The organism is Acidimicrobiales bacterium (assembly GCA_035547835.1).
Lineage (GTDB): Bacteria > Actinomycetota > Acidimicrobiia > Acidimicrobiales > Iamiaceae > DASZTW01.
The window spans coordinates 56282-113952 of record DASZTW010000020.1 but is presented as its reverse complement, the minus strand read 5'-3'; the positions used below and the strand labels follow the sequence as shown (position 1 = coordinate 113952).

Below are 57671 nucleotides of genomic sequence, written 5' to 3'. Positions count from 1 at the left end.
GATCGGCGACCGCCGGCCCTATCTCGTGGCGCTGATCGGGGTCGAGGAGGACACGGTCGGCGACTGGCTGTCGCGACGTCAGATCCCGCACACCACATACGCGGACATGGCGTCGCTGCCCGAGGTGCGCGAGTTGGTCGACGAGTGGGTCGCGGCCGTCAACGCCGACCTGGCGCAAGTCGAGACCGTGAAGCAGTTCGCGCTGCTGCCCAAGGAGCTCGACCACGAGGATGGCGAGGTCACCGCCACGCAGAAGGTGAAACGGCGGGCGATCGAGGCCGAGTTCGGCGCCCTCATCGAGGCCCTGTACGAGCGCGAGCACGACGGGTCGGGCGAAGCCGGCGATGCCGCTGCGGTCGCGTCGGCGGTGGCGAGCGGGGAGGAGGGATCGTGAAGGTCTTCCTCGACATCGTGCTCAACGGCGCCGCGGTTGGTGCGGTGTACGCCCTCGTGGCCCTCGGGTTCGTGATCATCTACAAGGCCACCGGCGTCATCAACTTCGCGCAGGGCGGGTTCATGCTGGTGGGCGCGTACCTGGCTTTCAACGCCCGGGTCACGTGGGGCCTGCCGTTCTGGTTGGCGGTGGTGATCTGCATCGTCGGCGGCGCGCTCGTCGGCTGGCTCGTGGAAGCCACGATCCTCCGGTTCATGGTCGGCCAGCCCGTGTTCGCGCAGCTCATGGTCACGATCGGCCTGCTGTTCGTGATCCAAGAGATCGTGGCCACGATCTGGGGGGTCGACAGACAAGACCTCCAGGCGCCATGGGGCAACAAGGTCGTGACGGTCGGCGGCGCGACGCTCAGCCAGCTGCGGCTGTTCACGATCATCACCGCCGTGGTCGTGATGCTCTTGTTCTTCGCGTTCTTCCGCTATTCGTCGCTCGGCCTCGCCATGCGGGCCACGGCGGTCGACCCCGAAGCGGCCTTGGCCCAGGGGATCTCGGCTCGCCGCGTGTACGGCGTGGCTTGGGCGATCAGCGGCGCGGTGGCCGCGATCGGCGGGGTGCTGTACGCCGCGCCACCGGCCGGGCTCGATCCCACCTTGCAGTTCGTGGCGTTGCTCGCCTTCCCGGCCATCGTGTTGGGCGGTCTCGACTCACCGGTGGGCGCGGTGGTCGGCGGGTTGATCATCGGGTGGAGCCAGCAGTTCGCGTCGCACTACATGAAGTGGGGCCAGGGCTTCCCCGATGTCTTCCCGTACTTGGTGATGATCGCGGTGCTGCTGGTGCGACCGAGCGGCCTGTTCGGCACCGAGGAGGTGCGGCGGGTGTGATCGCGGTGCTCTCGCGTGCCCGCGGCGGTCGTGCGAACCGGGCCCTGCCGCGCACGTACGGCCAGTCGTTGCGGGCCTTTCCTGGCCACTGGGCGCGTCTCGGTTTGGTGCTGGTAGCCGTGATCTATGTGGTGACGCCGCTGCGCCTCACCGACGACTGGCTCAACATCTTGACGGTGTGCGGCTGCTACGCAGTGGGCGCCATCGGCTTGAACCTGCTCACCGGCTTCACCGGGCAGGTGTCGATCGGCCAGGCCTTCTTCGTGGCGGCTGGCGGTTACACAGTGGCGCACTTCTCCAGCGGCGTGGCCTCCCAGGGCCATCTCCGGTGGGTCACCCAGCAACCGTTGCTGATCTCGTTGCTCGGCGCCGCCATCGTCGGCGCGATCCTCGGCGCGCTGATCGGTCCGTTCGCGCTGCGGTTGCGGGGCAACTACCTCGCCATCGTCACGCTCGCGCTGCTGTTCCTCGGCTTCTACCTCTTCAAGAACGCCACCGACCTCACCGGCGGTGGCAGCGGCGTGAACTACGCACCGAGCCTGGCCATCGGCCCATTCGACTTCACCAAGTTGCACAACGGCGCCTACTCCGATCAGCAGGGCTACTTCTGGTTGGTGTGGGGGTTCGTGGCGCTGGCCGCGCTGCTCGCCCGCAACCTGGTGCGCAGTCGCGCCGGCCGGGCCATGCAAGCCGTGCGCGACCGCGACCTCGCGGCCGAGGTCATCGGCGTCAGCCAGATGCGAACGAAGATCGGCGTTTTCGCCGTGTCGAGCGCGTTCGCGTCGGTCGGCGGCGCGCTCTACTACTCGGTGATCCAGCAGAACCTGGAGCCCACCCAGGTGTCGCAGCTGCCGGGGCTGGTCATGTCGATCACGTTCGTGGCGATCATCATCGTCGGCGGGCTCGGCAGCGTGTGGGGCTGCATCGTCGGCGCGCTGATCGTGCAGGGCCTGCCGCAGCTCATCAACCGCTACACGGGCAGCCTCCCGTTCCTCGGCCCCGACGGGATCATGAGCGTCGCGTCGTTCAACAACTTCATCTTCGGCGTGATGATCGTGGCCTTCTTGCTGCTCGAGCCGTACGGGCTGGCTGCGGTCTGGCGCCGGATCAAGGGCTATTTCCAGGCCTGGCCGTTCTCGTACTGACCAGGTCCAGCACCACGAAGGAAACCTGCAACACCGACACGAGGAGGACAAATGTTCCGACACAAGACCGTTCGCCTGCTGGCTGCGGCGCTCACCCTGGCAGTCGTGGCCGGTGCGTGCGGTGGTCGCTCCAGCAAGGACAAGTCGAGTGGTGGCGGCAAGAAGGGCGCGCCTGCGGTCACCGCCGGGTTCGACGGCACCACGATCAAAGTCGGCGTGCTGACGCCGCTCACCGGCGCGGCTGCGGTGATCGGCAACCCGCTCACCAACGGCAACCAGGTGTTCCTCGAGCAGCTCAACGCCAGCGGCGGCATCGACGGCAAGTACAAGGTCGAAGCCGTGGTGAAGGACAGCAAGTACACGACGCAGGACACGGTCACGCAGTACAACGCCACCAAGAACGACGTCGTCATGTACATGCAGATCCTCGGCACGCCACCCACGCAGGCCGTGCTGCCGCAGCTGAAGAAGGACAACATCGTGGCCGGCGTCGCCACGCTCGACGCGCCGTGGTACGAGGAGAAGAACCTGCTGCCGATCCTGGCGCCGTACCAGGTGCAGACGGCGAACGGGTTCGACTACTACGTCAACAAGATGGACGGCAAGGGCAAGAAGCTCTGCACGATCACGTCGGACGACCCCTACGGTCAGGCCGGCCTGCAAGGCGCCAAGTTCGCGGTCGACAAGCTCGGCACGAAGCTGACCGACAGCGAGACCTTCACCGCCGGTGCCACCGACCTCACCGCGCAGGTCGACGGGCTGAAGAGCAAGGGCTGTGAGATGGTGTGGATCACCTCGCTGCCCTCGGACCTCCCGACCATCCTCGGGCGTGCGGCCCAGACGAACTACGCACCGCAGTGGTTCGGTCAGTCGCCCACGTGGGTCTCGGTGCTGTTGCAGACCGGGCTCAAGGACTACATGGAGCAGCACTTCATCCTCGCCAGCGAGGGCGTGGCATGGGACAGCAACGTCGCCGGCATGAAAGAGCTGCGCGCCGCGCTCCAGAAGTACTCGCCGTCGCAGAAGCCCGACATCTACTTCGTGTACGGCTACATGGAGGCGCACGCCGTCACGCAGCTGCTGGCCAAGGCAGTCGAGTTGGGTGACCTGTCGCGCGACGGGATCATGAAGGCCATGGCCGACATCGGCAAGCTCGACTTCGGCGGACTCGTGTCGTCGGAGGCGTACGGCTTGCCGGCCGACCGCGTGCCCCAGCGCGAGACGTCGTTCTTCAAGCCGACCGCCTCGACGCTCAACACGAACGGTGGTCTGACGCCGCTCGGGCCCGACGCCATCAACTACACGAGCACGATCGGGAAAGAGGTCCCGCTCAAGTAGTCGTCACTCGAGGTCTTCCGCGGCCTGGCGCACCTGCCAGTCGCGGTCGTCGCGGGCCGCGCGCAGCGCGGCCCGCACCTCGGGCCCATCGAAGGGGGCCAAGGCGAGGACGGCTCGCCTTCGCACGGCCGGCTTGTCGCGGCACGCGACGAGGATCGCCGGCAGGCCGGCTTCGTCGCCGATCGCGCCGAGCGCGGCCACGGCGGCCTCTCGGACCAGCGCGTTGTCGTGGGTCGTCGCCAGCTCTGCGAGGCGTTCGACCGTCCCCGCCTCGGGGGGCTGGCACTCGCCGCAAGCCCAAGCGGCCGTCTCGACGACCGACGGGTCGCCATCGTCGAGCAATGCCAGGAGCGACCACTCTGGAGGCGGGCCCGCCGCGGTCGCGGCGGCCGCATGGAGGGCCCGCCGCCGTACCACGGGCGCAGGGTCGTGCAAGGCGGCGGCCAGCTCCGCTGGCTCCAGGGCGCCGATCCGGGCCAGGGCACCCACGGCCGCGCTGCGGACACGCGGGTCCGAGTCGGCGAGGAACGGGCGCGCGGTCGCGGCGTCGCCGCGGTGGCCCGCTTCGGAGGCTGCCCGGCGGCGGGCGCGCGTGGCGTCGTCAGCGTGGAGATCGGGAACCGGGAAGCGCTCGCGTGGACCGATGCCCGCACGGTAGTTGCGCCGCGCCCGCGGTCCCTCGCCCGCGTGGGAGACCTGCCCGAGTGCGGCTCGCGTGGCAGGCTGATGCGGCTCACCGGAACGCTCCGGAGGGCGCGCCGTCGTGATCACTGAACCCACGCCCTCTGACGAGCCCGGGGCATCTCCCGAGGCAGCCCGCGACTTCGGCCCAGCCGCGGTCGCACGACCCGCCGCGCCACATCCGGGACGGCCTCGTCGGCGGTGGTCCAGGGTCTGGTGGGTCGTGTGGCCGCTGATGCTGGTGGTGGTCGCGACGGGCTTCGTGGTCGGGTTCGAACGCTTCCCGTACACGGTCCTCGCGCCTGGCTCGGCGACGGCCGGCGAGCCGCTGGTCAAGATCACCGGCCACCCGAGCTACCACCACCGAGGCGCGCTGCTGTTCGTCACCGTCAACGTGCGCGATCGGGTGAGCGGTGCCGAAGCCGTGTACGGCTGGCTGCGCGGCGACCAAGCGGTCTTCCCCAGCAACGACGTGGTCGGCACGCACACCCCAGAGGAGGACTTCCGCACCGGTGTCCTCGAGATGCGCGTCTCGAAGCAGGCAGCGGTCGTGTTGGCCATGCGCCATCTCGGATTGCACGTGGGTGAGACCGACCGCGGCGCGTTGGTCACCGACATCGTCCACGGCTCGCCCGCCGACGGCCACATCGGCATCGGCGACACGATCGTCGGCATCGACGGCAGAACCGTCACGACCTCCGACGCCCTGCGATTGTTGCTCGCCGCCCACCATCCTGGCGACACCGTGCACCTCGCCGTGCGGCGGTTCCGCCAGAGCACCGCGGTCGCGGTGCCGCTCGGCACTGCGCAGGACGTCACCGTGAAGCTGGCGTCGTTCCCCGCCGATGGCGGCCAGCCAGCTCAACCCAACCGAGCGTTCCTCGGCATCACCCCCGTCACCGATGCGGCGTTCACGTTGCCGTTCCCGGTGGACATCGACACCGGGCCGGTCGGCGGCCCTTCGGCCGGCCTGGCGTTCACCCTGACGTTGATCGACCGGCTGTCGCCCGCCGGGATCCTGCACGGCCACAAGGTCGCGGCGACGGGTACCATCGACCTCGAGGGAAGGGTGGGGCCGGTGGGTGGGGTGCCGCAAAAGACGATCGCCGTCCGGCGCTCGGGGGCCGACATCTTCTTGGTGCCGAGCGCGGAGTACGCGCAGGCCAGAGCCGAGGCTGGGTCGATGCGGGTCGTGAAGGTCGACACGCTCGACCAGGCGCTGAAGATCATCGAGCAACTCGGGGGCTGAGCGGTGGTGGACTCGGTCTCCCAGCTGCGCTTCGCCGCCGAGTTCGCGGTCTTCCTCACCTCGTTCGCGGGCTTGATCCTCTGCTTGCGGCCCAACGCCATCGCACGGGTTGCATCCGATCGTGTCCTGCTCGGCACCGGCCTGTTCGCGGAAGGTGCCGCAGCCTTCCTCTACGGCTCGTTCCTCGTCACAGGTTTCAACCAGCCCGCCCTGGTGGGGCTGCGGATCGCGGGCCTGGTCATGTTGGCGTTGGCCACCGTGGTGTGGACCGTCGATTGGCCGGCGCGGGCGCTGCTCGGCGGCGTGGTGCTGTGGCTGGCCTGCGGGCTGGGGCTCGGGCTCACCGGCGCGGGCCGGGCCGGCGACGTGTGCCGGCTCGTCGCGGGCGCGCTGCTCGGCATCGCGCTGATCCAGGCCGGGCGCCACTCGATCCCTGCTCGCATCGGCACGATCGCCGGAGGTCTGCTCCTCGCCGTCGTGTTGGCGGTGTCGGTGTCGCTGTCGATCGTGATCAACCGCAACGTCGTCGACAGCGCGTTCGCCCGCTACGAGAGCCGAGCGTCCGCCGAAGCCGCCAACGCCCGGCAGTCGTCGGCTGACCAGCTCACGTTCGCCAAGATCGTCGCCGGCTCCCTGGCGGGCGACCCCGGCGCCTCGACGCAGCTGCGCACGTGGATCGACGGCTCGGGCACTGCCGAGGCCCGAGCGGTGATCCAGGCCGACCTCACGACGCTGCGCAGCGCGATCGACAGTCACGACCCCATGTTGTTCGTGAGCTCGAGCCGGCTCGAGGTCGCCGTCGGACCGAAGTTGGACACCTCGACCTTGCTCGCGCTGGCGGGAAGCGACGTCGTCACCGAGGCCGTCGGCGCCAACGCGGGTGCCCGCCAGTCGGTCACCGTCGTGTCGCACGACCTGTACGCGCTGGCCGCGTATCCGATCTACCTCCCGGGCACGCCCCAGCAGCCAGCAGGCGCCATCGTCATCGCCCACCCACTCGACGACGTGTTCTTGAAAGTGCGGGCGGAGATCGCCGGCGAGGACTTGTCGCTGGCGCTGGCAGATCACACTCGAGTCCTCGCCCGCGCGGGGCAGCAGCCGCCGACTGCGGTGATGGTGTCGGTGGCCCGCGCCGCGTTGGAGCGCGGCGCAGGGGTGTCCCGGACTGCCGACGGCCGGTTCGTCGTCACGCAGCCGATCTTCGGGACCGATGGGTCGCCGCGCGCCGCGCTGGTGCTGTCCGCACCGACGTCCGCGATCGACCAGACCCGGCGCGACTTGTTCCGCTCGCTGTTCCTGGTGGCCATGGGCGCCGCGCTGGTGGCGCTCGTCTTGGCGGTGTTCGCCGGTGAGCGGATCGGCGGTGGCCTGCGTCGCTTGACCGCCGCCACGACCCGCCTTCGCGCCGGCGAGCTCGGCGCCCGGAGCGGGTTCACCAGCCCCGACGAGCTCGGCGTCCTGGCAGAGGCGTTCGACTCGATGGCCGGGTCGCTCGAGAAGATGACCGGCGATCTGCGGCGCTCGGCCGACGATGAAGCGCGCCTCCGTGCGCGGCTCGAAGCGGTGGTGTCCGGGATGGGCGAGGCGTTGCTCGCCGTCGACCGCGACGGCATCGTCACCGAATGCAACCCGGCCGCGACTCACTTGCTCGGTTGGGCGCGCGACGACGCGATCGGCCGTCCGCTCGACGTGGTGGTACCGGTGATCGAGGGGATCCGGCCGGTGCTCGACGATGGGGAGCGGGTGCGGATCGGGGAGAGCATCGTTCGCACGTCCACCGGTGTCGACGTGCCCGTCGCGGTGTCCGTCGGTCACCTCGACGACGTCGACGGCGGGTCGGTCGGCTCGGTGGTGGTGCTGCGCGACCTCCGCCGGGAGCGCGAGATCGAGCAGCTCAAGACGGAGTTCTTGTCGAACATCAGTCACGAGCTGCGCACGCCGTTGACGCCGATCAAGGGCTACGCGCACATTCTCGCCACCCGCGACCTGCAACAGGAGCAGACCACCAAGTTCGCCACGGAGATCACCGGTGGCGTCGCGCAGCTCGAGCGGGTGATCGGTCAGCTGGTGGCGTTCGCAACCGCGGCCGCTGGTCGACTCGACCTGGCGCCCGAGCCGGTGCGGGCCGCCGACCTGGTCGGCGGCGCCGTGACGCGGTGGCGCTCGCGGGCCACCACCCACCGCCTCACGCGACGTGTCGCCCGAGCCACGCCGCCGTTGATGGTCGACCCGGTGGCCATGGGCCAAGTCCTCGACGAGCTGCTCGACAACGCGGTGAAGTACTCACCCGATGGCGGCGCGATCGTGGTGACCACCCGCAAAGTCGATCCCGATGACCACGGCGATGGCATCCGCCTGAGCTCGAACGGCGTCGCCACGGGAACCGACACCTCGGCCTGGGCGGCGCCGGACGCCGCGTCGCACTTCGTGCGGATCTCGGTCGCCGACCAGGGCATCGGCATCAGCCCGGATCGGATGGAGGAGCTCACCACCGAGTTCTTCCAGGGCGACGGGTCGGCCACCCGGTCCTTTTCGGGCTTGGGCCTCGGCCTGGCGCTCGTCGATCGGATTGTGCGTGCGCACGGCGGGTGGGTGGAGTGCTCGTCGGCGCCGGGTGCCGGTTCGACGTTCTCGGTCGTGGTGCCCGACGCCTCGGGTGACGCTGGCCGGAGCCGCTCCCGTCGCTCGTAGATCCGCCGCGGGCCGCCCGTCCGGACCACCACCATCGGCCATCCGCCCAGGTCGACGACATGAACCACACATATCGGACACCCCTTCCGGCGGACACGGTCCAACCATTACGATCTGGCAGGTGAGGCGGGGTGTGCTGCTGGTGCTCGCTCCGGTCTTCGTCGTCGCGCTGGTGGTCGTCGCATTGGTCGTTCGGCCCGGGCAGAGCGCGCTGAAGTCGGGCGAGGCAGAAGTCGAGGTCGATGGCACGGCCGTCGTGACGACGGCCGACGGCCGTTCTCGCCCTGTCACCGATCGCATCCGCATGCACGCGGGTGACACCTTGAAGATGCAGTCGGGCACGGCTTCGATCACCACCCGCGACGCGGTGTTCCAAGCCATGGCCGGCAGCGGCAAGCCCGGCCCCACCCGCCTGCTCATGGGCACCACGCCGGAGTTGCTGGGCGGCGAGCTGCTGGCCACCAGCGAGCACCGCACGCAGATCGACTCGGCCGGCTCGTCGGTGACGGTGGGCAAAGCTGACCAAGGGGGCGCGGTGCGCCTCACCCGCACGTTGGCGCTGCGGGTCTCCGTCTACCAGGGCTCGGCCACGTTGGAGTCCGCGGGGAGCAGCCTGCAGATCCCCGCGCTGCGCGCGGCGGAGGTGGCGGCGCTCGGCCAGTTGCCCGCCAACCCGTCGCCGCTGCGCTTCCGCTCGACCGACCGGTGGGACCGGGCGTACTTGAGCCCGGCGATCACCGTCGACCAGCAGCTCGACCCGCTCACGCTCGCGTTCAACCAGAGCAGCACGGGCCAGATCACCGCCGCGTCGCTGCACTTGTCCGATCTGCCATCGACGCACGTCGTGAACACGCTGCTCGATCGCGCACGGGAGGTCGACGACACGCTCAGCCGCCCCGCCGACGCGATCGTCGGCGCGGCCGTCACGTCACTCGCCCAGAAGGGCACGTTCGAACACCGCTGGAATGCGGTGTTCCGGTTCCATTCGCAAGGCGCCACGTGGGGGCTGGTCGCGATGGACCAGCACGTCAGCGCCGACTCGTTGCTCGACCGGGTTCGCGGAGCCATCGACCAGTCGCCGCTCCGCATCGGCGGCCCCACGGTCGCGGCTGCGCAACCCACCGCGCCGGTGATCGGCGGGCCTGGAGCCGGCGCTCCGTCGGGCACCACCATTCCTGCCGACGGCTCGGGCGCAACCGGCTCGGGCTCCGGGACCCCGGGCACCACGGTGACATCTCCGTCGCTGCCGGCGCTCCAAGTCCCCCAGCCGACCACGCCCCTGTTGCCGTCGCCGCTGCCACAGCTCCCGCCGGTCACGGTGCCGCCGCAGGTCACCAGCCCGCTGCAGGGCCTGGTCGACACGACCACGCAGCTGTTGTCGGGCCTGCTCAACGGCGTGGCCGGCAAGGGCGGGCTACTGGGCGGCTGATCCGCCATGCCTGCCTGGCGATCCCGCACCGGGGGGTCCGGCGGGCGCCACCGTCCCCGAATCGCCGGCGTGGTGGCCGTAGCATCGGGATGATGTCGGCGTCGACTGATCCGTCCGTCCCGGCGCGGCCCGCTCCCATCGACCCGCGCAGTTTCGCCGAGCGCGCGTTCGCGACCTCACGCCGTGGGTTCGAGCCCGACGAGGTTCGTGCCCACCTCCGCATCGCTGCCGATCACATCAGCGCGTTGCAAGACCACGTCGCCGAGCTGGAGTCGCGGCTTCGTGCCGCGCAGACGCCGTCGCCGGCCTCGCCGCCCCGCGAGCTCGACGTGCAGCAAGTGGCGACGCTGGTGGGCGAGGAGACCGCTCGCGTCCTCGAGACCGCCCGTGAGGCCGCGGCGGAGATCAAGGCGAAGGCCGAGGAGAACGCCACCCGACTGCTGCGCGACGCGCACGAGGAGGCCACCCAGAGCAAGGCGTCGGCCGACGAGTACGCGGCCCGGCTGCGGCGCGAGTCGGAAGAGGAAGCCACCGCCACCCGCTCGAACGCCGACCGGTATGCGGCCGAGCTCCGGCGCGCCACCGACGCCGAGGTCGAGGAGATGCGGGCGCGGGCCGCAGCCGAGGTCGACGAGGTCCGACGCGGCACCGAGGCCCACATGGCCGAGCTGCGAACCGAGGCCGACGATCACGTGGCGCGCGTCCGTGCCGAGGCCGACGACTACGCCACCTCCACTCGCGGTGCCGCCGACGACGAGCTGCTGCGCTTGCGTGAGGAGGGCCAAGCGGAGGCCGACCGGCTGCGTGCCGAAGCCGACGCGGCGGCGCTCGCCGTGCGCGACGAAGCGGAGCAGGTCCTGCACCTTCGCAGCGAGGAGGCCAACGCCGAAGCGAGCCGCATCGTGGGCGATGCGCACGCCGAGCGGGAGCGCATCCAAGCGTCGGCCGAAGGCGTCCTCGACCGTGCCCGCGAGGAAGCCGATCGTCTGTTGCGCGAGGCGGAGGCGGCCCGCGAGCGCGTGCTGCACGACTTGTCGCGCCGGCGCAAGCAGGCCAAGGCCCACTTGGAGCAGCTCGAGGCCGCCCGCGCCCGATTGTTGAGCGCATACGAGGTGGTGCGCACCACCGTCGACGACGCCACCCACGAGTTGCACGCCGTCCTCCCAGAGGCCCGCGCCGCGGCCAGCGACGCGCTCAACCGGGCGATGGCGGAGCCCGAAGAGCCCGTTGCGCACCTGGAAGCCGAGTTGCGCACCGCTCGCGACCTCGAGCTCCCGCTGGTACAGGAAGGCCCGCCGTCGCCCGACGACGCGGCAGGTCCGCCAGCTGCCGGCGCCGGGCCCTGGGCGGCTCCCGATCACGTGGGCGACGCGGTTCCAACTGGGCCGGGTGAAGCGCCCGAGGCGGAGGGGGACCGTCACCACGCCCCCGCCGACGACGCCGCGGACCCAGGCGGCGAGCCCGCGGACGCAGGCGGCGAGCCCGCGGACGCAGGCGATGGCGAGGGCGAGGGCGAGGGGCACGACCGACGCCGTGGGCTGTTCGGCCGCCGTCGACGTGAGCCGCTGCACGCCGAGCCGGGGGTGATCTTGTCGTCGGCCGATGCGTCGCCCGTCGGGTCCGCCCCGGGTCCGGAGGCGCCGGCGCCCGATCCCGCGACGCGGGTGGTCGACGTCGCCGGGTCGGCGTCGACCGTCGTGGCCGAGGCGGCAGCCCCCGCGGCGGTTCGAGGAGGCGCGGAGCCGTCGGCGCCACCGGGCAACCCGGCCATCGGTGACCTCTTCGCCCGCATCCGCGCCTCGCAGGACGACGATGCGTCCGACGAGGCTGAGGGGGAGGCCGCCGCCCGCACCCCCGCGGCGGTCGCCGGTGCCCCCGCTGCGGCCCCTGTCGAGCCTCATGAGGCCGGCGGCGAGGAACCTTCGGACCAGGAAGGGGCCGAGGGCGACGACGCCGACGAAGAAGGCGAGCCCGACCCCGCGCCGGTGGCGTGGCGCAAACGCCGCGACGCCTCGCTGGCCGGCTTCGAGAAGCGACTCGCCCGCCGCCTCAAGCGCACGTTGGCCGACGAGGAGAGTGAGCTGCTCGACCAGCTCCGCACGGTGAAGGGCCGTCCCAAACCGGACAAGGTCCTGCCGCCGCACGACGACGTCCTTCACAAGTACACCGATGCGGCCACCCCGCTGTTGCGTGAGGCCGCGGCGGAAGGCGCCGCGAACGTGGCCGACATCGGCGCGGGCGACCCGCCTGCGGGCCGATCGGCCACCGACATCTCGGCGTTGGCGGGTGAGTTGGCATCCGAGCTCGTGGAGCTGCTGCGACCCCGCGTGGAGCGCGTGATCGACGACGCGGCCGGCGGCGACGACCCGATCGACGAGCTCGAGCTCGCCGATCAGGTGCGCGCTTGTTACCGCGAGTGGCGGACCCAGCGGCTCGGCGACCTCGTCCGCCACTCGGTGCTCGCCGCGTTCACCCGCGGGCTGTACGACTCGGTGCCCGGCGGGGTCGAGCTCACGTGGGTCATCGACGACACGGCGCACCCGTGCCCCGATTGCGCCGACAACGTGCTGGCGGGTGGGGTGACCCGCGGTGATCCGTTCCCCACGGAGCACGTCTGCCCGCCGGCGCACCCGGGCTGTCGCTGCTTCGTGTTCGTGGACCCCCAGTAGAGTCGCCTCCATGCGACCGACTCCGGATCAGCCCCGTCGGCCGCGCGGGCGGCCACGGCTGATGGGTCGGGGGCGGGCCCTCGCGGTCGGCATCGTCGTGGTGCTGATCGTGTTGATCATCTCGCTGCGCGGGGTGGCGCACTTCTACACCGACTACCTGTGGTTCCGTTCGCTGCACCTCACGGGAGTCTGGAGCGGGGTGCTCGGGGCCAAGCTCGCGCTGGCGGCCATCTTCATGGTCCTGTTCTTCGGGCTGATGTTCGCCAACTTGCTCATCGCGGACCGGATCGCGCCGGCGTTCATCCCCGATCCCGAAGAGGAGCTCGTCCAGCGCTACCGCGACCTGGTCGGTCACCGCACCGGTCTGGTGCGGGTGGTGGTGTCGGCGGTGTTCGCGGTGGTGGCGGGTGCGGGCGTGTCGTCGCAGTGGAACGACTGGATCCTGTTCACGCACGCCCGCAGCTTCGGCGTGAAGGACGCCACCTTCCACACCGACGTCGGCTTCTACGTGTTTCGGTTGCCGTTCCTCACGTTCCTCGGCAGCTGGCTGTTCGCCGCGTTCATCATCATCTTGATCGTCACGGCGGTGGCCCACTACGTGAACGGCGGCATCCGCGTGCGGTCGCCGCGGCCCGAGGTCGGCCCGCAGGTCAAGGCGCACTTGTCGGTGTTGCTCGGCGTGCTGGCGCTGGTGAAGGGCTACCAGTACTGGTTGCAGCGCTACCAGCTCACGTTCTCGCACCGCGGCACGGTCAACGGCGCGCTGTACACCGACACCAACGTCGAGCTGAAGTCGATCTACCTGCTGATCCTCATCGCGGCGTTCGCACTGGTGTTGTTCATCGTGAACATCTGGCGGCGTGGCTGGGTGCTGCCGGTGATCGCGGTGGGCTTGTGGGCGCTGGTCGCGGTGCTGGCGGGCGCGGTGGTGCCGTGGTTCGTGCAGCGCTTCCGGGTGCAGCCGTCGGAGTCGTCGACCGAGCGGCCCTACATCGAGCACAACATCAAGGCCACCCGCCACGCGCTGGGCTTGGACAAGATCCAGATCAAGCCGTTCGGCGGCTCCGCGCAGCTGACGCCCGGCGACCTCACGAAGAACACGACCACGGTCCGCAACATCCGCCTGTGGGACCCGACGGTGATGCAGACCGTGTACTCCAAGTTGCAGGCGCAGCGGCCGTACTACGAGATCAACGACGTCGACGTCGACCGCTACGACCTCAACGGCGAGCTCACCCAGGTGCTGCTGTCGAACCGCGACCTCGACACGAGCGGCGTGCCGCAGCGGTCGTGGGAGGCCACCCACCTGGCGTACACGCACGGGTACGGCACCGTGATGGCGCCGGCCAACGCGTCGGACCAGGGCCGTCCGGACTTCACGTTGTTCGACATCCCGACCTCGTCGACCAAGGGCGCGCCCGACATCAAGCAGCCCGACATCTACTTCGGCGAGGGCCAGTCGGGCTACGTGATGGTCAACACCGGCCGCACCGAGGTCGACTACACCGACAAGAACAACCGAACCCACACCACCAAGTACGTCGGCAAGGACGGCATCAAGGTGGGTGCCGGTCTGAGCGGTCTGGTGAACCGGGCGGCGTTCGCGCTGCGCTTTGGCGACATCAACCCGCTGATCTCGTCGAACGTGCGGTCGTCGTCGAAGATCTTGATCAACCGCGACGTGGAGCAGCGCCTGCACGCGGTGGCCCCGTTCCTGTCATGGGACCACGACCCGTACGTGGTCACCTTGAAGAACGGTCGGGTCGTGTACATCGTCGACGGCTACACGACCACCCGGCACTATCCCAACGCGCAGACCGTCGACACCTCCGACATCCCCTCGGGCAGCGGCCTCGACCACGACTTCAACTACGTGCGGAACCCGGTGAAGGCCGTGGTCGACGCGTACGACGGCACCGTCAAGTTGTACGTGGTCGACAAGACCGACCCGATCATCGATGCGTACCGCTCGGCGTTCCCGAAGCTGTTCGTCGACGGCTCGAAGGCGTCGGCCGACCTGCGCAGCCACTTCCGGTACCCCGAGGAGCTGTTCCGGGCGCAGTCCACGATGTACGGCCGCTACCACCTCACCAACCCCGACGACTTCTACAACAAGAACGACGCGTGGACGTTGGCGCTCGACCCCAACGTGGGCACCAGCGGTCGCAACGCCGAGGTCGCCCCGACCGCCAGCGGTGCACAGCCCAAGTCCACAGACCGGATGGACCCCTACTACCTGTTGATGCGCCTCCCCGACCAGAGCTCGGCCAGCTTCTTGATGCTGCGGCCGTTCGAGCCGGTGGCGAGCGGCGCCAACACCCGCCAGCAGCTCACCGGGTTCATGGCTGCCCAGAGCGACCCGTCCGACTACGGGCGCGTGACCGTGTACCAGACGCCGTCGAGCAACTTGCCGGACGGTCCGCGTCTCATCGCTGACCAGATGACATCGGACCCGGTCGTGTCGCGGGTGCAGACCCTGTTGTGCCAGCAGGGGGCGAACTGTGTGTACGGCTCCACCTTCCTCGTGCCGATCGACAACTCGTTGCTGTACGTCCGCGCGCTGTATGTGGCCGCGGAGAACAACGGCTTGCCGCAGCTCAAGCGCGTGATCGTGGCCACGCAGCACGGCGACGCCACTGACGTCGCCATCGACCCCACCTTGTACGGCGCGCTCAGCCGCCTGCTGTGCCCCGGCAGCCACTTGAGCGAGACGGAGAACGCGCCCAACTGCGGCCTGCCGTCCACACGGGAGACGGCGGTGCAGGCGAGCACTCCAGCTACGCCGACCACTCCGGCCACGCCCACCACACCGTCGTTGCCCGGCGCGCTCAGCGCATCCGACGCGGCCAAGGCCAAGAACCTGATCGCCCAGCTCGACGCCGCGCTTGCCGACGGCCGCGCCGCCTACGGCCGTGGCGACTACGCGACTTGGGCGCAGGACCAGTCGAAGGTCGACGACTACACCCAGCAGCTCCAGAGCTTGTTCAGCTCATCGTCGGGGTCGGCCTCGACCACCACGACCACGACGCCTCGGACCACCACCACCTTGAAGGGGTGAGGTCGGGACTTCGGTCCGAAGTGCTGGCGTTACGTCCCGTGTGGACGACAGGCACGTCGCACTTCGATCTGCCGGCAGGTCGTGCGCTACACCGTCGACAAGATCGGCGGCGTCGGACCCTGGGCGGGTGCCAACCGCTCGTGCCCTGACCACAAACGTTCGCCGAGCCCATGGCGGCGGCAGCGGACCGACCTCCGACACGAGCGCCTATCGTGACCGCCGAGTAGGCATCACGTTGCCACTGACCGGGGAGTGCAGCCGTGGACGGGACAGATCCGGAGATCCCTCTCACGTTCGGCTCGGGGCCGAGTGACCCGATCCGGCTCGCCGACGAGCCCGGCACGTGGGTCGAAGTGGTGATCGACGCACCGCCTGAGCGCGTGTTCGCGCTGGTGACCGACATCTCGCTTCCCGCCCGGTTTTCCACCGAGTTCCTCGGGGCGTCGTGGGTCGGCACCGACCGGCCTGCGGTGGGCGCCGTGTTCAACGGCCGTAACCGCCACAAGGCGATCGGGGAGTGGGAAGTCGCGGCGTTCGTCGAGGTCCACGAACCGAACCGGTCGTTCGCCTGGTCCACCATCGACCGCTCGAACCCTGGTTCACGTTGGCGCTTCGACCTCACGCCCGAAGGGGCCAGAACCCGCCTTCGCTACTCGGCGTCGATCGGGCCCGGCCCGTCGGGGATCACGATGGCCATCGAGTCGATGCCCGACAAAGAACCCCGGATCCTCCGGCACCGTCTCGTCGAGCACCACGGCAACATGGCGCGAACCGTCGAAGGCATCCGCGCCATCGCTGAGGGCCGAGCGTGACGTTCCGCGTCGGCGTCACGGCCTCCCCTCAGATGCCGTGGATGATCGACTACGTGGTGGAGGCCGACAAGCTCGGCGCGGCCACGGTGTGGCTGCCCGAGTTCTGGGGCCACGACGCGCTCGCCCCCCTCGGTGCGTTGTCGCAAGTCACGCGGTCGATCCGGTTGGGCACGGCCATCGTGCAGCTCGGCAGCCGCACGCCGGCCATGCTCGCCATGTCGGCGCTGTCGCTGCAGGAGCTGTCCGGTGGCCGGTTCGTCCTCGGCGTCGGCACGAGCGGGCCGCAGGTGATGGAGGGCTGGCACGGCGTGCGCTTCACCAAGCCCGTCGCCCGCACGCGTGAGACGATCGAGATCATCCGCCTGGCGACGTCGGGCCAGCGGGTCGACTACCACGGCGACGTGTTCGAGCTTCCCCTGCCGGGCGGCGAGGGCAAGGCGCTGCGGGTGGCGGCGCGGCCCGTCGACGTGCCGATCTACGTGGCGTCGCTGGGCCCGGCGAACCTCCGCATGACCGGCGCGCTGGCCGACGGGTGGATCGGCAACTCGTTCCTGTGCGAGCACGCCGACGTCTTCCTCGACGAGATCGCCGCGGGCGCGACCGCCGTGGGCCGCACCATCGACGACGTCGACATCACCGTGGCGGTGAGCTGCGAGATCACCGACGACGTCGAGGAGGCGGGCAGGCGTCACGCGGCTGGCTACGCGTTCACGTTCGGGGCGATGGGCTCGGCCTCGACCAACTTCTACAACCAGGCGTTCGGCCGGCAGGGTCTTGGCGACGCAGTCGCGGAGGTGCAGCGGTTGTGGCGCGCCGGCGACCGCGACGCGGCCCGGGCGGCCGTGCCGCTCGAGATCGGGCTGCGCACCAACTTGATCGGCCCGCCCGACGAGATCCGACGCCGCCTGCTCGAGTACCGCGCCTGCGGCGTCGACGAGCTGCGCGTCAACCCCATGGGCGACACCCTCGACGACCAGCTCGCCGGCCTCGCCCACCTCCTCGACCTGGTCGCCGACGTGAACGCGGCGGGGCTGTAACCCGCGTCCGGTACTGGCCGTCACCTCTGGTCACGGGCCGGGCGTACGCGAGTCCCGTACTCTCTGGCTGGGATGGGCTCCGACGACATGGACGGTTTGCTGCCCGAGCAGCGCGCGCGTGTTCGCATCGATGCGATGCCGGAGGCCGCGGGTTGGGCGGTGCAGGACTACAAGGCGGCGAACCTCTACGCCGGCACGGGTGTGGCGGTTCGTGAGCTGGTCACCGACGCGGGTCCAGCCGACTACGTGCTGTTCGTGAACCGCCAAGCCGTAGGGGTGATCGAGGCGAAGAAGCAGGGGACCACCCTGTCGGGCGTCGAGTGGCAGACGGTGAAGTACCAGACGAACGTGCCCGACGAGCTGCCGGCCTACCTCGTCGACCGCGAACGGGAAGACGGCTCGACGGTGCGCTGCGTGCCCTATGCGTATGAGTCGACGGGCGACGAGACCTGGTTCACCTGCCACATGGACCCCGAGCCCACCGCCCGGAGGGTCTTCTGGTTCCATCAGCCCGCCACGTTCGAGCGCGAGGTCGAAGAGCACATCGGACACGGCGGCGGCTCCCTGCGGGCCCGCATCCCGGCCATCGAATCGACCGAGGGCATCCCCACCTGGTTGCGGCCGGCCTCGGTCGAAGCTGTTCGCAAGCTCGACACCTCGCTGAAGGCAAACCGGCCCCGGGCGTTGATCCAGATGGCCACCGGTTCGGGCAAGACCCTCGCCGCGGCAGTGATCTGTGAGCGGCTGATCAGCCAAGCGCAGGCGAAGCGCATCCTGTTCCTGGTCGACCGGGGCAACCTGGGCCGCCAGACGCTCAAGGAGTTCCAGGGCTACGAGGTGCCGGGCTCAGGCAGGAAGTTCACCGAGCTGTACACCGTGCAGCGCCTCACCCACAACAAGGTCGACCCGGTGGCGAGCGTGTGCATCGGCACGATCCAGCGCGTGTACTCGATGTTGCGGGGCGACGCGGAGCTGGCCGATGAGCTCGACGAGGAATCGAGCTTCGACCTCGCTCCGCCCCGCGCCGTGGAGGTCGACTACCAGCCGGCGCTGCCCATCGAAGCGTTCGACGTGGTCATCGTCGACGAGTGCCACCGATCGATCTACGGGGTGTGGCGCCAGGTCCTCGAGTACTTCGACGCGTTCCTCGTTGGTCTCACGGCAACACCGGGCAAGCAGACGTTCGGGTTCTTCAACCAGAACCTGGTGATGGAGTACGGCTTCCCTCAGGCGGTGGCCGACGGCGTGAACGTCGACTTCGACGTGTTCCGCCTGTCGACCGCGATCACCGAGCAGGGGTCGACGATCGAGGGCGGCCAGGGCTACGTCACCACCTTCCGCGACCGCGAGACCCGCCAGGAGCGCCTCGAGGAGGTCGACGAAGATCTCACGTATGACGAGAAGGCGCTCGACAAGCGCGTCGTGGCGAAAGACCAGATCCGCACGGTGATCCGCGCCATCCGCGACAACCTCCCGGCGATGTTCCCCGACCGCGAGGTCGACGAGCACGGCCGCCTGCGGCACATCCCGAAGACGTTGATCTTCGCCAAGGACGACAGCCACGCCGAGGACATCGTGCGCATCGCACGCGAGGAGCTGGGCAAGGGCAACGATGTGATCGCCAAGATCACGTACAAGTCGTCCGACGGGGCCAAGCCCGAAGACCTGCTCCAGGCGTTCCGCACCAGCTACTACCCGCGCATCGCGGTGACGGTCGACATGATCGCCACCGGCACCGACGTGAGGCCCATCGAGATGGTGGTGTTCATGCGGATGGTGCGGTCGCGGAACTTCTTCGAGCAGATGAAGGGCCGCGGCGTGCGCACGATCGCCGACAGCGACCTCCAGGTCGTCACGCCCGACGCCACGCACAAGGACCGCTTCGTGCTCGTCGACGCGGTAGGGGTCACGGAAACGAAGCTCATCGAGACCACCCCGCTCGAACGCAAACGAGGCGTGTCGCTCGACAAGCTCCTCCACCAGGCCGCGCTCGGGCAGGTATCGGAGGATCTCGTCTCCACGCTCGCGTCGCGCCTGGCCCGCATCGACGGCCGCATCACCCCCGCCGACCGCGACGCGCTCGAAGCGCTCGCCGGCCAGTCGCTCAAAGCGATCGAGCACGGGTTGGTCGACGCGATCGACCCGGATCGCCAACGCGCCGCCGCCCAGATCGCCTCGGGCAACAGCGAGCCAACGGGCGCCGAGATCGACCAGGCCCGCAAGGCGCTGTTCGACGAGGCCGTCAAGCCGCTTGCTTCCAACGCCGAGCTGCGCGACGCGCTGGTGAACGTGCAACGCAGCATCGACCAGATGATCGACGAGATCAGCGTCGACGAGGTCACCCGTGCGGAGTTCTCCGTCGATGCCCGCGCCCGGGCGGCCGCAACCGTCGAGTCGTTCCGCGAGTTCCTCGACGAGCACCGCGACCAGATCACCGCGCTCGAGGTGCTCTACAGCCGGCCGTACGCCAAACGCCTCACCTATCGCGACGTGAAGGAGCTGGCCGAAGCCATCGGCAAGCCGCCGCACCGCTGGACCCCCGAAGGGCTGTGGGAGGCATACGAGACGCTCGACGCGTCGAAGGTGCGCGGCTCGGCCGGCACGGTGCTCACCAACATCGTGAGCCTCGTGCGCTTCGCCCTCGGCGACAGCGACGAGCTCACCCCGTTCCCCGATCTGGTGTGCGAACGGTTCGACGCCTGGCTCCTCCAACAGCGCAACACCGGCCGGGTCTTCAGCGCCGAGCAGCTCGAGTGGCTCACCCTCATCCGCGACCACCTCGCCGCATCGCTGTCGATCGAACCACTCGAGTTCCAGGACCCGCCCTTCAGCCAGCGCGGCGGCCTCGGCAAGGCCCGCCAACTCTTCGGCGACGACCTCGACACGATCCTGTCCGACCTCACCGAAGCCATCGCCGCATGAGCGAGTTGCCGACAGGATGGGCGATGGCAACGCTCGGCGAAATCGGTAGCTACCTGAACGGCCGAGGATTCAAGAAGTCCGAGTGGCGGGAAAGCGGTCGGCCGATCATCCGAATTCAGAACTTGACGGGCTCAGGCGGTGAATTCAACTACTACGCCGGCGAGGCCGAGGAGCGACACATCGTCAGAGACGGCGACTTGTTGGTGTCGTGGGCGGCAACCCTGGGCGTCTTCCTGTGGCATGGCCCGGAAGCGGTCCTGAATCAGCACATCTTCAAAGTCGACAGCCGAATCGACCCAGCGTTTCATCGGTGGCTGCTCGAGTACACGTTGGCGTCCCTTCAGGATCGGACGCACGGCTCTGGCATGGTCCACATCACCAAGGGCAACTTCGACTCGACCCCCGTCCAACTGCCGCCTCTGGCTGAGCAGGGGCGGATCGTCGCCGCCATCGAGGAACACCTTTCCCGCCTCGACGCTGCCGAGACGGCTCTTACCCGTGCCGAGCACCGCGTGCGAGTTCTCGACCGGGTGCGGGTCCGCCAGGCCTTCGAGGCGGGGGGTTGGCCCTGGACGACCCTCGGAGAGATCGCGGAGATCAAGGGTGGTGTGACGAAGGACTCGAAGCGGCAATCCGATGCGTCGTTCGTCGAGGTGCCCTACCTGCGGGTCGCGAACGTGCAGCGTGGGCGACTCGACCTCTCGGATGTGACGACGATTCATGTCCATCCCGACAAGGCCGAGGCGCTACGTCTCGAGCCGGGTGACGTCCTGCTCAACGAGGGTGGCGACCGGGACAAGCTCGGGCGCGGTTGGGTCTGGGAGGGTCAGGTTTCTGACTGCATTCATCAGAACCATGTGTTCCGGGCCCGCCTGAACGACGCCTTTGACCCCTACTTCGTCTCCACCCACGCCAACACGTGGGGGCGAGCCTGGTTCGAGGCGCACGGGAAGCAGACGACGAACCTTGCCTCGATCAACCTCGGCACGCTGAAGCAGCTCCCAATTCCGGCGCCGCCGAGATCTGAGCAGCAGGCGATCATGGGTGCACTGCAGGAGGCGGGCGACGTGAAGACGCGAGTCCTCGAGGTGATAGATCATGCGCGGCTCCGTGCTCGGGTCCTTCGTCGCTCGATCTTGGCTGCCGCATTCTCCGGCCAGCTCGTGCCGCAGGACCCCACTGACGAGCCGGCGTCGGTGCTGCTCGACCGGATCCGCGCCGAACGGGCCGCGGCCGAGCCGACCAAACGCACGCGGAGGGCGGCGAGGTCGCAGGCGCGGCCTGCCGGAGTTTGACCGACCTTACCCACCTCTCGATAAGAACCATAAGATGCGGTAAGATCCATCAGGATGGATGAGGCAGCCAATCCCTACCGGCCAGGTGCTGGCACACAGCCGCCGGCGTTGGTCGGACGTGACGAGCTGCTGCGCCACTTCAGGGTCACGGCACAGCGCGCTCGAGCTGGCCGGCCGGGCAAGAGCGTCATGCCGATCGGCCTCCGAGGCGTGGGGAAGACGGTGCTACTCAACCGATTCACCGAGATCGGCGTCGAGGAGGGCTTCGAGGTGGGCTTCATCGAGGCCCCGGAGTCGGGCGATTTTCGCACGTTGCTTGCCGGGCGCCTCCGCCGGGTCTTGCTTGCGTACAACGCCCGTCGACGCGGTGCGAAGGTGCTGCGGGCGCTGCGAGTGTTGAAGAGCTTCTCACTGCAGCTCCCCGACGGCGCGCGGGTGTCGATCGATGTGGACGCGCTCGCTGGTCAGGCAGACAGCGGGGAGCTGGTCGACGACATCACCGACCTGTTGGTTGCAGTTGGAGACGCCGCGGCGGAGGCGGACAGCGGCGTGCTGCTCGCGGTCGACGAGGTCCAATACCTCTCGGGGGTGGAGCTGGCCGCGCTCATCACCGCAATCCACCGAACGACGCAACAAGACTTGCCGGTTGTGGTCGTAGGCGCAGGGCTGCCGCAGCTGCCCGGGCTGGCCGGCGACGCGAAGTCCTACGCGGAGCGTCTGTTCGAGTTTCCGTCCGTCGGCTCCCTCGGGCACGACGACGCGCGTGAGGCGATTCGAGCGCCTGCCGCGGCGGAGGGTGTGGAGGTTGACGATCGCGCGTTGGATGCCTTGGTGGCGCATGCGCAGGGCTACCCCTACTTCCTCCAGGAATGGGGCTATCACCTGTGGAACGGAGCCGCACATGGTCCGGTCGGCATCGAGGTCGTGGAGCAGGTCACGCCGGCGGTGCTTGGTCATCTGGACCGAAACTTCTTCGCCGTTCGATTCGACCGGCTCACACCATCCGAGAAGCGGTATCTCCGGGCAATGGCCGAGCTCGGCCCAGGTCCACACCGGTCGGGCGACGTCGCGGCACAACTCGGCGTCCGGGTGGAATCGGTCGGTCCGAGGCGCGCGAGCCTCATTAACAAGGGCATGGTCTACAGCCCGGCGCACGGCGATACCGCTTTCACCGTGCCGCTGTTCGATCAATTCCTGAAACGAGCGATGTAGTGAGCGACACCAAGGTGATCGTCGACAAGCTCTGGAACTACTGCAACATCCTGCGCGACGACGGCTTGTCGTACGGCGACTACCTCGAGCAGCTCACCTACCTGCTGTTCCTGAAGATGGCCGACGAGCAGCACCAACTCGGCCTGCCGCGGATCGTGCCCGAGGGCTACGACTGGTCGTCGCTCCTGGAGCGCAAAGGCGAGAAGCTCGAGGCGCACTACCTCGCGATCCTCAACCACCTCGGCGGCACTGACGACCTACTGGGCGTGGTGTTCCGCAAGGCGCAGAACCGGATCCAGGATCCGGCCAAGCTCGAGCGGCTCATCAAGGACCTGATCGGCGGCGAGTCGTGGATGATGCTCGACGCCGACGTGAAAGGTGATGCCTACGAGGGGCTGCTCGAGCGCAACGCTGCCGACACCAAGTCGGGAGCGGGCCAGTACTTCACGCCGCGGGCGCTGATCTCCGGCATCGTCGACGTGATGCAGCCGGGGCCCGACATGCGCATCTGCGACCCCGCGTGCGGCACCGGCGGCTTCTTCCTCGCAGCGTTCAGCTACATCCTCGGCCACAACCCCAGCCTCGACCCCGATCAGAAGCGCCACCTGCGCTCGGGGCTGTTCACCGGCTGGGAGATCGTCGACAACACCGCGCGGCTGTGCGCCATGAACCTGCTGCTGCACGGCATCGAGTCGCCCGAGTCCGACAGCCCTGTTCACGTCGACGATGCGCTGCGGGCCGACCCGGGCGAGCGGTTCGACATGGTGCTCACCAACCCTCCGTTCGGCAAGAAGTCGTCGGTCCAGATCATCAACGCCGAGGGCAAAGCCGAGCGTCAGAGCCTTACCGTGGTGCGCGACGACTTCTGGGCGTCGACGTCGAACAAGCAGCTGAACTTCCTGCAACACGTCAAGACGCTGCTCAACGTTGGTGGCATGGCTGCGGTGGTCGTGCCCGACAACGTCCTGTTCGAGGGTGGGGCAGGGGAGACGATCCGTCGACGGCTGCTGCACGAGTGTGATGTGCACACGCTGCTGCGCCTGCCGACCGGGATCTTCTACGCCCAGGGCGTGAAGGCCAACGTGTTGTTCTTCGACCGCAAACCGGGCTCCGACACGGCGTGGACCAAGGATCTGTGGATCTACGACCTGCGAACCAACCACCACTTCACCCTCAAGACCAACCCCCTGCGGCGCTCCGACCTCGACGACTTCGTCGACTGCTACAAGGCCGGAAAGCGTGGCAAACGCAAGGAGACCGAGCGGTTCCACCGGTTCACGTACGACGAGCTCGTGGCCCGCGACAAGGCCAGCCTCGACATCTTCTGGCTCCGTGACGAGAGCCTCGAAGACACCGACAACCTCCCCGCCCCCGGTGTCATCGCAGCCGAGATCGTCGAAGACCTCGAAGCCGCCCTCGCCGAGTTCACCGAACTCGCCGAGTCCCTCCAAGGCATCGGCGTGGAGGTCGATCGTGACGCATGACGAAGCAACCGAACCTCGCGCAGGGTTAGCCCGTGCCGGCAGAGCTGGCGAACGAGACGCCTTCGAGGGTTTGCCGGAGGTGGCTTCCACGAGGTCGCCGACCTGTCAGGCGCATCGACCCGCGACGAGGTGCACGCCCTCGTCAGGAGCGGCTACCCGGACGCGACCGAGGGAAAGATCAGTAACCTCACGGGTCAGCTCTGGGCGCTTCGGTCGCGATGGAAGCTCCTGATCCGCAACCTGCCCGCCTTCGTGGACCGGGTGCTGCCGTTCGACCTGCCCGCCGCCCGCATCCTGGCCGCGTACCGGGTCCCCGAACACACCCCGCTCGACGACGCGCTGAAGTGCAGCCGTCGCCCAAGCCGCCCAGATGATCGTTGTCACCCGCAACGCCCGACACTTCGAACCGCTCGGAGTCGCGTGCCTCGACCCGTGGGCCCCCAAGTCACTGGTGGTGTGCATGGCCGAACGGTCCGCCTGACCCGACACGAAACGAGCTACACGTGCCACCGCCGACGACCCGGGCTGCCGTCGATGGCGGCGAGGTGTGTCGCGAGGAGGTCCTGGATCGAGGTCAGGTGCGGGCGATGAGGATGCGCTCGCCGCTCGCCGCTCGCAGGCCGTCGGAGCGGCCGGCCAGGTAGCGGTCGGCGATCTCCACGGTGGTGACGGTCTCGGTTGCGGCGAATCCTGCGTCGTCGGCGAGGGCCACGATCTCCCCGGGTGTGTAGAAGCTGATCCACGGTGTGCCCGATGCCTCCGCGCCCCGCGCCGCGGCCTCCAGCCCGGGGCGTTCGGCGGCGTCCACCAGCTCGAGCGGCACCATGAACGTCATCGCCAGTACCGAGCCCGGTGCCATCGCGGCGAGCTGCCGCAGCGTGGCGCCGGTGGCTTCCTTGGTGATGTACATCGACACGCCGCTCGACGACACCAGCGCTCGCGCCGTCGGGTGGAAGCCGGCGGCGAGCAGCGAGCCCCACCAGTCGCCGGTGGTCTCGAAGTCGACCGGGACGAGGTGGAGGTTGGCGGGCACCCCGTAGCCGAGGTCGTCGAGCCGCTGCCGCTTCCACGCCTGCGTGCCGGGATCGTCGATCTCGAACACGTGCACCCGATCGGCGAGGTCGCGGTGGCGCTGCGCGAACGTGTCGAGCCCTGCCCCGAGCAAGACGTACTGGCCGATCTGCTCGTCGACCACGACGTCTTCCACGAAGCGGGTGCGCGCCACGATCCCGATCCGGTACGGGCCGGTGCCTTGGGGGTGCATGTCGCCACGTGCCTGCCACCCGTCGGGCGGGTCGGCGAGCTGCAGGCCGATCTCGTCGGCGATCAGGTGTGGCGGCGGGTCGACCTGCACGTGCAGGGCGCGCCACAAGGCCGTGCGAACGGCACTGCTGTCGGGCGTTTCGCTCATGCCATCACCGTGCGGCATGGTACCGACCCGACCGTCACCGCCCGGAAGGGACTGCAATGGCGAACTTCGATGGTGAGTACCAGCCGAGCCCGTGGGAGCCGATCGCCAAGGAGGTCGAGCGGTACGAGCGCACCAACGGCGCCGAGCCCAGTGAGATCGTCGGCGACGAGTGGATCGTGCTGTGGACGCTGGGTGCCAAGTCGGGCAAGGTCCGGAAGACGCCGCTGGTGCGCGTGACCGACGGGGCCGGCACGTACGTGGTGATCGGCTCGCAAGGCGGTGCGCCGACGAACCCCAACTGGGTGCACAACCTCCGAGCCAACCCGGTTGCCCGCGTGCACGACGGCGAGACGAAGCACGACCTCACCGTGCGCGAGGCGTCGGGCGACGAGAAGGCAACGTGGTGGGCTCGGGCCGTCGAGGTGTGGCCCGCGTACGACAGCTACCAGGCCGGCACCGACCGTCAGATCCCGTTGTTCGTGCTCGAGCCGCGCTGATCGACGCGCCGGGCCCGCGAGGATCGGCAACACGTGGCCCACCGCGGCCGACGCTTCCCCGGCGCGGTGGCCGCGACCCGGGTGCGGGTGTGGACGGGGTTGACGGGCGCGGTCGACCTGTTGACGCCCTAGGTGAGAAACCGTAACTTGTGGCGGTCAGCCCAAGGGGCGAGCCGATGGGCGCGCCGGCCCATCAACACGGCGCCTGTTCGCGAGGAGCGGCCTGGCGAATCGAACCGTGACCCGCGACTCGGGCGACCTACCCGCGCAGGTCCCAAGGGGAGCAGCCATGGTCTACGCACACCGCCCGGTCATCCACGACGCCGACAGCCACCTGATGGAAGGCCTCGACTGGCTGCGCGACCACGCCGACGAAGCCACCCGCGCCAAGCTCCCCGACATGAGCCGCGTGCTCGACAAGGGCGGCGCGGGCGCGGCGAAGGCCATTGCAGCCGGCGAGGCGCGCATCGGCGACGCGGCGCGCACCGCGCAGCTCGAGGACGACGTGATCGCGTCGGCGAAGGGCTGGGTGGCGCTGGGCGCCATGGACGCGTCGGAAAGGTCGCGGGCCCTCGACTTGCTGGGGTTCCAGTCGCAGTTCGTGTTCTCGACGTTCTCGCTCGGCCTGTTCGCGTTCAGCGACGACCTCGACGTGGTCTACGGCGGCGCGAGCGCGCACAACCGGATGATGCACGACTTCTGTGGGAGCGACGCCCGGCTGCTGGGTGTGGGCTTCTTGCCGCTGAACGACCCGGATCGCTCGCTGCAGGCGCTCGCCGAGGCGCTCGACCTCGGTTGCGGGGCGCTGTGGCTCCTCCACGCGCCGTCGTCGGGCCGGTCGCCGGCGCACATCGACAACGACCCAGTGTGGGCGGCCGTGCAGGATGCGGGCGTGCCCGTGGTGTTGCACATCGGCGGTGGTCGCAGCGGCATCTCCAAGGGCTGGCACCGCAATGGTCGCCCGCGGCCCGTCGACCTCCACGGTGGCGGCGAGAACCTGCGCGCCAAGGACCTGCCCTCGGTGCACCACGCAGCCGAGACGTTTCTCACGGCCATGGTGCTCGACGGCGTGTTCGAGCGCTTCCCCGACCTGCGCTGTGGCGTGATCGAGATGGGCGCCTCGTGGGTGCCGTCGCTGCTGTCGCGCCTCGATTCGACGGCCCGCATGTTCCGCCGCACCGAGCCGATGCTCGCCGAGCTCAGCCTCACCCCGTCGGAGTACCTGCGCCGCCAAGTGCGTTTCACGCCGTTCCCCGGCGAGGACGTGGCCGACCTCATCGCCCTGTCGTGCCCCGAGCTGTACCTGTTCTCCAGCGACTACCCCCACCCAGAGGGCACCAAGGACCCGATCGGCCGCTTCGAGCGAGCGTTCGACGAGCACGGCACCGATGCCGCCGCGCGCGACGCCTTCTACGAGGGCAACTTCCGCGACCTCGTGCGGGCCTGATCGTGCCCACGGCGACCACGCGGTCGCGCCTGCCCGCCGACGAGCGCCGCGACCAGCTGCTCGACGCGGCCGCCGAGATCCTGGTGGAGCACGGCGCTGCCGCGCTCAGCATGGAGCGTCTGGCGGTCGAGGCCGGCGTGTCCAAAGCGTTGCCCTACAAGCATTTCGACAACAGCAATGCTGTGCTCGTCGCGCTGTACCGACGCGAGACCCAGGCCCTCGGGCGGGCGGCCTGGCGGGCACTCGAGGCAGCGGGCCCCGGCGACGACCTGATCCGCACCAGCATCCACGCCTACTTCGAGGAGATGGGCCGGCGGGCCGCAGTGCTCGGCGCGCTCACCGCGCCGGGCTCCACCGTCGCGGCAGTGGCCGACCCCGGCACCGCCGGCGTGCCGTTCGTGATCGAGGTGTTCACCCATTTCCACGGCCTCGACCGCGACCGAGCCAAAGTGGTGGCCGGCGTTGCGCAAGGTGCGCTGGTCGGCGGCGTCACCACGTGGCTCGCCGGTCACGCCACTCGCGACGAGGTCGAACGCGACTTGGTCGCCGTGTTCACCACGCTGCTCGCACCCGCCGCAGCCCGGTAAGCAGCCGGTCCTCCGTCGACGATCTCGCCCGGTCGCCGGCACGGGGTTGGAAGGTCCACGCCACCGTTGGTACAGTCCCTCCCACGCCGCGGGGTGGAGCAGTCTGGTAGCTCGTCGGGCTCATAACCCGAAGGTCGCGGGTTCAAATCCCGCCCCCGCCACCAGCTTCAGCACGAAGGCCCAGGTCAGCGACCTGGGCCTTCGTCCTTGAGGAGGGCGTTCTACCGGTTCAGGCGGCCTTCCTCCGGTTGTTCCCACGACGTTCCACCGGCGTCTTCCGAGCCGGTTTCGTGGCCTTCTTGGCTGCAGCCTTCTTTGGCGTGCCTTCCTTTGCTGTGGCCTTGTCCGGAGAGGTCTTCTTCGGCGTGGTCTTCCTCGTCGGAGTCCTCTTCGGTGGGGTCGTGGTTCCCGGTCGAGGGTTGGCGAGGCGCTCGGTGGTGTCGGCGGCGGCGGCTTGCATGCCGGGCAGGACGTGCTGGTAGGTCTGCATCGTGTGGGCGATCTGAGCGTGGCCGAGCCGTTCGGAGACGACCTTCACCGGGACGCCCTCCTTGATGAGAAGGCTGCCGTGGGTGTGGCGCAGGTGGTTGTCCTCCTTGTGGACGTGCGGTTCCGCGATCGGAACACGGAGAAACGATCGGTAGACACCGCCCTTTTGGTGACGCCCCGCCCCTCATGGCCTCGCGAAAGTGCAGGTAGGAAGGCTGGAGGGCCTGTCGGCCGAGTCGAGGGAACGCATCGACCTGGCGCGATCTCGGCCACGGCCGGGATTGGACCGCCACCTTGCTGGTTGCGAATCTTTCGAATTGGCGGTACGGTCTTGAAGGTCGAGAAGGAGGACCGGAGTGGCGATGTCCACGATCGAACGAACCGTGCTGCCCCCGGCTGAGCCGTTGCAGGCGTTGGCGGCGATGCTCGACGGCCTTGGAGCGGAGCCGACCACGACCCTGTCAGGCCCGAACGGTGAGCACTTGGTACTGCCCCCGAAGGTGCTCGAGGTGCTTCGCGATGTAGTCGAGGCCATGGCCCAGGGACAGGCGGTGACGATCGCACCGGTCCATCAGCGACTCACGACCCAGGAGGCTGCCGATCTGTTGGGTGTGAGCCGGCCGACGGTGGTGAAGCTGCTCGAATCCGGTGAGATCCCCTTCGAACAGCCCGGCCGTCACCGCCGGGTCCGCCTCGCCGACGTCCTCGCCTACCGCGAGCGGGCATCGGTCGAGCGTCGAGCGGCGCTCGACCGGATGGTCGAGATCGCCGATGAGGCCGACCTCTACGAACGCACCGCCACCCCCAAGTGCACCCGCTGAGCCGTCGTGACGTTCGCGGCGGTGCTCGACACCTGCGTGCTGTACCCGGCGCATCTGCGAGACACCTTGCTCCGCCTGACCGAACGCGGGTTCTACCGCGCCCTGTGGTCGGCCGACATCGTCGAGGAGCTGCGGCGCAACCTGACGGAGGTGGTCGACCCGTCGGTAGTCGACCGCCTGCTCGGCCAGATGACCGCCGCGTTCCCGGACGCCGAGGTGACCGGATACCAGGCGCTCATCGACGGGCTGACGTGTGACCCGAAGGATCGGCATGTCCTCGCGTCAGCGGTGCGAGCCAACGCCGGAGCGATCGTCACCTTCAACACCACCGACTTCCCCGACCACAGCATCGAGCCGTACGCAGTCGAGGTCATCCACCCGGACACCTTCCTCCTCGACCTGCTCGACCTTGCCCCCGGCGCAGTGGTCGACGAGTTGTCGCGACAGGCAGCCGCCAACCGCCGAGCCCCGAGAACGCTTCCCCAGATCCTTGATGCCCTCGAGCGGGGCGGTGTCCCGGCATTTGCCGACGAAGTCCGACGCCGTGCAACTAGGCCCGGTTGAGTGGCGGCTTGGCGCACACGCCGTAGCCGCAGGGACGCCGGTCGGCGGCCGTGGTCCAGCTCTGAGGAGGAGCGTCGTAGGGGCCACGTACGATCAAATTCTGAGCACCCTGCTAGTGGCTCAAGTCGCTGGGTCGCAGGAAGCCGCCGCGGACGACGACGACACCAACGAGTGACGGCAGGGCCGCATCGGGGCCGCTTGCAGTGACCGGCCGTACCCATCCCACTTCGTTGCCCATCACGCCGGCCGGCGCGCGCTTCGGCGACACATCGAGGACCGCGAGCAGCGAGACCTGCGAATCGTCGGCAGATCCGAGCATGGTGCCGAGACACCGGCCACCAACGCGACCCCATTGGCTACCTGGCCCAGCGCACCAGCGAGCGGCGCGCCACCGTCACCCGCAAGTTCAACGGCAAAGCGTTCGCGTCCGCGGGCAACCTGCTGCGCTGGGTCACCGTGACCGGCATCGAGGTGTACCCAGTCCCGCAAGACGCCAGCGACCTCATACCTGACGGCATCGCGGAGTAGGCGGCAGTCTCGGTCCCGGCCGGTCCACGCGTGTAAGCCTACACATCCATACGGCAAAGGGCAGCGCCGCACTGGGAGAAACCCGTGCGGCGCGACTGTGCGCAGCGCACGGTCGCCCGGGCATGTTGTCCCAGCCCACCTGTACCGTTTGCGCAGGTGACCCGGTGCGCGCCCTTCGCGCTACGGCGTCGTCCGGGGACATGACAGTGGCTGTACAGAAGATGCGGGACTACGCGAGACAGGCGCCCAGATGACCATTCGCGCCGCCGGCTCCGCCGTACCGCCCTCAGCCGAATCGATTGTCGACGCGCTCCTGCCAAACCGGTCCGACCCGCCGCTCGAGGAGCTCGCGAACGCCACGTTCATCGACGGCCAGGTCGACGTCGCGGTTTCGCCCGTGGATCAAATGCTGATGGCCCTCACGCGACGCCTGCTCCTCGACCCGGCACTCGGCCGTGTCGCTGTCGTGCAACTGCCCCGAGCGAAACACCGCGTGGCGCTTCTCCTCGCGATCATGAGCCACCTGCTGTGCCGCCAGCCCCCGGCCGACCTTGGTGGGCCGGTCGTGCTCGTCGGGTTCGACGTCGACCTCGTATCGCAGCTTCGGTCGCTCGCCGTGCGGAACCGGCGACGGATGGGCCTCGCCGATGGGAACCCGCTTTCTGCGCATCGGCTCACGCGCGCCGGGTCCGCCGAGCCGCTGATCGGGAGCGAGGCCCGGCCGGTCGACCGCTCGTTGCTGTACTACAACACCCGCATCGGCCAGCCGTCGATCACCTGCAGCCCGCCGCTGGTCGTGGTCGACGCCACATCAGTCGAGAATCCTGTCGCGCGGACGCGTGCGCTCGAATGGGCGCTGCAGCAGGGCGCGGCGGCGATCGCCGTGATCGGCGATCTCGGCGACGACGGGCTTGTCAAGACCGTTTCCGACGCTGGGCTCGTACCCCTTGTTCTCGCCGTGACGCAGCCTCTCGCGCAGGATCTCGTTGCCACATTCAACCGTGGCGTGTGTCCGCCCAGCACACTTTCGAGCCAGAGCATCTTGTGGCTCTCGCCAACGTCAGTGTCGCTGCACCGTGTCGTCGGTGAGGCTGCGAACGACGCTGTCTCTCGCGCTCTCGAGGCGATCGCAGCGAAGCCGAACGGGCCTCCGCCGCCACAACTCGACGTCCCGTTGAAGCTCGTCAGGAACGGCTCGCGGCTCGCCGCGCGTGTAGCCGACTACAAGACCGCATGTACGTACAACCCGCGTCCGGGCGAGTTTCCCGCTCTTCGGCTCCTCGATCGGGCGACCGCGACGTTGCCGCCGAACTGGCGCTCCTGGGAAACGGCGAACCTCGGCGCGTTGAAGGCGGCGGCCCGCGCGCTGTGGCGTGCGCTCGAGGAGGACAATCCCAAGCTGCTCGCGTTGTGGCGCGTTCTCGACCAGCTCGAGCGCACGACGAGCGGCACCATCCTCATTCGCTGCCACTCGCGCGCGGCCGCGGAGGCGACGCGCACGTCGCTTTCGACCGGCGAGCGAACCGAGGCGCAGATCGCGCTCTGGGACCGCATCGAGGCCAGGGTACGCATTGGCACGTTCAAGGAGCGTGTCGCCGCAGGCGATGTCGACGCACAAGTCCTGACCAGTCCACCGCCGCCATGGCTGTTCTCGTTGCTTCTCGGTATCGAGGCACCAACAACGCACGTGCTCGTCTACGCAGCGGAAGAAGCAATTCTGGCGCGCCAGGGCGAACGATGGGCCGCGACCGCATCTGGCTGGGATCGCGCGTTGGCGCGCGTACTCAACGCGCCCGCGCCCGATGCACTCGTGTCGCCCGTCGCTGCGAGCGGCGAGGCAGCACCAGCTCGTGCGGTGGCCACGTTGCAGGTGCCGGGACTATCTCTCGCGCAGGTACTCGACAGTGCAACCGATGCGCTCGATCCGCCTGACGAGGTGGAACAGCCGGTGTCGACAACGACGCTCAGCGGGGGCGCGAGCGCTCGCATGTGCGTGCCCGTTCATCTTGCCGACGGACGCACATGGTGGTGCATCGATGATGGCGACGGCGCCACGCCCGTCGTGCGTGTCACCGCGGGCGGGCCCGAGCACTGCCCGGTCGCGCAGCTCCAAGACGGTGACTCGATCGTTGTCCCGGCCGGAGAGGGCACCGATTCCATCCACGCTCGGCTGGTCGCGGCCAGCAGGTCGAACGCCGATGTCCAATCGCTCGACCTCATCCTGAGCCAGTTGCGTGCTGCCGCGCGCGCCGTGATAGCCAGTTCGCGGACACAACGTGAAGCCGTCAAACGTGTCGCGAACGTCGGTGCGGAAGCGCCCAGCCAGCTGGGTGCGTCGGCCAACGGGACCACTATCGCGCCGCGCGAGCCCGAAGACGTGCGCGCCGTGTTTCGCGCTGCGCACCGGCCGTGCCCGGACCTCAACCTCATCTACGCGGTCGCGGACGCGTTGCGCTCGTTGAACCGGACGCTCGGCCGGTTCGTCGCCGCCGTCGCCGGCGGCCGTGGCGACGACACCGTCGCTCGGCTGCGTGATCTTGTCGGCCCTGTCGCCGACGAACTCCTCGACGAGTTCGTGATATCGACCGTCACCGGCGTTGACGAAGCGCGCGAGATACCCGCCTACATCGCGGGACGGGTCCGATGACGCGATCGTCGGAAATCGTTGACACCGACGTCGGGCTTCGGGTTCACTGCCTTTGCCGCGACGCGGCACACAACACAACCTTCCCTCAGCAGACCCTTGGGGTCGGGCCGACACGCTCGAAGCGGATCGGTGGCCGGCCAGACCGTTTGATTCCACCCGGGAGGAACCATGACCATCGTGCCTGGCGCGAGCGCGCCGTCGACCCTGTTGCCGCTCGCCGGAGCCGGACAGAAAGCGACGAACCGGCGTGAGCAGGTGCTCGTCCACCACCTGCTCGCGAACACGATCGAGGCGCTGACCGACAGGACGGGCACGACCCACGCGTTCCCGTGGACACCCGACCAGCAGGTGCGCATCGGCGTTCTCGGCGCCACCATCAACACACCCCCACCGGCGGCCGGTGCGGGGAGCGGCACGAGTGGCGACGACGGCGATGGGGATACCGACGCTGGCGCGGCGGGTGCCGGGCAGCCGGCTGTCGCACCTCCCGTCGAGAACCGAGGCGTCGTCGGACTCGATTTCGTAATCGCGAGCGGTGTCGTGGAGGTCGAGCTCGACGTGCACGTCGCGTTCGCGCTGTACCACCCGCTCGTTCCGGACTTCGCTTACATCAATACGGAAGCCCAAGTGCGCGCCGCTGCCGCGAGCGCAGGCGGAGGAAACCGTCGCCGGCGGCCAACTGTTCCAGTCAATCCGACGTGGGTTCGCGACAATCGCGATGTCACCTTCACGATCCGCGCGCCGGTGCAGGCCGGCGAAGTGATGGTGACAAGTGACGCGATTCCCGGCGGCGACCCACTCGAAGCGGACACGAGATCAGCCGTCACGGCGCACTACACGAACCCCGACGCGTTGTGGAAGCTGACGAACAACCAGACGCTGCCCGTCGCGGCCGCGCTCGGCACCCAAGCCGACTATCGGCAGGCCCTCAACGGGCGGCGGGACACGAGCTGGAACCCGCTGTGGCCGCAGCCGCAGCTCACGGTCACCACCGCGCCGACGCCGAACGGTGACATCGCCGTGTCAGTCTCGATTACCAACGCACGCGTGCTCACAGAGCGTGCGCTGCAAGACCTCGCGGTCTACGACACGCGCATGAGCGTCACCGTCGCCGGCGCAGGTGTCGTCGTCCCGCAGCGGCTCGGCTTCGCGAAGGACGATGTCCGTTACGCCGACGTTGCGACCGTCGTTGGGCGCGGCCGGGGTTGCGTTGCGATGCCTGGCGACACGCCGAAAACGATCGTCGCCGAGACCTTGCCGCTGCACGCGCAGCACGTTGCCGAGTCAAGCGACCACGGCATCGATCTGCGCTTCGCGACGCTTGAGGCCGGATACCAGAGCGCGCTGGCGGCGATCGGGTCGGCCATGCGTTCATTCCTGCGCACCTGGGACTTCAGCGCGGCACCCAACCCCGGACATGAGCACGACCAGCTCGAGGAGCTGCGCAAGCAGTTCGAAGCAGAAGTCGAGCGGTACGAGCTCGGGTGCGACCTCCTGCGCAGCGACGTACGCCTCGACCGTGCCTTCATCTTCGCGAACCGCGCCTTCGCGGCGGCAAAGGGTCCGACCGGTGCCTGGCGCCTGTTCCAGCTCGTCTTCATCGTCTCCGAACTCGGAGCGCTCGCCGCTCGCGAAAGCCGCACCGATACGCGTCTGCGCAACGAGATCGACTCGGTCGACGTCCTGTGGTTCCCGACCGGCGGCGGGAAAACCGAGGCGTACCTCGGACTCATCGCCGTCGCGCTCTTCTTCGACCGGCTGCGGGACAAAGAGCGCGGAACGACGGCTTGGCTGTTGTTCCCGCTGCGCATGCTCTCCGTTCAGCAACTCGCACGCATCAACGAGATCCTCCATCATGCGGAAGCGGTCCGGGCCGCGGGAAGTCTTCCTGGAGACCCATTCGTGCTCGGTTACTTCGTCGGATCGGGCAACACGCCGAACCGTCTCGGCTACAACGATCCGAACAGCTGGTGGGACGGGATCGATGAGTTCGCCAAGCGGTCGCAGGCCGAACGCGACGAACGCCGGCTCGTCGGCGCATGCCCGTCATGCGGCCAAGGCGACAGTGTTGGCCTCGACGTCGATCTCGCAGACCAGCGACTTCTCCACGTGTGCCGAACGTGCGGGCACGTGCTCGCGATCCACTCGAGCGACGAGGAAGTCACGCGATACCAACCGGCCGTCATCGTGTCCACCGTCGACAAGATCACGGCGTTCGCACGCAACGGGCAGCTTACCGCTATCAACCACGGGCCCCGTCGGCGCTGTCCTCAGCACGGTTGGTATACGCACAAGGCCTGCATAGCAAAGGGCTGTGCAGTTGACCCGAGCACGCACACGTCTCCCTCGGGCTTCTACGACCCGACCCCCGCACTGTGGATCCAAGACGAGTTGCACCTCGTGCGCGAAGAGCTCGGCGTATTCGCAGGCCACTACCACACGCTCGTCGCGGAGCTCGCCGCCGGAGTGGGCAACGAACCATCGAAGGTGATCGCCGCAACCGCGACCATCGAGCAATACGAGGACCAGCTTTCACAGGTGTACGGGCGCAAGCCGCGCATGTTCCCTGTCGGTGGCCCCACGCTCCGCAAGTCGTTCTACACCGAGGTCGTCGACGACATTCGTCGCATCTACCTCGGCGTACTTCCGGCGGGTGGCGGCACTGTCAAGGTCGACCTGGCCGCGTCGATCACCGCCCAGCTCGTTGAGGACGTGCACTGCCTCACCGACGACCCGACGCCGCTGATCGCGGCGCTCGCCGCCGAAGGATTCACCGCGTCGCCGACCGAGGCGAGGGCGATGCTCTTCGACTACGAACTCGCCCTCGCCTTCGTCAACAGCAAGGCGCACGGTGTCGTCGTGCACGACGACATCCACCGGCTGTCGGAGAAGCTGATCAACCAAGGATCCGACCCCGTACGCAGCGAATACCTCATCGGCGACACGTCACTCGGAGAACTCGCCGCCGCCGTCGCCGCGATCCAAGCAGACACATCCGCGACAGCGCGTGCACAACGCATCCGCGCGCTCGTCGGAACGTCCGTCATCTCGCACGGCGTCGACCTAGATCGGCTGAACTTCGAAGTCCTCGCCGGCATGCCGCCGACCTACGCCGATTACATCCAGGTGACCGCACGGGCAGGTCGCACCCATGTTGGGCTCGTCGTGTCGGTGTTCGACCGAGCGAACCGTCGCGAGACCTCGATGTACCAGAGCTTCGCGACAACGCACGCCGCACTCGAGCGGATGGTCGCGCCCGTTCCGGTAAACCGTTTCGCGACACGCGCGGTTGAACGCACGCTTCCGGGCATCGTCAGCGCACTGTTGTGGGACGAGACCCGCAACCCGAACTGGCCGAGCATCGACGAGATATCAACGACGCGCAAGTTCCGGCCGTGGTGGAACGCCAACGCCGCGGCTCTCATTCCGCACCTACGAGCGCGCATCGAGCGCGCGTACCGATGTCCGGTTCAGGACCCCGCGATGGTCGTCGACGAACAGAAGCTCGTCGACGACGCGCTCGACCGGTGGGAGAACGTCGAACGGCAACGCATGCAGCAATGGCAGGCCGAATGGCTTACGGACCTGTTCACGACCCCGGCAATGACGAGCCTGCGCGACGTCAATCCGCCCGTCGAGTTTTCCGGCGGAAGCCGTGCCGGCCAGATCATCGCTCGCCTACACGGGTGACAGGAGACGACCATGAAGCGTTCGACCACCCAGGTGCTGTACCGCTACCTCCCCGGCGCGGTCTTTCCGCACGAGGACGGGTTCATCGCACAGGTGCATCACATCACGGGCCCGCGTGTCGGTGACCTGAACCGCACCGTTCTCCTCGAAGAGCTTGCCGTCGAACTCGACAAGTGGCTGCCGGACCAGATCGGGATTCCCGATCCACGCTCCAATCCCGACGAGTACACCATCATCGAACCCGAAGAGGTGTCATGGGACGTGTACCCGTTGACGTTCGAATGTGCGAATCCAAGTTGCCGTCGCGTAAAGCGATGGTTCCAGCAGGATCAGCTACTTACCGACACCAACGCGACCGGCAAGGTCAGGTGCCCGCACTGCAACTCGAAGATGCGGCAGCTGCGGTACCTCACCGCCCACAACTGTGGGACGATGCAACCGCTGCACACACAGCGGTGCCCGAACTGCGGCATCCCCGACCACATGTACCTTGAGGACCTCGGGTCGTTCCGGTCCTCGTCGTGGCGCTGTCGGCAATGTGGCGCAGCGATCAGCACACGATTCACACCGTGCGACTGCGGGCGCTACGCACGGGGTGGCGGTCAGCCGTACCGGCAGGGTTACACCGCGCGCGACCAGCGCGTTTGGCTGCCGCAGACGCTCACGATCATCAACATCTCGGGACAGACCTACGACAACTTGCAGCGGCATTCCGAGCGTGGTCTCGCCGCGCTCGCCTCATGGCTTGGCGATCAGACCGAGCTCGCCGTGTCACTCACAGAACTCGAGCGACCAGGTGGCGGCCAGCGCATGACCGCTGCCGAGTGGGCGACACAGGAGCAGGCGCTGCGCGCCAGTGGCGTCGACGAGTCGGTCATCGCGAACGTACGCGCCCTCCAGGGCCCGGCAACCAGTGGTGTCGCCGCCATTGCCGGATCCGTCCATCCCGATGTCATCGCAGTTGCGGGGCAACGCTCGATGGTCGAACGCGCCGGCCTCTTCGACCGCAACATCATCGACGACCGCAAGAGCTTCGTGGAACTACGCGATGGCGCGACGGGTCCCGCACGAACGATCGCGGACCACACCGCGCGAACGATGGCGCTGCTCGGCATCGAGGACATCTCGATGACGCAGCGATTCCCGATCGTCGTCGCGAGCTACGGCTACAGCCGATGCGATCGGACGCCCGGCAACTCCAACCTCCGCAGCTATGCCCAACCACGTCGCTACAACGGCAAGACGCCAATCTTCGCCGTACCGGCGGACACCGAGGCACTCCTCGTGACGTTCGATGCTCGTGCTGTCCTCGGATTCCTGGTGCACGAGGGTGACGCCGCGGGACCGGTCCCGGCTTCGAGCCGGGATGCGAAGCTCGCGGTCGCGCAACTCCTGGCCGGCGATCCGGCAATCGGAGGCGACAACGCCGCGGGCAAGACGCGGCGACTCGTTCACTCCGCATCTCACGCGTTGTTGCGCGCGCTCGACGACGGCCAGACTGGCTTCGGCGAGGCCAGCCTCGCCGAATGGATCGTCACCGATGCGATGACGACCGCGATCTATGTCGCGTCGTACAACGACTTCACGCTCGGCGCGTTCGACACTGTGCTGCGCAGGCGGCTCGCGCCCTGGTTACTCAGTGCAGCCGACAACGTGAACCACTGCGACAACGATCCCATGTGCTCACACGTATCGTCACAACGACCTCACGCCGCGTGCGACCGGTGCCTGCACCTCTCATTCGGATGTCGCACCTGGAACGCCGATCTCGACCGACGACTCCTCCGCCGCTTCTGGCTGTGGACGCAGCAACAGCCGGTGCCGTGAACGGCCTCGTCGGCCTCGTCCCAGTCGCTGAACTGCTCGCTGAGATCGCTGGCAGCCGCCACGGCGCGACGCGCCTCGCACTCGAGCTCCTCGGAGGGGACCCGCACGTTCTCCTTCGCGGGCACGACGACCGCCGCCTCGCCGCACGCGCAGAGCTCATTGGCGCCGGCGTCATGACCGAGTCTGGCGTTCCTGCCGCCGGGCGCGTAGCGGAGCTCGTTGTCGTGTGCGAGATCCTCGCCAACGGCACGATGCCATCGCCGAGACTGCTTCCCGATGCACGTCTTGTGCTCTCCGCGCCGCCGGGCACCGTCCCGCTCGCTGACCGCGAGCGTCTCGACGGGTTCGTCCTCGACGTCATCCGACAGGCGACTACCAGTCTCGCGATAGGCGGCGCGTTCTGGAACGAAGCAGGCTTCGAACTCCTTGATGACGTGCTCCTGCCAGCGGTGCAAGTGCGCGGAATCGCAACCACCGTCTACGTGAACACACCGGAGCGCGACTACCTCGCGCCCCTGCAAGAACGGCTTGCGACGCTCCGATCTGCCGGGCCGGTACGGGTCCGATGGTTCGTCGGCGCGCGGCCAACCATGTTGCACGCCAAGTTCGTCATCCGCGACAACGTGCACGGCTACCTCGGCACCGCGAACCTCACGTCGTGGGGCTTGCACGGCCACATCGAAGCAGGCGTTGAACTCACGGCCGGCCAGAGCCAGCGCTTCGTGCAGTTCCTCGACGAGCTTGATGCCGCAGGGCTCTTCGACGACTCACCCCGTGCCGAGATGTGAGACGCGGGGCGGATGCGTCTGGTCAAGCCGCGGGCCCGTCGGACCAGCGAGCTGCCCCGGCGCACGGCCACGAACCGCCGCCCGACAGCGATTTCCGGAGCATGCCGCGGGTGTGGGGAACGTCCACGCCATCATGGTGCACCGAGACGAGTGAACTGGCGGACGGAACAGGCACCTTCTTCCTCATGACCACGCGCGCCACTCCCGGGTCGAGCCCTCTACGTCACCTCGACGCGCCTGCGCTTCGGGACGCGACCCGCGCCGAGCTTCGCAGCCGACAGAACCACTTACCACCCATCAGCGTGTACCGATGGTGGGCGCGCCGAAGCGAGACCGTGACGGGCGCGATCATCGACGCGATCGCGCGGGATCGACCCGGTTCGCTTACGATCGCAGATCCTTTCGCCGGTGGCGGGGTCATTGGCCTCGCTGCACTCCTTCGCGGACACAAGGTGTACGCCCAGGATGTGAACCCGTGGGCCGTGCGCGGGCTCACGACCATGACGTCGCTGCCAGATCCCGCCGATCTCGAGAGCGCGAGTGGTGAGCTGCGCGACGCGGCGGCGTGTCTGCTCCGCGATGCCTACGCCACTTCGTTGCGGGACGGGACGCCGGCCGAGATTGCACACACGTTCTGGCTCGCGCAGGCTCCATGCCGGAAGTGCCGCCGCGTCGTTCGGCTGTTCCCGGGCGCGCTCGTGTCTCTCGACACGCGCGTGGACTGCGGCGGCCAGAACGGGTTTGTTGCGTGCCGCGCGGGGCACATGCACCACGCCGACGCGAGCCGACGGACCCGGTGCAGAACGTGCGCGCGTCACGTCGACCCCGACGAGCGCTACCTCAACGGTCGTGAGTACACATGCACGTCGTGCGGCCATTGCGGACCGATCTCGGAAATCGGCGCACGGCTCTCGTGGTCACCGATCCTGGCTGAGCGCGTTGCGCAAGGTGCTCGCGAAATTGATGTACCCACGGCGGTAGAGCGTGCCCAAGCGAGCGACAAGCGCTGGCGACCGAAGCGAGATCTCGGCACCATCGAGCGTGGCCCCGAGACGAATCGGCTGACGAGCATGGGGTTCAGCTCATGGCATGACCTGTATCCAAGCCGCCAGCGCGTCGTCCTCGAGACGCTGCTCGACCGTATCGATGATCTCGAGCTCGACGATCGGACGAGGAACGCGCTTATTGCCGTAGTCATCGGTGCGACCGAGATCGCGGGCCGTGCCGCGCGATGGGACCCGCGCTATTTGAAGGTGTACGAGACCATCGCGAATCACCGGTTCAACGCGACGACGCTCGCCGTGGAGCCGAATGTTTGGGGCGCAGGAGACTCCGGGCGCGGCACAATCGTCCGCCGGGTGCGCGCCACGGCGAAGGCATCGCTCTGGCTCGACGAACACATCGGACGGACGCTGCATGTCGACGGACCCGTACCGGTCGGTCGCCGTCGCGGACGGCTTCCGGCCGATCTCGACCTTCGCGTTGTCGAAGGGTCAAGCGCGCGGCTAGTCGTTCCCGACGCGAGCCTCGATTTCGTTGTCACGGATCCGCCCTACCACGATGACGTGCACTACGGCGAGCTTTCGAACATCTTCCGCGCGTGGGCGGACCTTCCGCTCGGAAGCATCGATGGCGATGTCATCGTTGCGCGCGGCGCGGCAGACGAGACCACGAAGATCTACCGCGCGCAACTTGAAGCTGTGTTCTCCGAGGTGAGCCGAGCGCTGAAGCCAAATGGCCACCTCATCTTGTCGTACGCAAACCGCGCGCCGATCGCATGGGTTGCCCTCTTTGGCGCGCTGCAGGCCGCTGGCTTCCACGCGCTCGGCTATGAGGTCGTCGTCTCGGAGAACGCCGACGACTACGCCAAAGCCGGACGACGTTCGTGCAACCTCGACGTTCTGCTCGACCTCGTTGTCACATCAGTGAAACCGAAACAACAGCACCGTGCGCGTTCGGTGCCCAAGGGGGACGAAGGGCAGTACTGCCGACAGATCGGTGACGCCGCACTTCGGATCGGCGACCTCCCGGAAGGTTGGGAAGACGAGTTCGTCAAGCGCTTGCGCGAAGCGCGATTCCTTTCGGCGAACGGCTGACCATCGGTCGTCGCCCTGCGACAGAGTCCTGCGAGGACTCACTGCATCGTCGTGGACCCGTCCGGGTGGCGCCAGACCATGCGGCCCTTGTCGTCCATCACGACGACCGAGTGGCCGGAAGCCAAGAGCGCCTCGGCGAAGTTGGTCTCTTGCGCGGCCTGAGAGATGGCGGCGTCCAGTGCGGCGTTGTTGTTCTCAGACGCTTGTTCCACGAGGCTCTCCCTCTACCGTCCGAGGGTACCGGGTTATGACTTGTCGGCTTTCTCGGGTGCGGGCCACCGACTTGCACATCTACCGCGAGGTACGAGCGCGCAGCTACAAGGGTGACCTTATCGAGGACCGCTTTGACCTTTACAGCGCATAGCGTCTCGCGACCAGGGCACTGAAGTGGGAGCCGAACCGCGGACGTGTGTCGCTCATCGATTGTCTAGGGTCGTTGCTGGCACTCGTCACTGGCACTCGTCAGGTGCAACCGAGTCTCGATGACGAGTCCGTCGTATCCAGGTCAAAGCGGCAAAGACGCCGTCCGCGTCGGCGACATTACCTCATCAGCAGCAGCGTCATCGCCACCGGCGACGACCTCGGATGAGCGGCGGTTCACAGCGCCACATCAAGGGCGTACCGTCGATGTCGTGAGCGACGAGCGAAGCCGACCGCCGCAGACAGCTACGACGCCCTCGGCCGCGCGGAGCAGGCCCACGTGCAGGCGTCGCGGGATGAGCGGGTCGCTACATTGCGCGTCGAGCTCGACCTCGCCACGCGAGTTCGATGCTGTGGGCTCCACGTCGAGCTTGACGAGTGGGGCCGCGTTGTGGACCGCTAGGCCGGAGCGTGACCTCTCGGGTGCGCGTTCAGCGTGTTTTGCCGGTCTCGAAGAGCGCGAACTCGATCTGGTCGGCGCGTCGTCGCACACCCGACAAGGCTTTGGCGGCTCGTGCAGCGTCGGTGCAGTACTGGACGTAGCTGTCGCGTCCGAAGCGCCGAAGCCGGAGGGCGTGCGCGACGACGACGTCGGCGATGAGCGGCGCGGGCCGGTCGGGCACTCCGCCGGCGAACGCGGCGAAGTACAGCACCTTCGTCGCGAACGACGGTCCGAGATACGCGATCTTCGCGTCGCGGAGTGCGGTGTCCCACGCGGTGCCGGGATCGCTTGAGGCTGCGTCGATCACCTGCTCGAGCCGCGCGTCGAGAGTGTTGCCGGAGCGCCCGATGATGTTCGCGACGCGTGCGGGGCCGCGACCGACGGTGCCGTAGCCCCAGACCATCGCGGCGGTGAAGCGCTCGCGCGCCGACGTCGCCGGATCCGCGAAGACGTTGAAGACGACTTGGCGCGACACGTTCAGCGCCGTTGGCTTCTTCGCATCCGGGACGCAGCGCGTCGCGAGCACGGCGAGCTCGTCCTTCAACGCGACGATCCGGTCGGCCCAACTCGACTCGTACCACCGGATCGCATGCTCGGCGACCGGCGGCAACGTCGCCGCCCACTCAACCGCATCGGTGTAGCTGAATGTCCTGCCCTCCGACATGCGCCGAGCGTAGGGCCGGCTCACCGCGGCGAACGGTGGTGGATCGACGTGTTCGTGCGCCATCGCTGCCGGACTGTCGGCCATGATGACGTCGTGGTCGACGAATCGCCCGACGACGCTCGGCACGAAACCGACGAAGATGCGGAGCCGGAAGAGGCCGACGAGGTCGTCGTTCGCGTTCCCTACACGGCGCTGAGCCGGCAGTTCACGCTGCCCGACTCCATCCTCGCGGCCCAACGAGTGGTCGCGCAGATGTCGACCCAATGGCCCGTGATCGAGGCGGCGCGCCGTGCGATGGACAGCCTCCCGTCAGGTGTCGAGCTTCCTGCGATCTCGGCCGCCGCCGCATCAGCACGCTGGATCACGGGATCCAGTGTGTTTGCCGCTGCCATCGAGGCGCAGCAGGCGCGGACACGCATCCTTGCAACGCTTGCGGACTCCACGTTCCAGCGGCAGATCGGACTGCTCGACACCTCGGCCCATACGTCGTTGCAGCGACAGCTCAACGACCTCACACGCATTGCGCGCGTCGTCGAGAACATGCCGACCCTGTACCGCGGTCTGACGACACCCCTTCTCGTCGAACGCTCGGTGAGCATCGGTATCCGCGGCTGGGACGAGGCGACGCGCGCGATCGGGGCCGCGACACTTGAACAGCGCGTCGAGCCCCTCGAGGCATTCGGGCGAGGCACGTTCGGCATCACGGCCGCCGGTATCGCCCTTTCGGAGGGAACCGAGAGCGGCCCCGCCGAGACCGAGGAACTACTCGGCCCGCAGGCGCTCGCGACGCGGCTTCGTGGCCGCTTGGGCGAGCTCGACCCGGCTTTGCCCGCGCGCCTCGACGGCGCGTGGGGAGCGCGTCAGCCGTACGGGACCCGACGCGGCATCGCAGGCGGCGCACTCGCTCATGGAAACCGTCGACGGCGCGCTCCGCGGCGCAGCTCCCGATGTCGACGTGTTGGCCTGGTACAACGCGACGAACCGCTCCGACGCGCTTCACAACGACAAGCCGACCCGAGCGCTGCGGGTCAAGTACCTCCTGCGCGACCGCCCGGGAGAAGCGAATGCCGTGCGCCTGCATCTGCGCGCCTTGAACGACCTCGTCGGCGTGATCCAGGGACTGAAGCACGGGTCCGGCGACAAGGACTGGCGCTCGGGCGGATCGGCTGATGTGTATGGGGTTGCCTGCGAGGATGTGACCATGACGCCGAGGGACGGCCACGTGCACACAGAGTGGTCCTGGGACGCCCCTCACGGTTCGATGGAACGAGCCTGCGCACGCGCGCTCGTGCTGGGCCTCGACTCGATCGCGTTCACCGATCACGCCGACTTCGTCCGGTGGCGCGTCTCGACGGGCGTGGCCGAGTTCCTCGGCGACCTCGGGGCGGTCGTGGACGACGGCACCTTCGTGCCGCCACCTCTCGACGTCGACGGTTACCTCGCCTGCGTCGAGCGGTGCCGCCAGCGGTTCCCCGACCTCGAGATCCACGCCGGAGTCGAGCTCGGCGAGCCGCACCGGGATCCGCAGCAGGCCACTGCTGTGCTCGACGCCGGGGCGTTCGACCTCGTCGTTGCCGCCGTCCACTCGCTGCCCGGCGGCGACGGTCTCGTCGAGGTGTCCGACGCCTACCTCGACCGCTCTGCACCCGAGGTCGTGCGCGGCTACCTGACCGAGATGGAGCGGATGATCCGCTCATGGGACCGCTTCGACGTGCTGGCCCACATCGACTACGCCGCCCGGTCCTGGCCAGCCGACACCGGACCAGATGGAGCCGGTCCCTACGACGCAGGCGACTTCGAGGAAGAGCACCGGACGGTCCTGCACGCACTGGCTGCGACTGAGCGAGCGCTGGAGGTCAACACTCGGCTTCCCCTCGACGCTCGGGTCGTCACGTGGTGGCGCCAGGAGGGCGGCACCACGGTGAGCGTCGGTAGCGACGTGCATGACTCGCACTTCCTCGCTCAGGGCTTCGACGTGGCGGCCACGACGCTCGCCGCCGAAGGGTTCCACCCCGACCCCGCCCGGTCCGGGTTCTTGACCCTCGGCTGATCGGCCACCGGACTGCCTGGAGGTCGGGCCGCCGGATGGTGACGCCGTGTCGGCGGGCATCGGCGGTGAGGTTCTGCGGGGACCAGAAGCCCATGGGTTGGGAGTTGACGAGCGCGGCGAAGAACGCGGCGCGTTCGTGCAGTTCGAGCCGGGCCGAGGCGTAGACGAGGTAGGCGAAGCTCACGCTGTGGCTGTCGGGGAAGCCGTAGGTGGCGACGGGTACCCTTGCTCTTCGGAGCGTCCTGCGAAGGGAGAGGTCACGTCGGACGACACCGCTAACCAGCGTGCTGCGACGAGCGAGCCGACGACGATCGCTGAGGTGCTCCGGGTCGGTCAGCCGATGGGTGACCTGCGCCGCTTCGTGATCGAGGACCTCACCCCCGAGGAAGAGGACGAGTCCTTCAGGATTCTCGAGGAAGCCTGATCGGTGTAGGCCGAGGTCGTCGTTGACACGATGCGTCTGGGCGGTCGCTGCGCGCCATGATGGTCGCATGCAGCTGACCTCGCTCGCCGACGCTCCCGACTTCGACGACGCCCACGTCGTCGCCCGAGCATTCCTCGACGCCGAGCAGTGCAACGTCAGAGTGATCAGGCTCGTTCCAGGTCAGAACCTTCCCCCGCACACCCACGGGTCCTCCGACCTCATGCTCTACGTGGTCGACGGCACCGGCCGTCTCGACACGCCTGACGGCCCGACTGATTTCACTGCGGGAACACTTGCTCACTTGCGTGGCGACGAAGAGCTCCGAGTATCCAACACCGGCACCACCGGTATGACCCTGCTCGCGTTCCTCGCCCCGCCGTTCCCACCCACCGACACCTGAAGGTGCCGCTGACGGCCACGGAGTTTCCGATCTACGAGGTGGTCGACGGCATGCTCCGTCGCGTGGACTGAGCAGGCCTGTTCGAAGATGTCGCGGCGGGAGTGGGCGAGGTAGACGGGCACGCGGTTCTCGTCGAACGAGCGGATGGCTTCAGTGAGGTTGTCGGTGAAACCGGCCATGAGCTGCGTGCGGTCGTCGTGCTCGATGGCGGCTTGGAGCGAACCGATCTCCTGCTCGACCCACCGCGCCTGCTTCCCATGCGGTGCGCTTCGGCGGCGTCGATGAGGCGGGGGAGGATCCACCCCGCGCCAAAGCCGCGGGCCCGAGGGGGGTCATGCCCCTGCCGCGGAGGTTGCCACCGACGACTCGGGCATCACGGTGTCGAGCCAGTCGAAGGCGGTCTGGTTGAACAGGGGGCGTGCACCGCTCTCGCAGTGGTCACCGGCGCCGTCGGCAGCGAGGAACTGCACATACGACTTCTCACACGTCAGCGCGTCGTACAGCCGTGGCGCGTTGGCGCTGAGATCGTCATGCTCGGCGCCGCACACCAGGGTCGGACACGTGATCTCCGCTTCACGGCCCTCGAGCGAGTAGTCCGGCGCGATCCGGAAGAACTCGAGCGGGTCGGTGAGCCCGTGGACGAACACGTTGCGGCGCAACGCCCAACCCGCGGTCGGCTTGCCCATCACGATGCGCAGCACGCGGCGCAGGAGGCCGAGCGCGATGCGGTTGCCGTGGGGGAGCTGCCGGCCGAGCACGCCCGGGATGCGTGCGACGGCGGTCTCGAACAGGTCGTAGGGCCCGCAATCCGAGATGCACGCAGCGAAGCGGTGCTCCTTCGTGGCGGCGCGCGGCGCGAGGTAGCCGCCGAAGCTCAGCCCCATCAGCGCGATGCGCGCCGGGTCGACGTCGGGCCGTGCGAGGAGCCAGTCGACCACGGGGGTCACGACCGACTCCCAGTCGGGAAGGAACGGAACGCCTTGATCGACGATCATCGAGCCCTGGCCCGGGCCGTCGAAGGCCACGACGTTGTAGCCCCGTGCCACCGCTGCCGCGCCACTGGTGAAGTAGAGCTCCTCGGCCGTGCCGTCGTAGCCGCCCGTGAGCACGATCGTGCGCCGGGGGGCACCGTCGCGCGACGGTCGCAGGAAGTAGCCGGGCAGGCGGAAGCTGCCGAACGGGATCTCCACGATTTCGGCCGGCACGCCCAACAGCGCGACGCCCCGACGGAACGCCGCCACCTCGCTGCGGTGGGTGTCTCGCAGGCGCTCGTCGACCGGCGCGCCGAGGAGGAACACCCCCGCGCTCCGGTAGTAGTTCGAGGCGCGCAGGAAGCCGGCGCGGGCGGCGTCGATGTCGCCCGACGTCTCGCTGCGAACCGCGGCCTCGTGCACCCGGTCGGCGAGCTCGTGCCACCGGTCGTACCAGACGGTGGCGTCGACGCTGGTGATCTGGTCGGCCACCGCCAGGCACTCGCCGATCTCGGCGCCCTCGTACGGCGCGTACCCGAGGGCGCGCTGCCATTGCGCCCGGAAGAGCTCGTCCCGCATCACGGCGGAGGTGGGTGCCCGGCCCATCGCCGCAGAGTGTAGGGACCTGCGCGGGTACGTCGCGTGGCGGATGGTCGAGCCGGGGCCCCCGCCAGGACGCACGACGACAGCCTCCACCAGCGAAGGCGAGGACGAGGACGCCGTCACGGGCGCCACCCGGCCGGCGAGACGTTGCGCACGCCCATCCGCGCAGGTCCTTGGCGCGCCGGCCCTGCCGGGTGGGTCCCGGCTGGTGACGTGCAGGTAGCCTCTGCGCCGTGCCGTACCCGTCGATCGCGCCCGGTGAGCGGATGCTGATCCGGTGCGTCGGTGGGCCGTCCCAAACCCGACTCGAGCGCATGCCGCCGCAGCTGGAGATCACGGAAGACGACGGTGTCTACGTGCTGGTCGACGACGGGCCACCGCAGGAGTGGTGGTACCAGTTCGTCCCCACGTGATCCGCGTGCCGGAGGTGGCCGCGTCAGCGGGGGAGCAGGAGTGGATCGCGGTGGGCGACGCCGTGCACCGCGCCGGGGAGCGCCTCGCGCAGCTCACGGCTCACCTCGATGATCGCGAGCGTGCCGACGGGTTCCGTGCGCTGACCCGGGCGCTGAACAACCACCTCAGTCGGCTCGAGCGTGACCGGGAGCGACCCGAGCTCGTCTCGTTCAACGGTTGGCGCGAGAAGTTCTTCATGGACAACCCCGACTTCCGGTACTGGGTCGCCGACATCCGCGACGATCGTCGCTACCGGCTCTCGGGCGCGGTCGGTGATTCCGTGTTCCAGTCGATCACCGTGTACCGCGGCGACGGGCTCGGCGCTGTCGCGACTGCTCGGGTCGACACCGACACGCTCGACATCGATGCCGGCGGCCGGTTCGAAGTGACGCTCGCGCCGAGCGACCCGGGCGTCGGCACGTGGCTGCCGCTCGAGCCCGGCGTGACCATGGTGTGGGTTCGCCACTTCCACGAAGACGTGGACCATGACCGGCTCGGCGACTGCACGATCGAGCCGCACGACCCGCCGGCAACGCCGACCGCGTTCGACGCACACGACGTGCAACGGCAGCTGCGCCGGCTCGCCGCGTCGATCTCGATCGTGCCCGAGGTGTTCGAGGCCACGTGGAAGGCCGAGGAGGGCCGCGCCAACCAGCTCCGCCATTGGTCGGAGATGAGCGGTGGGGCCGCGTTCACCGAGCCCGGCATCCACTACGTGCGGGGTGCATGGAGCCTGGGGGCCGATGAGGCGCTCGTCATTCGAGGCAGCGCGGTACCGAGCCGCTACTGGAACATCTTGTTGTACAGCCGGTATCTCAACTCGCTCGACTACCGATCGCGCACCGTCTCGCGCACGTCGGGAACCGCACGGCTCGTCGATGGTCGTTACGGCTTCGTGCTGGCCGCCCGTCAGCCCGCAGGCGACCTGGACTGGCTCGACACCGAAGGCCGCCAGTTCGGCCTCGTCGTGATGCGTTGGCTGTTGCCGGAGGAGCCCGTGCCGTTGCCCGAAGTGCGCGTGTGCCACGTCGACGAGGTCGAGGATCTCAGCCGGTGACCTGGACCGCGCCCCCGCGCCCCGCCGCTGCCCAGGCGCTCCACGAGGCGGCCGAAGCCGAACGGCGGGCCAACCCCGAGGCGTTCTCGCTGGACCCCGACGTGATCGTGCAACGGGCGATGTCGCACCGCGTGGCCGATCCCTCGGAGCTCGTGGGCGACTGGCGCCCGGGCCTGGAGCACTTCCTCGGCTCGGCGCGCGAAGACGGCCGCCTGAACGCGATCGGCGAGCGGATCATGGGCGAGCAGGCCGCCTCGAAGCTCGCCTTCGGCGCCCGTGTCCGCGCCACGCTCGCCGAACATCCCGAACGAGCCGGCCGTGTGCTGCAACCCCCGATCGTGATCGTGGGGGGCTGGCGCACGGGTACGACGTTCTTGTTCCGGCTGCTCGGCACCGACCCGCGCCTCCGTGCCCCGCTGCCGCTCGAGCTGACACGGCCCTGGAAGGTCGCGGTGTCGTCGCTGCGGGAGCGGGCAGCGCTGACCGACCAGCTCGACGCGGCACCGAACCCGCTGCACCTGTTGAACCCGGCTCTCCGATCGGTGCACGACCACGGGCCGCGCTTGGCCGAGGAGTGTGTGCTGGCGATGGGTGTCGACCTCAGGAGCTGGGGGTTCCCCGCCACGGTCCGGTTGGACGCGTACGCCAGCTGGCTCGCCACCCAGGACCTCGCCACTGCGTACGCGGAGTACCGCCGGGTGCTACAGCTGCTCGATGATGGCGACGGGCGGCGCTTCGTGCTGAAAGCACCGGCGCACACCCCTGAGCTCGCGCACGTCGCCCGCACGTTCCCTGGCGCGGTGGTCGTCCACCTCCACCGCGACATGGTCGAGACGGTCGCGTCGGGCGCCAGCCTGTTCGCCGTGTTCCGCTCCACGTACAGCGACGAAGTCGACCCAACCGATGTCGGTCGCTTCCAGCTCGACCAGACCGAGCTTTGGCTGCGGCGCGCGTGGGCGTTTCGCGCCGGGGAGCTCGCCAGCCACGTGACCTTGGTCGACGTCGCTTACTCCGACTTGGTGCGCGATCCTGCCGCCGTCGTGTCGGCCGTGTACGCCGCGGCCGGCATCGAACCGCCCGCCGACCTGCCCGGCTTCGTCGAGGCGTACCAGCGCCAACACCCGCGTCACGAGCACGGCGCCCACCGCTACACGCCCGAGGACTTCGGCATCGATCCGGGCGAGGTGGCCGAGCGTTTCGCCTTCCTCGCCGTGGACATCTGAGGACGCCTCCAGTCGCGCCTCAGCTGAACACCACCGTCTTGTTGCCGTAGACCAGCACCCGGTGCTCGAGGTGGGCGAGGACCGCCCGCGCCAGCACTGCCTTTTCGAGGTCGCGGCCCTTCCGCACGAGATCAGCCACCGCGTCGCGGTGGCTGGTGTGTACGACGTCCTGGGCGAGGATCGGGCCGGCGTCGAGGTCGGCCGTGGCGTAGTGAGCGGTGACGCCGACGAGCTTGACGCCCCGCTCGTGGGCCTGGTGGTACGGCCGGCTGCCCACGAACGCGGGCAGGAACGAGTGGTGGATGTTGATGATCTTGTTCGGGAACTGGTCGACGAAATCGGCCGACAGGATCTGCATGTAGCGGGCCAGCACCACGAGCTCGACGCCGTGGTCGTGCAGCAGGGCGAGCACGGCTCGCTCCTGTTGCGCCTTGGTGTCGGCGGTGACCGGCAGGTGGTGGTAGGGGAGCCCGAAGTGGGCCGCCACGTCGGCGTGATCGGGATGGTTGCTGATCACGAGCTCGATGTCGCCCGGGAGCTCGCCACCCCGCCACCGCGCGAGCAGGTCGTACAGGCAGTGCGGTTCTCTCGACACCAGCACCGCGGTCTTCGCCCGCTCGTCGGAGTACTTGATGTCGACGTGCATCTCGAATCGGGCGCCGAGGTCCTCGACAGCCGTCGCCAGGTCGGCACGGCCGAGCCCGAACCCTTCGAGCTCAAACTCGACGCGCTGGAAGAACACGCCTCGCTCCGCATCGTTGTGCTGGTCGGCGTGGACGATGTTGCCGCCGTGGCGGAACACGAAGTCGGCGACGGCCGCGACGATCCCCGGCTGGTCCGGGCACGACAGCAACAGCGTTGCGGTGGTCACGGTCCGTCTCCTCTCACTGGCCCGGATCCCTCGGCGTCCGCAAACGTACGCCGCAACGCTCGATGGGTTCAGCGGTGGGTGTGACGGCGCTCAGAACGCGAAGCGGCTGAGGTCTCCCGGTTCGATGCCGGCGGCGAGCTTGTCGGCGATCGGTTTCCAGTCGACCGGCGGAAGTCCCCCGTCGACGGCGAGGTTCGTGGCCTCCATGGCGCGTCCCTTCGTCCAAGCGAGGGTGTGCGTCACGGCGTCGCCCCTACGACGGCGACGCCGCTCGAGCTCACCGGCTCGATCCCGCGTCAGGCCGCGCGGCAGGTCGCGCACACGCCGACGAGGTCGACGCGGTGTTCCGTCAGCTCGAAACCGGCACCTTGCGCGGCGTCGTCGAGCACGCGCTCGAGGTCTCGCTCGGCCCGTGTCGGCAGCGCGATGTCGACAACCGCGCTGCACTCGCGGCAGACGAGGTGGTGGTGGTGCTCCTCGGTCACTGCTTCGCTGAGCTCGAAGTACGCCCGGCCTTCGCCGACGTCGACGCGGGTGACGACGCCCGCGTCCTGGAGAACGGCGAGGTTCCGGTACAGCGAGCTCTGCACGAAGTGGGGTGCCTCGCGAAGGATCTTGGGAATGGTGGCAGGTGCACCGATGGTGGCGAGCGTGTCGACCAGCGACTGCCGGCCCCGTGTGTACCTGTGGCCCGCCGCGCCCATCTGCCGCCGCACGATGGAGTGGTGGTCAGCCATGGGAATGAGAATAGCCGAGAATGATCGGCCGGAAAGGAGTGGAGCGCCTCGCCTCTGCCGCGGCCCGGCGACGGTGTCGGTCAGTGCCGCATCTACGGCCGGTGGGCCCGTCCGCGTGGGCTGGCCCGATCCTTCGACTGTGCGCCCCGGGCAGTTCCTGTGGCAACAGGCCGGCCGTCACGCGACATGGAGGGCCGTTGGAGGGGTGTGGCAAGCTCCGCAACAGTGGTTGACGCGCCGATCGAGGGTCGTTGCGCCCCGGGCTTCGAAGCTGTCGAGTCGGCGTTCGCGTCGAACTTCGCCGAGCGCGGCGAGGTGGGTGCGGCCGTGCACGTGATCGTCGGCGGGGTGCCGGTGGTCGACTTGGTCGGCGGTTGGGCCGACGAGGCTCGCACGCGCCCGTGGACGCCGTCGACGATCGTCGACGTGTACTCCGTCGGCAAGGGGCTGCTGGCGATGTTGACCTTGCAGTTGGTCGACGAAGGGCTGCTCGCCCTCGGCCAACCGATCGCGGAGGTCTGGCCCGAGTTCGCGGCCGGCGGCAAGGGATCGGCGACGGTCGAGCACGCGCTCACCCACCGAGCGGGCGTCCCGGCCATCCGCGAGATCCTGACCGACGAGGACCTGTTCGACTGGGACCGGATGACCGGCGCGATCGCCGCCACGGAGGCCTGGTGGGCGCCAGGCGAGCGGCTCGCCTACCACACCAACACGTTCGGGCACCTGGTGGGCGAGCTCATCCACCGTGCCGCGGGTGAGATGCCCGGCGACCGCTTGCGAAGCGTCGCTGCGCCGCTCGACGCCGACGTCTGGTTCGGCGTCCCCGCGGCGGAGCAGGGCCGCTGTGCCGAGGTGATCTGGGCGCCGGCGCGGCCGCTGATCGCCCCCACCTCGTTCGAGGGGCTCGAGGGCGACGCCTTGATGAACGCGCTCGCCCACATGAACCCGCCCGGCTACTCGTCGGTGGGTCTGGTCAACACCGCCCGATGGCGCGCGCTGCCGCTCGGGTCCACCGCCGACCACGCGTCGGCCGCGGGTGTCGCCCGCATCTACGCCGCCCTGCTCGAGCCGGGGCGGCTCGTCTCACCTGATCTGCTCGCCCTGGCGACGTCCCCGAGGGCCAGCGGCGACTGCCCGATCCTCGGCGAGCGGGTGACGTTCGGCCTCGGGTTCCAACCGACGACCGAACGTCGGCCGATGGGCCGCAGCCCTCGGGCGTTCGGACACTTCGGCACCGGGGGCGCGTTGGGCTTCGCCGATCCCGATGCCGGCGTGGCGTTCGGCTACGTGATGAACCACGTGATCCCGCGCTGGCAGAGCTCGCGCAACCGGGCGCTCATCGACGCGGTCTACGACTGCCTCGCCGTCCGCTGACGCGGCTCACGTGGGCCGGAGCTGGACCAGCTGCGAGATCGACGCGACCGCGAACACACCGTCGTTGTCGCTGAACTCGGCGTACGAGACGCCACGCCCGACGCCGTGGTTGTAGCGGGTCTCGCCGGTGATCGCGATCCACTCGTCGGTCGGCGCGCGGAGGACGTGCGCGGTGACATCAGGGTTGATGGTCGTGACCGACCCGGTGTGCAGGTCGACGCCGATCTGGTTGGCGAAGTCGAAGCAGACCGCGAGCCGCGCGGTCGTGCGCACGGGCTCGCCGGCGACCACCGACGCCTCCAAGCGCAGCCAGATGCCCTGGCCGGAGCTGTCGGTCAACGGGGCCCGGCGCATGTCGACGGCGCGGAGGAAGCCCGGCGAGCCGACCCCGAGGTCGCGAAGGCTCTGTGCCGTCTCAGGCGGGCCCATGAGGTCGGCTGGGCGAGACTCGGTCGAGCTGACCGGCAGTCCCTCATGACCGCGGAGGTCGGCGTCGCGCAGCCGCAACGCCGTGGCCCGCACGTACTCGACGCCGTCGGCGAGCAGCCGTAGCAACACCACCTGGATCTTCTTGCCCTCGCGCAACACGGTGGGCACGACATGCATCCGCCGCCCGATGGGGACGGGTCGCACGAGGTCGGCCGTGAAGCGGCTGACGGTCATCGGGACCAGGGTCGGCACGTCCTCGAGGCAGTGCCCGAGCAGCGCGAGAACCGCGCCGCCGTTGGCCGCGTCGGGGTCCCATCCGCCCTGGGTGAGCTCGGTCCCGACGTACGCCTCGCCGTCGCGGACGTACAGCGCAAGGTCTTCCATGCGCACACACTTGCATGACCGCGAGGTGCCGCCGAACCGAGGGGTGCGATGGCCGTGGCAGGCCGCCTCATGCCGCAGACCCACGCGATAGACAGGCGTCAGCTGCCCGCCGACGACAGGGAGACCGCCATGGCCGACACCTGCACCCACCTCGACACCGCCCACGACGTCGAGCCGTCGAGCACGGGCTGCGAGGACTGTCTCCGGATCGGCGGCCGGTGGGTGCACTTGCGGTTGTGCATGACCTGCGGGCACGTCGGCTGCTGCGACAGCTCACCGAACCGCCACGCCACCGCCCACTTCCACGCACACACCGATCACCCGATCATCCGGTCGTACGAGCCTGGTGAGGACTGGTGGTGGTGCTATGTCGACCAGGTCGCGTTCGAGGTTCCGGGCGCGCCACCGTCGCCTTCACACCCCTAGCGCCCTCGCTGCCCTCCGATCGTTATCCCTCGCTGATGCGGCTGTTGCTGCGGCCCTTGCCCTTGCCGCGCTCCGATCGTTATCCCTCGCTGATGCGGCTGCGGCCCTTGCCCTTGCCCTTGCCCTTGCCCTTGCCCTTGCGCCTGGTTTGCTGCTGGGCCGTGGTCGGTGCGCTGGAGCTGCATCGTTCGCTCGTAGTACTCGGTGAGCACTGCCTTCACGCGCGCCTCGCGCTCGTCATCGGTCTTCTTCGTCTTGCGGCTCCTCAGCAGTGCATCGAACTGGTTGTGGGCCTCGTCGGTTGCCGCATCCACCTTCGCGCGGCCGACCTTGCCGATGACGCTCGCCATGTCGTCAACACGCTCGAGCTCGACGTCGATCCCATGGGTGTTGTTGCGGTCCACGTAGACACCGGGGGGAAGGCTGTTGAGGCGGCTGCCCCGGTAGAGTTCCCCGCGCCACGAGAACCCCTCCCGCAACCCGGCGCTGTGGTCCTGTTTGGAGATGATGATCCGGTCCGCCCCCAGCACCTGCTGCGGCGTGAAGCCCTGGTATCCCTTGGCTTTCACCGAGTAGACGACGGTCAGCGCGGTGATGGTGTTCTTCAGCCCACTGAAGTCGATCTCGCTGTTCTTTCCCTCCGCCTTGGGCCCGGGGACCGGGTCGAACAGCGTGACCTCGATCTTGACGTTGTCGTTCTTGAGGTCGTGGGCGAGGATCTCGGCGATCTGAGAGGCGGCCACGGACCCCCGGCTGTGGCCCTTGATGAGGATGACGGTCCGCGCGTTCTGCGCGTACTGGCCCTTTCTCAGCTCGGCCGCGCGAACGTCCTTGACCTTGTTGGGGACCTTGTCGATCAGGTTCGCCATGCTGTTGGAGCCGGCGCTGTTCAACCCAGGCACCACATGCCCCATCTGCTTGAAGCCTTTGGTGATCCTCGCCCCGGGACCGGCGTAGCTCAGATTGGGACCGGACGCGCCCGACTGTGTCTTCTCGTGCATCACGGGATCTTGTTTGTCGTCGAGCGCGTCACGCCGCTCGTAGTTCGCGCGGCGGTTGCCGGCGAACTTCTGGTCTGGCGCCTGGGTCGCCCAGACGTCGTAGCCGGAGCCGGCGACGGAGACCTTGATCGTGAGGACCTGTCCGGGCAGGGCATTCGCCTGGATCTGCTGACGCCGACCGAGGGCTTCGTTGTCCCGACGCTCGCTCGGCGGCGTGTTCTTTCGCCGTACGGTCGGTGCTTGTTGGACGACGTGCGTGAGCTCGTGGGCGAGCAGTTCGGTGCCAGCGGGTGAGTTCGGCCGGAACGAGCCCTGCGAGAAGAAGATGTCGGATCCGGTGGTGAAGGCCCGCGCGTTCAGTGAGCGGTTGAGCTGATCGGCGCGCGAATCGGTGTGCACGCGCACCTGACCGAGGTCGGTGCCGAGGGCCCGTTCGAACGTGGAACGCACCGGGGCGGCGAGTGGCGCACCGCCGGCGCGTGCGCTGGCGATGCCAGCGGCCACTTCGGGGCTGGCTTGTCCACCTCGTGGTCCGTGGCCCGAGGGCCCGCTGCCGTCGAGCCCGGGCTTGGCGCGTCGTCGAACCGCGGCGAGCGCCGGCTCGGTGGTCGGCACGCCCGCCGGTCCGCGCCGCAAGCCGGCCGCGACCCTCGCGGCCACCTGGTCGGCCTCGCGTTCGGCCGGGTCGTCGACCGAACCGACGAGCAGCTGGCGCTGGATCGAGCCGAGCAGCGTCGTCGTCGCGGCGTTCCCGGCGGATCGTAGGAGCGCCAACAGTCCATCTGCCGGACCCCGTTGGGTGTCAGAGCCGATTTGGGGCGGGGGCTTTTGCGGTGCCCGCGCGCTCACTGTCTGCTGACGACGGTCCAAGTCCATACGCCCGCTCTCCCCGTTCTTGCAGCGACGGGGTCCTACGCGCGAGGGCAGATTGTGCGCAAGAGGTAGTTTGTCCGGCTCGCACCGCGCCGCGGCGGTTCAACAAGACGGCGCGGTGGTGCCGCCGACCGGCATCGGTGGCATGCCGAGCTTGCGGTGGTCCCACGAGCGAACCCGCTCGACCTCGAATCGCACGGCCACGCGCTTGTTCAGCATCATCTCGACCATCGGCTTGGCTTCGTCGGTGTACGGGCCCGTGTAGCGCTCCCACACGCTGACCCCGACCGCGAAAAGCTGATCGGGGTCATCGGTGATCTCGACCCGGCCTTCGAGCGACACACCGCGCAGCGTGTCGTACGTGAGCCCGTCCTCGACGAGCACGGTGGCCCGCGGGTCTCGCTGCAGGTTGCGGGTCTTTTGCGCCTTCGCCTTGGTCTCGAACCAGATCGCGCCGTCGATCAGGGCGTACCACATGGCCACTGCGTGGGGTTGGCCCGAAGGACCGATGGTGACGAGGGTCGCGGACCGCTGCTCGGTGAGGAACGCGTCGACCTCCTCGGGGGTCATCTCGACCTGTGATCGCTGGTTGACGCCCATGCGTGCTCCTCCTCGACGGCTCGCCCGATTCAATCATCCGGTTGGCGGTCCGTCCGCACCGGAGTCGACCGACGGTGATGCGCGCCTGCAAGATGTCGCCCATGGACTCATTGCGCATCGCCAACTTGTTCTCCGTCGATGGGAAGGTCGTGCTGGTGACCGGGGGGTCGCGCGGCATCGGCGAGATGATCGCCGCGGGGTTCCTCGCCAACGGCGCCAAGGTCTACATCTCGTCGCGGAAGGCCGACGTCTGCGATGCGACCGCGGCGCGCCTCGCCGAGACGTACGGCGGCACCTGCATCTCGATCCCGAGCGACTTGTCGGTGCTCGACGGTGTACACCACCTGGCGGACCGCCTTCGCGACTCCGAGACGCACCTCGACGTGCTGGTGAACAATGCGGGCGCGTCGTGGGGCGCGCCGCTCGACGAGTTCCCCGAGGTCGGCTGGGACAAGGTCATGGACACGAACGTGAAGGGCGTGTTCTTCCTCACGCAAGCACTGCTGCCGCTGCTGGAAGCCAACGCCAGCGCGGAAGACCCGGCCCGCGTGATCAACATCGGATCCGTCGACGGGATCCGCAC

General features: G+C 68.7%; 47 protein-coding genes and 1 tRNA gene (2 of these 48 running past the window's edge). 36 read left to right on the top strand and 12 right to left on the bottom strand.

From position 1 onward, the window contains the following. The 4 genes in view from VHA73_16610 to VHA73_16595 are tightly spaced (at most 51 nt apart) and all read left to right on the top strand, a layout consistent with a single transcriptional unit that may run on beyond the window. On the top strand, positions 1 to 394 hold the 3' portion of the coding sequence (locus VHA73_16610) for an AMP-binding protein (protein ID HVX19646.1). Its footprint begins 1508 nt before the window's first position; the window shows 394 of its 1902 coding nt (coding positions 1509–1902); its start codon lies beyond the left edge, outside the window; it ends in the stop codon at positions 392 to 394. Then, positions 391 to 1272, top strand: a complete 882-nt coding sequence (locus VHA73_16605) for a branched-chain amino acid ABC transporter permease (protein ID HVX19645.1) — start codon at positions 391 to 393, stop codon at positions 1270 to 1272. Before VHA73_16610 ends, VHA73_16605 begins: the two co-directional genes overlap by 4 nt. Beyond that, positions 1269 to 2417, top strand: coding sequence for a branched-chain amino acid ABC transporter permease (locus VHA73_16600; protein HVX19644.1), 1149 nt, complete (start codon positions 1269 to 1271; stop codon positions 2415 to 2417). The genes VHA73_16605 and VHA73_16600 overlap by 4 nt, the downstream gene beginning before the upstream one ends. Positions 2418 to 2468: 51 nt before the next feature. Further along, complete coding sequence (locus VHA73_16595; GenBank protein ID HVX19643.1) at positions 2469 to 3755, top strand: ABC transporter substrate-binding protein; 1287 nt, start codon at positions 2469 to 2471, stop codon at positions 3753 to 3755. A 3-nt stretch (positions 3756 to 3758) separates the two neighbouring features. Here VHA73_16595 and VHA73_16590 read toward each other — a convergent pair whose 3' ends face one another. Then, positions 3759 to 4526: a HEAT repeat domain-containing protein gene (locus VHA73_16590; GenBank protein HVX19642.1), complete on the bottom strand. Its 768-nt coding sequence runs from the start codon at positions 4524 to 4526 to the stop codon at positions 3759 to 3761. A 145-nt stretch (positions 4527 to 4671) separates the two neighbouring features. Between VHA73_16590 and VHA73_16585 the strand changes: the two genes are divergently transcribed. The 11 genes from VHA73_16585 (at position 4672) to VHA73_16535 (ending at position 24294) form a co-directional block, all read left to right on the top strand. Continuing rightward, a complete protein-coding gene (locus tag VHA73_16585; GenBank protein HVX19641.1) occupies positions 4672 to 5685 on the top strand; it encodes a PDZ domain-containing protein in 1014 nt (337 codons plus the stop codon). Positions 5686 to 5691: 6 nt separating this feature from the next. Continuing rightward, on the top strand, positions 5692 to 8376 hold the full coding sequence (locus VHA73_16580; protein HVX19640.1) for an ATP-binding protein: 2685 nt from the start codon (positions 5692 to 5694) through the stop codon (positions 8374 to 8376). 121 nt (positions 8377 to 8497) lie between these two features. Then, positions 8498 to 9805, top strand: a complete 1308-nt coding sequence (locus VHA73_16575) for a hypothetical protein (protein HVX19639.1) — start codon at positions 8498 to 8500, stop codon at positions 9803 to 9805. A gap of 92 nt (positions 9806 to 9897) precedes the next feature. Then, on the top strand, positions 9898 to 12474 hold the full coding sequence (locus VHA73_16570; GenBank protein ID HVX19638.1) for a DivIVA domain-containing protein: 2577 nt from the start codon (positions 9898 to 9900) through the stop codon (positions 12472 to 12474). Between the two features lie 10 nt (positions 12475 to 12484). Continuing rightward, positions 12485 to 15532 (top strand): UPF0182 family protein, encoded by a 3048-nt coding sequence (locus VHA73_16565; GenBank protein HVX19637.1) that lies wholly within the window; start codon positions 12485 to 12487, stop codon positions 15530 to 15532. A gap of 260 nt (positions 15533 to 15792) precedes the next feature. Then, entirely contained in the window at positions 15793 to 16344 is a 552-nt protein-coding gene (locus VHA73_16560) for an SRPBCC family protein (GenBank protein HVX19636.1), read from the top strand. A 41-nt stretch (positions 16345 to 16385) separates the two neighbouring features. After that, positions 16386 to 17381, top strand: coding sequence for an LLM class flavin-dependent oxidoreductase (locus tag VHA73_16555; GenBank protein HVX19635.1), 996 nt, complete (start codon positions 16386 to 16388; stop codon positions 17379 to 17381). A gap of 72 nt (positions 17382 to 17453) precedes the next feature. Continuing rightward, positions 17454 to 20303 (top strand): type I restriction-modification enzyme R subunit C-terminal domain-containing protein, encoded by a 2850-nt coding sequence (locus VHA73_16550; GenBank protein HVX19634.1) that lies wholly within the window; start codon positions 17454 to 17456, stop codon positions 20301 to 20303. Beyond that, positions 20300 to 21598, top strand: a complete 1299-nt coding sequence (locus VHA73_16545) for a restriction endonuclease subunit S (GenBank protein HVX19633.1) — start codon at positions 20300 to 20302, stop codon at positions 21596 to 21598. Before VHA73_16550 ends, VHA73_16545 begins: the two co-directional genes overlap by 4 nt. 54 nt (positions 21599 to 21652) lie before the next feature. Further along, the gene (locus VHA73_16540) at positions 21653 to 22810 is read left to right on the top strand and encodes an ATP-binding protein (GenBank protein ID HVX19632.1); all 1158 of its coding nucleotides are present in this window, start codon (positions 21653 to 21655) and stop codon (positions 22808 to 22810) included. Next, positions 22810 to 24294 carry a class I SAM-dependent DNA methyltransferase gene (locus VHA73_16535; GenBank protein ID HVX19631.1) on the top strand — a complete coding sequence of 495 codons (1485 nt, stop codon included), beginning with the start codon at positions 22810 to 22812 and terminating at the stop codon, positions 24292 to 24294. Before VHA73_16540 ends, VHA73_16535 begins: the two co-directional genes overlap by 1 nt. Before the next feature lie 574 nt (positions 24295 to 24868). On the opposite strand, the gene VHA73_16530 is transcribed toward VHA73_16535, so the two are convergent. Further along, entirely contained in the window at positions 24869 to 25705 is an 837-nt protein-coding gene (locus VHA73_16530) for a class I SAM-dependent methyltransferase (GenBank protein HVX19630.1), read from the bottom strand. 56 nt (positions 25706 to 25761) lie between these two features. Between VHA73_16530 and VHA73_16525 the strand changes: the two genes are divergently transcribed. From VHA73_16525 to VHA73_16510, 4 genes are all read left to right on the top strand, one after another. Next, entirely contained in the window at positions 25762 to 26202 is a 441-nt protein-coding gene (locus tag VHA73_16525) for a nitroreductase family deazaflavin-dependent oxidoreductase (GenBank protein HVX19629.1), read from the top strand. Between the two features lie 289 nt (positions 26203 to 26491). Continuing rightward, positions 26492 to 27649 carry an amidohydrolase family protein gene (locus VHA73_16520; protein ID HVX19628.1) on the top strand — a complete coding sequence of 386 codons (1158 nt, stop codon included), beginning with the start codon at positions 26492 to 26494 and terminating at the stop codon, positions 27647 to 27649. Positions 27650 to 27651: 2 nt separating this feature from the next. Then, complete coding sequence (locus VHA73_16515; GenBank protein ID HVX19627.1) at positions 27652 to 28236, top strand: TetR/AcrR family transcriptional regulator; 585 nt, start codon at positions 27652 to 27654, stop codon at positions 28234 to 28236. Positions 28237 to 28323: 87 nt separating this feature from the next. Continuing rightward, positions 28324 to 28400, top strand: a tRNA-Met gene (locus VHA73_16510). 65 nt (positions 28401 to 28465) lie between these two features. On the opposite strand, the gene VHA73_16505 is transcribed toward VHA73_16510, so the two are convergent. Next, positions 28466 to 28819, bottom strand: a complete 354-nt coding sequence (locus VHA73_16505; protein ID HVX19626.1) for a tyrosine-type recombinase/integrase — start codon at positions 28817 to 28819, stop codon at positions 28466 to 28468. 268 nt (positions 28820 to 29087) lie between these two features. Between VHA73_16505 and VHA73_16500 the strand changes: the two genes are divergently transcribed. Then, positions 29088 to 29546 carry a helix-turn-helix domain-containing protein gene (locus tag VHA73_16500; GenBank protein HVX19625.1) on the top strand — a complete coding sequence of 153 codons (459 nt, stop codon included), beginning with the start codon at positions 29088 to 29090 and terminating at the stop codon, positions 29544 to 29546. 6 nt (positions 29547 to 29552) lie between these two features. Beyond that, complete coding sequence (locus VHA73_16495) at positions 29553 to 30110, top strand: PIN domain-containing protein (GenBank protein ID HVX19624.1); 558 nt, start codon at positions 29553 to 29555, stop codon at positions 30108 to 30110. 112 nt (positions 30111 to 30222) lie between these two features. On the opposite strand, the gene VHA73_16490 is transcribed toward VHA73_16495, so the two are convergent. After that, positions 30223 to 30429 (bottom strand): hypothetical protein, encoded by a 207-nt coding sequence (locus VHA73_16490; protein ID HVX19623.1) that lies wholly within the window; start codon positions 30427 to 30429, stop codon positions 30223 to 30225. 459 nt (positions 30430 to 30888) lie between these two features. Here VHA73_16490 and VHA73_16485 point away from each other — a divergent pair, with 459 nt between their 5' ends. From VHA73_16485 to VHA73_16465, 5 genes are all read left to right on the top strand, one after another. Then, entirely contained in the window at positions 30889 to 33285 is a 2397-nt protein-coding gene (locus VHA73_16485; GenBank protein HVX19622.1) for a hypothetical protein, read from the top strand. A 168-nt stretch (positions 33286 to 33453) separates the two neighbouring features. Further along, entirely contained in the window at positions 33454 to 36975 is a 3522-nt protein-coding gene (locus VHA73_16480; protein HVX19621.1) for a helicase-related protein, read from the top strand. Positions 36976 to 36987: 12 nt separating this feature from the next. Next, complete coding sequence (locus VHA73_16475) at positions 36988 to 38802, top strand: zinc ribbon domain-containing protein (GenBank protein HVX19620.1); 1815 nt, start codon at positions 36988 to 36990, stop codon at positions 38800 to 38802. After that, positions 38799 to 39590: a phospholipase D-like domain-containing protein gene (locus tag VHA73_16470; GenBank protein ID HVX19619.1), complete on the top strand. Its 792-nt coding sequence runs from the start codon at positions 38799 to 38801 to the stop codon at positions 39588 to 39590. Before VHA73_16475 ends, VHA73_16470 begins: the two co-directional genes overlap by 4 nt. Before the next feature lie 335 nt (positions 39591 to 39925). Next, a complete protein-coding gene (locus tag VHA73_16465) occupies positions 39926 to 41686 on the top strand; it encodes a hypothetical protein (protein ID HVX19618.1) in 1761 nt (586 codons plus the stop codon). A 38-nt stretch (positions 41687 to 41724) separates the two neighbouring features. Here VHA73_16465 and VHA73_16460 read toward each other — a convergent pair whose 3' ends face one another. Beyond that, complete coding sequence (locus VHA73_16460; GenBank protein HVX19617.1) at positions 41725 to 41898, bottom strand: hypothetical protein; 174 nt, start codon at positions 41896 to 41898, stop codon at positions 41725 to 41727. A gap of 639 nt (positions 41899 to 42537) precedes the next feature. Beyond that, complete coding sequence (locus tag VHA73_16455; GenBank protein ID HVX19616.1) at positions 42538 to 43212, bottom strand: hypothetical protein; 675 nt, start codon at positions 43210 to 43212, stop codon at positions 42538 to 42540. Between the two features lie 48 nt (positions 43213 to 43260). On the opposite strand from VHA73_16455, the gene VHA73_16450 reads away from it, so the two are divergent. From VHA73_16450 to VHA73_16435, 4 genes are all read left to right on the top strand, one after another. Beyond that, entirely contained in the window at positions 43261 to 44382 is a 1122-nt protein-coding gene (locus VHA73_16450) for a hypothetical protein (protein HVX19615.1), read from the top strand. Further along, positions 44282 to 45262, top strand: a complete 981-nt coding sequence (locus VHA73_16445; protein HVX19614.1) for a PHP domain-containing protein — start codon at positions 44282 to 44284, stop codon at positions 45260 to 45262. The genes VHA73_16450 and VHA73_16445 overlap by 101 nt, the downstream gene beginning before the upstream one ends. A gap of 46 nt (positions 45263 to 45308) precedes the next feature. Beyond that, on the top strand, positions 45309 to 45686 hold the full coding sequence (locus VHA73_16440) for a hypothetical protein (GenBank protein HVX19613.1): 378 nt from the start codon (positions 45309 to 45311) through the stop codon (positions 45684 to 45686). 67 nt (positions 45687 to 45753) lie between these two features. Then, entirely contained in the window at positions 45754 to 46086 is a 333-nt protein-coding gene (locus tag VHA73_16435; GenBank protein ID HVX19612.1) for a cupin domain-containing protein, read from the top strand. A gap of 332 nt (positions 46087 to 46418) precedes the next feature. On the opposite strand, the gene VHA73_16430 is transcribed toward VHA73_16435, so the two are convergent. Continuing rightward, positions 46419 to 47663: an alpha/beta fold hydrolase gene (locus VHA73_16430; GenBank protein ID HVX19611.1), complete on the bottom strand. Its 1245-nt coding sequence runs from the start codon at positions 47661 to 47663 to the stop codon at positions 46419 to 46421. 230 nt (positions 47664 to 47893) lie between these two features. On the opposite strand from VHA73_16430, the gene VHA73_16425 reads away from it, so the two are divergent. From VHA73_16425 to VHA73_16415, 3 genes are read left to right on the top strand one after another with little or no spacing between them, the layout of a single operon-like run. Next, entirely contained in the window at positions 47894 to 48073 is a 180-nt protein-coding gene (locus VHA73_16425) for a hypothetical protein (GenBank protein HVX19610.1), read from the top strand. After that, positions 48070 to 49170 (top strand): hypothetical protein, encoded by a 1101-nt coding sequence (locus VHA73_16420; GenBank protein ID HVX19609.1) that lies wholly within the window; start codon positions 48070 to 48072, stop codon positions 49168 to 49170. Before VHA73_16425 ends, VHA73_16420 begins: the two co-directional genes overlap by 4 nt. After that, positions 49167 to 50393 carry a sulfotransferase gene (locus VHA73_16415; GenBank protein ID HVX19608.1) on the top strand — a complete coding sequence of 409 codons (1227 nt, stop codon included), beginning with the start codon at positions 49167 to 49169 and terminating at the stop codon, positions 50391 to 50393. The genes VHA73_16420 and VHA73_16415 overlap by 4 nt, the downstream gene beginning before the upstream one ends. Before the next feature lie 19 nt (positions 50394 to 50412). On the opposite strand, the gene purU is transcribed toward VHA73_16415, so the two are convergent. Then, complete coding sequence (gene purU, locus VHA73_16410) at positions 50413 to 51264, bottom strand: formyltetrahydrofolate deformylase (protein HVX19607.1); 852 nt, start codon at positions 51262 to 51264, stop codon at positions 50413 to 50415. 296 nt (positions 51265 to 51560) lie between these two features. Continuing rightward, the gene (locus VHA73_16405) at positions 51561 to 52001 is read right to left on the bottom strand and encodes a transcriptional repressor (protein ID HVX19606.1); all 441 of its coding nucleotides are present in this window, start codon (positions 51999 to 52001) and stop codon (positions 51561 to 51563) included. Positions 52002 to 52226: 225 nt separating this feature from the next. On the opposite strand from VHA73_16405, the gene VHA73_16400 reads away from it, so the two are divergent. Then, positions 52227 to 53375: a serine hydrolase domain-containing protein gene (locus VHA73_16400; GenBank protein ID HVX19605.1), complete on the top strand. Its 1149-nt coding sequence runs from the start codon at positions 52227 to 52229 to the stop codon at positions 53373 to 53375. 6 nt (positions 53376 to 53381) lie between these two features. On the opposite strand, the gene VHA73_16395 is transcribed toward VHA73_16400, so the two are convergent. After that, entirely contained in the window at positions 53382 to 54188 is an 807-nt protein-coding gene (locus VHA73_16395; GenBank protein ID HVX19604.1) for a thioesterase family protein, read from the bottom strand. 129 nt (positions 54189 to 54317) lie between these two features. Here VHA73_16395 and VHA73_16390 point away from each other — a divergent pair, with 129 nt between their 5' ends. After that, the gene (locus tag VHA73_16390; protein ID HVX19603.1) at positions 54318 to 54614 is read left to right on the top strand and encodes a UBP-type zinc finger domain-containing protein; all 297 of its coding nucleotides are present in this window, start codon (positions 54318 to 54320) and stop codon (positions 54612 to 54614) included. On the opposite strand, the gene VHA73_16385 is transcribed toward VHA73_16390, so the two are convergent. Beyond that, positions 54611 to 56464: a DUF4157 domain-containing protein gene (locus VHA73_16385; GenBank protein HVX19602.1), complete on the bottom strand. Its 1854-nt coding sequence runs from the start codon at positions 56462 to 56464 to the stop codon at positions 54611 to 54613. The two genes, VHA73_16390 and VHA73_16385, sit on opposite strands and share 4 nt — an antisense overlap. Positions 56465 to 56590: 126 nt before the next feature. Continuing rightward, on the bottom strand, positions 56591 to 57088 hold the full coding sequence (locus VHA73_16380; protein HVX19601.1) for a PPOX class F420-dependent oxidoreductase: 498 nt from the start codon (positions 57086 to 57088) through the stop codon (positions 56591 to 56593). A gap of 101 nt (positions 57089 to 57189) precedes the next feature. Between VHA73_16380 and VHA73_16375 the strand changes: the two genes are divergently transcribed. Then, on the top strand, positions 57190 to 57671 hold the 5' portion of the coding sequence (locus VHA73_16375; GenBank protein ID HVX19600.1) for an SDR family NAD(P)-dependent oxidoreductase. 331 nt of this gene lie beyond the right edge of the window; 482 of the gene's 813 nt are visible here — the first part of the coding sequence; the start codon lies at positions 57190 to 57192; the stop codon falls past the right edge of the window.

Bases quoted from the DNA above. Each gene is read 5' to 3' on its own strand.
- VHA73_16545 (HVX19633.1), top strand. From the start codon at position 20,300: ATGAGCGAGTTGCCGACAGGATGGGCGATGGCAACGCTCGGCGAAATC.
- VHA73_16595 (HVX19643.1), top strand. From the start codon at position 2,469: ATGTTCCGACACAAGACCGTTCGCCTGCTGGCTGCGGCGCTCACCCTG.
- VHA73_16480 (HVX19621.1), top strand. From the start codon at position 33,454: ATGACCATCGTGCCTGGCGCGAGCGCGCCGTCGACCCTGTTGCCGCTC.
- VHA73_16525 (HVX19629.1), top strand. From the start codon at position 25,762: ATGGCGAACTTCGATGGTGAGTACCAGCCGAGCCCGTGGGAGCCGATC.
- VHA73_16570 (HVX19638.1), top strand. From the start codon at position 9,898: ATGTCGGCGTCGACTGATCCGTCCGTCCCGGCGCGGCCCGCTCCCATC.
- VHA73_16435 (HVX19612.1), top strand. From the start codon at position 45,754: ATGCAGCTGACCTCGCTCGCCGACGCTCCCGACTTCGACGACGCCCAC.
- VHA73_16555 (HVX19635.1), top strand. From the start codon at position 16,386: ATGATCGACTACGTGGTGGAGGCCGACAAGCTCGGCGCGGCCACGGTG.
- VHA73_16530 (HVX19630.1), bottom strand. From the start codon at position 25,705: ATGAGCGAAACGCCCGACAGCAGTGCCGTTCGCACGGCCTTGTGGCGC.
- VHA73_16405 (HVX19606.1), bottom strand. From the start codon at position 52,001: ATGGCTGACCACCACTCCATCGTGCGGCGGCAGATGGGCGCGGCGGGC.
- VHA73_16500 (HVX19625.1), top strand. From the start codon at position 29,088: ATGTCCACGATCGAACGAACCGTGCTGCCCCCGGCTGAGCCGTTGCAG.
- VHA73_16490 (HVX19623.1), bottom strand. From the start codon at position 30,429: ATGCTCGGATCTGCCGACGATTCGCAGGTCTCGCTGCTCGCGGTCCTC.
- VHA73_16485 (HVX19622.1), top strand. From the start codon at position 30,889: ATGACCATTCGCGCCGCCGGCTCCGCCGTACCGCCCTCAGCCGAATCG.
- VHA73_16380 (HVX19601.1), bottom strand. From the start codon at position 57,088: ATGGGCGTCAACCAGCGATCACAGGTCGAGATGACCCCCGAGGAGGTC.
- VHA73_16540 (HVX19632.1), top strand. From the start codon at position 21,653: ATGGATGAGGCAGCCAATCCCTACCGGCCAGGTGCTGGCACACAGCCG.
- VHA73_16390 (HVX19603.1), top strand. From the start codon at position 54,318: ATGGCCGACACCTGCACCCACCTCGACACCGCCCACGACGTCGAGCCG.
- VHA73_16520 (HVX19628.1), top strand. From the start codon at position 26,492: ATGGTCTACGCACACCGCCCGGTCATCCACGACGCCGACAGCCACCTG.
- VHA73_16565 (HVX19637.1), top strand. From the start codon at position 12,485: ATGCGACCGACTCCGGATCAGCCCCGTCGGCCGCGCGGGCGGCCACGG.
- VHA73_16585 (HVX19641.1), top strand. From the start codon at position 4,672: ATGCTGGTGGTGGTCGCGACGGGCTTCGTGGTCGGGTTCGAACGCTTC.
- VHA73_16430 (HVX19611.1), bottom strand. From the start codon at position 47,663: ATGGGCCGGGCACCCACCTCCGCCGTGATGCGGGACGAGCTCTTCCGG.
- VHA73_16550 (HVX19634.1), top strand. From the start codon at position 17,454: ATGGGCTCCGACGACATGGACGGTTTGCTGCCCGAGCAGCGCGCGCGT.
- VHA73_16395 (HVX19604.1), bottom strand. From the start codon at position 54,188: ATGGAAGACCTTGCGCTGTACGTCCGCGACGGCGAGGCGTACGTCGGG.
- VHA73_16475 (HVX19620.1), top strand. From the start codon at position 36,988: ATGAAGCGTTCGACCACCCAGGTGCTGTACCGCTACCTCCCCGGCGCG.
- VHA73_16455 (HVX19616.1), bottom strand. From the start codon at position 43,212: ATGTCGGAGGGCAGGACATTCAGCTACACCGATGCGGTTGAGTGGGCG.